Origin of the sequence: Brachybacterium tyrofermentans (assembly GCF_039526165.1) — a bacterium.
Lineage (GTDB): Bacteria > Actinomycetota > Actinomycetes > Actinomycetales > Dermabacteraceae > Brachybacterium > Brachybacterium tyrofermentans.
This window is the reverse complement of the sequence record NZ_BAAAIR010000048.1, coordinates 56913-114016: the sequence shown is the minus strand read 5'-3', so window position 1 is coordinate 114016 and position 57104 is coordinate 56913. Positions and strand designations below refer to the sequence as shown.

Genomic DNA, 57104 nt, shown 5'->3' with positions numbered 1-57104 from the left:
CGAGGATGCCGTTGGCGGTCGCCCCGCCGCGCATCTCATGGGCGAGCGAGCGCAGGAAGCCCTCGACGCCGCCGCGGGCCGCATCGCGTGCGGGGTCCTCACCCCGGGCGGGACGGGAGATCGTGACGACCCGGGCGCCGGGGGCGAGGGAGCGCATCGCGCCGGACAGCGGGAGCAGGATCCTCCCGAGGTCCGCCGGAGTGCTGATCTCGTCGAGCACGGCGACGACCGAGCCGACCGAGCGCAGCTCGTCGAAGCGTCGGCGCACGTCGATGCCCTGACCGAGGAGGTCACGGGTGATCTGCTCGGCGCCCGCGGAGTCCCCGAGCACGACCACCGGCCCGAGCACGGGCTCGGGGCGGTCGCCGCGACGTGGGAGCGTCGAGGGACGGGGCAGGCCCACCTGCTTGGCGATGAGCTTGCCCGGAGCGGAGCGGACGAACTTCGTGTAGGTGTCTGTTCTGGCAGCGGTGTCGGTCATGGGGTCTCCTTCACACGAGGGTGCGGCGTCGAGGACGCGGAGTCTGGTCTGGACGGATCTGAGAGGGCCGGGTCGGCACGAGGCGGCCCGGACGGCGCCGGCAGGGTCGGCAGTGTCGAGTGTGTCGAGTGTGTCGACTGGTGCCGGCCGGCGCCGGGCGTGTCAGTCGGTGACCGACTCGAGCAGCACGACGGCGCCCTGGCCGGCCGCGGCGCACACCGAGATCAGGCCGCGCTGGACGCGGCCGGTCTCGACCGCCCGCTGGTGCAGCAGCTTGGAGAGGGTCGCGACCAGGCGCCCGCCGGTCGCGGCGAAGGGGTGCCCCGCCGCGAGGGAGGAGCCGGTGACGTTGAGCTTGCTGCGGTCGATCGCACCCAGCGGGCCGCCCCGGCCCAGCTTCTCCCGGCAGAACTCCTCGGACTCCCAGGCGGCGAGGGTCGACAGCACGGTGGAGGCGAACGCCTCGTGGATCTCGTAGAGGTCGAGGTCCTGCAGGGTCAGGCCGTTGTCGTCCAGCATCTCGGGCACGGCGTAGGCCGGCGCCATGAGGAGCCCCTCCGCGCCGTGCGCGAAGTCGACGGCGGCGCTGCGGGCATCGACCACCCGGGCCAGTGGCGTCAGGCCGTGCTCATCGGCCCACTCCTGGCTGCCCATCAGCACCGCGGAGGCACCGTCGCTGAGCGGGGTGGAGTTTCCGGCGGTCATCGTGGGCTCGCTGACCTGCGGCGACTTCACGCCGAACACGGGCTTGAGCGAGCCGAGCTTCTCGAGAGTGGAGTCCGCGCGCAGGTTCTGGTCCCGGGCGAGGCCCCGGTAGCCGGTGACCAGGTCGTCGAAGAAGCCCGCGTCGTAGGCGGCCGCGAGGTTCTGGTGCGAGGCCAGCGCCAGCTCGTCCTGGGCCTCGCGGGTGATGCTCCACTGGGCCCCGGTGAGCGCCTGGTGCTCACCCATCGACAGGCCCGTGCGCGGTTCGCCGTTGCGGGGCGGGACCGGGGTGAGATCTGCGGGACGGATCGCACTGAGCGCCTTCACCCGCTGCATCGCGGTCTTGGCCGCGAAGGCCCGGTGCAGGATCCGACGCAGCCGCGGGGTGACCTCGATCGGGGAGTCCGAGGCGGAGTCCACGCCGCAGGCGATGCCGGAGTCGATCTGGCCGAGCTGGATCCGATTGGACAGGTGGACCATGGTCTCCAGGCTCGTGGCGCAGGCCCGGGACATGTCCAGGGCGGGCGTGCGCGGGTCCAGGGGGGTCCCCAGTGCGCTCTCGCGCGTGAGGTTCAGGTCGCCGGCGAGCTTGAGGACGGCGCCGCCGGCGATCTCGCCGAGCTTCTCGCCCTGCAGGCTGAAGCGGGCGACCAGTCCATCCAGTGCCGCGGTCAGCAGGTCCTGGTTGGAGATCCCTGCGTAGGGACCGCCGGAGCGGGCGAACGGGATGCGGTTGCCGCCGAGGATCAGGGCGTCGCGCGGGAAGTCAGTCACTGGGTGCACCTCTTCGTGGTCACTGCGTACGGTGGGCGAACGGAAGATCGTCGTCGGCCTCGACATTACATAGAACCGGGACTTTACATAGAACCGTCGGTACTTGATACCCTAGGTTCTGTGAACGCGACGACGCAAGCCCCCGTGGATGGCCGATCGGCCCGCTGGGCCCGCCACCGGGAGGAGAGGCGGGCCGAGCTGCTGGACATCGCCCGGCACCTCATCCATGACAACGGCCCCGACGTGACGATGGAGGACATCGCCGCGGCCTCGGGGACCTCGAAATCGATCGTCTACCGGTACTTCGAGGACAAGGCCTCGCTCCAGAGGGCGCTCGGGCGCAGCATCCTGACGTCCATGCACGCCAAGCTCCTGGACGAGATGCGGGAGCTCGAATCCGCTGTGGGCCGCGAGCCGGATGCCGATGAGCGCATCCACGCCATGATCCGCGCCTACGTCGAGACCGCGCAGCGCTCCCCCGGCGTCTACCGCTTCGTCACCCGTCCCAGCGACGGGCTGAACCACTTCCTGCACTCCGTCTCCCGCCTGGTCGCCACCTTCCTCCCGAGCACCGTCCCCGCCCCCCAGATCTGGGCGCACGGTGCCGTCGGCTTCGTCGAGGGCGCTGTGGACACCTGGATGAGCGAGATCGAGTCGCGCCCCGACCCCGACCACCCCCCGCTCACCTCCGACCAGCTCGTCATCCACCTCGTCACCTGGCTCATGAAGGGAATGCACGCATGACTGTCAACGCCGACCGACTCACCGATCTTTCGGGTACCGCTTCCGAAGACGCCGCCCCGGCGACGTCAAGCCCGACACCGACCGGCCCGATCCCCGTCCCGCCGAGCGGAGCAGACCGGCTCGACGTCCCGGCGGTCTCCGAGGCCCTGATGGGCAAGTGGGCCGACGCCCGCCGCACGGCCCGGGTGCGTGCCGCCCGTCCCGAGCTGCACCGTCCGCTCGACGTCACCGTCGCCGAGCACCGCGAGCTCACCTACGCGCAGATGGAGATCCTCGCCGAGGAGAACGTCTCGTGGCTGATGATGCCCGAGCACCTCGGCGGCCCCAACGACAACGGCGGCAATGTCGCCAGCTTCGAGGAGCTCGTCGTCGCCGATCCCTCGCTGCAGATCAAGGCGGGCGTGCAGTGGGGCCTGTTCACCTCGGCGATCGTGCAGCTCGGCAGCGAGGAGCAGCAGAAGGCCTGGGTGCCCGATGCGATGAGCCTGGCCACCCCCGGTGCCTTCGCCATGACCGAGATCGGCCACGGCTCCGACGTCCAGGCGCTCGCCACGACGGCGACCTACGACGCCGCCACCGAGGAGTGGGTGCTGAACACCCCGTTCTCCGCCGCGTGGAAGGAGTTCCTCGGCAACGCCGCCCTCCACGCCAAAGCCGCGACGGTCTTCGCCCGGCTCATCACCGAGGGCGTGGACCACGGCGTGCACTGCTTCTACGTGCCCGTGCGCGATGCCGAGGGCGAGCTGCTGCCGGGGGTGCGCAGCAAGGACGACGGCCCCAAGGGCGGGCTGAACGGCATCGACAACGGTCGACTCGCCTTCGACCAGGTGCGGGTGCCCCGCACCAACCTGCTGAACCGCTATGGCGATGTCGCCGCCGACGGCACCTACACCTCACCGATCGAGTCCCCCGGCCGCCGGTTCTTCACCATGCTCGGCACCCTCGTGCAAGGCCGCGTCTCCCTGGACGGCTCCGCGAACCGGGCCAGCCAGCTCGCCCTGCACATCGCGATCACCTATGCGACGCAGCGCCGACAGTTCACGGCCGCCGATCCCACGCAGGAGACGGTGCTGATGGACTACCAGGCGCATCTGCACCGCCTGCTGCCCAAGCTCGCCGCCACCTACGCCGGCGCCTTCGCCCATGAGCAGCTGCTGCAGGCCTTCGACGATGTGTTCTCGGGCCGTGAGGACGATCCCGAGGCCCGTGAGGATCTGGAGACCCTCGCCGCTGCGCTCAAGCCCACCTCGACCCGGCTCGCCCTGGACACCATCCAGGAATGCCGCGAGGCCTGTGGAGGCGCAGGGTTTATCGCCGAGAACCAGCTCGTCGGCCTCCACCAGGACCTCGACGTGTACGCCACCTTCGAGGGCGACAACACCGTGCTGATGCAGCTGGTCGCCAAGCGCCTGCTGAGCGACTACACCTCCGAGCTCAAGAGCGTGGACCGCGCCGGCATCGGTCGCTTCATCGCCCAGCGAGCCGAGGTGCTCGCCAAGCGCCACACCCCGTGGGCACGGCTCGCACAGGATCTCAGCGACCGGGGCAACTCCCGTCGGGCCTTCGACTCGATGCGCCAGAGCGAGTTCCAGGAGGAGATGCTCACGGCACGCGCCCGGGTGAAGGTCGAGGAGGTCGCGCTCTCGCTGCGATCCGCCGCGAAGATGAGTCCGGCGGACGCCGCCACGGAGGTCAACAAGCATCAGGTCGAGATGCTGGAGGCGGCCCGCGCCCACGCGGACCTGGTCCGATGGCGCGCCTTCACGACCGCGATCGAGAAGCTCGAGGACGAGGGCTCACGCACGGTGCTGACCGAGCTCCGCGATCTGTTCGGGCTCACGGTCATCCAGGACGATCTGGCGTGGTTCCTGCTGGGCGGCATGATCTCCGCCCAGCGCGGACGTCAGATCGGCTCGGACGTGCGGCGCCTGCTGTGGCGCCTCCGCCCCCATGTGCTGGACCTCGTGGCGGCGTTCGACATCCGTCCCGGTCATGTGCGCGCTCCGATCGCCCTGGGCGGGGAGAAGGAGCGGCAGGACGAGGCCGCCGCCTACTTCCGGGCGCAGCGAGCGAGCTCGGAGGCACCCGTCAGCGAGAAGGTCCTGCGGGACCGCGAGAAGACGGCACGTCGCGCCCAGAAGCGCTGAGCGGGACGGTCCGCCCGCTCCGACCCGGGCACCCCGCGCTCGCCCCGGCGAGCACGAGGTGCCCGTCACCGTCCTCACGGTGGGCGCTCGCGCCTGCAGGAGCCCGGCGATCGTAGACTGTGGGGGCCGAGGCGGCTCGTCCGCCCTCCGGCGCCGGCAACCGCCGGTGCTCCTGTGCCCTCGTGATGAACGGACCCGATCCCGCGATGACCGCTGACGCCCTCCACCCTGAGACCGCCGCACCGGACAGCCGGTCCGGGGACGTCGACACCGTCGAGCATGCCGCCAGCACGCCCGACCAGGCCCAGCCGTTCGCCGAGCTCGGCCTCAAGGACGACGAGTACGCGAGCATCCGCGAGATCCTGGGCCGCCGCCCCACCAACGCCGAGCTGGCCATGTACTCGGTGATGTGGTCGGAGCACTGCTCCTACAAGTCCTCCAAGAAGCACCTGAGCACCTTCGGCAAGCACACCACGGAGACGATGCGCGAGAAGCTCCTGGTGGGCATGGGCGAGAACGCCGGCGTCGTCGACATCGGCGACGGCTGGGCGGTCACCTTCAAGGTCGAGTCCCACAACCACCCGTCCTATGTGGAGCCCTACCAGGGCGCCGCGACCGGCGTGGGCGGCATCGTGCGCGACATCATCGCCATGGGCGCCCGCCCCGTCGCCGTCATGGATCAGCTGCGCTTCGGCGCCATCGACCACCCCGACACCGCCCGCGTGGTGCACGGCGTGGTCTCCGGCGTGGGCGGCTACGGCAACTCCCTCGGCCTGCCCAATATCGGCGGTGAGACCGTCTTCGATGCCGCCTACCAGACCAATCCCCTGGTCAACGCACTCGCCATCGGCGTGCTGCGCCACGAGGACATCCACCTCGCCTCCGCCACCGGCGCAGGGAACAAGGTGATCCTGTTCGGTGCGCGCACCGGCGGCGACGGGATCGGCGGCGCCTCGATCCTCGCCTCGGAGACCTTCGACGAGGGCGGCCCCGTCAAGCGCCCCAGCGTCCAGGTGGGCGACCCCTTCATGGAGAAGGTCCTCATCGAGTGCTGCCTCGAGCTGTACGCGGCGCATACCGTCGAGGGCATCCAGGACCTCGGCGCCGCCGGGATCTCCTGCGCCACCAGCGAGCTGGCCGCCAACGGCAGCTCCGGGATGCACATCCACCTCGAGAACGTGCTGCTGCGCGACCCCACCCTGAACGCCGGCGAGATCCTCATGAGCGAGTCGCAGGAGCGCATGATGGCCGTGGTCAGCCCCGAGAAGCTGGCCGAGTTCGAGGCGATCGTGGACAAGTGGGACGTCGAGGCCTCCGTGATCGGCGAGGTCACCGGGGACGGTCGCCTCACCATCGACCACGACGGGCACCGCATCGTCGACGTCGACCCCTCGACCGTCGCGATCGACGGCCCGGTCTACGACCGCCCCTATTCCCGGCCGGACTGGCAGGACGCCCTGCAGGCCGACCGCGCCGAGGCGCTCCCCCGCCCTGAGGACGCCGAGGAGCTCGCCCGCACCCTGCGCGAGCTCATCGCCTCCCCGAACCTGGCCTCGAAGGGATGGGTCACCGACCAGTTCGACCGGTACGTCGGCGGGAACACCGCGCTCTCGATGCCCGACGACGCCGGCGTGCTGCGCGTGGACGAGGAGACCGGGCGCGGGGTCGCCCTCGCGACGGATGCCAACGGCCGGTACACCAAGCTCGACCCCCGCACCGGCGCCCAGCTCGCGCTGGCCGAGGCCTACCGCAACGTGGCCACCTCCGGCGCCGTGCCGCTGGCGATCTCCGACTGCCTGAACTTCGGCTCCCCGGAGGACCCGGGCCCGATGTGGCAGCTCGTCGAGGCGATCGGCGGCCTCGCCGAGGCCTGCGAGACCCTCGGGGTGCCCGTCACGGGTGGGAACGTCTCCCTGTACAACTCCACCGGCGAGCCCGGGAACATCGACTCGGCGATCCACCCCACCCCCGTGGTCGGCGTGCTGGGCGTGTTCGACGACGTCGCCTGCCGCGTCCCCTCGGGCTGGCAGGGCGCGGGCCTCTCGGTGGTCCTGCTGGGCACCACCCGCGAGGAGCTCTCGGGCTCCGCCTGGGCAGACGTGATCCACCGTCACCTCGGCGGTCTGCCCCCGCAGGTCGACCTCGAGGCCGAGCGCTCGCTCGCCCGCGTGCTCATCGCCGCCGCCCAGGAGGGCGTCGCCGCAGCCTCGCACGACCTGTCCGAGGGCGGCCTCGCCCAGGCGCTCGTCGAGTCGACCACCCGCTTCGGCACCGGCGCGCAGATCGACCTCGACGCGCTGCTCGAGCGCGACGGCGTGGACCTCGCCTCCGCCCTGTTCTCGGAGTCCCAGGCCCGAGCGCTCGTCGCCGTCCCGGCCGAGCAGGCCGCGCGCCTGGAGGCACTGTGCACCGAGCACGGTGTGCCGCATCTGGTGATCGGCACCAGCGGTGCGGACACCCTGGACATCCAGGGTGTCGGTGCCTTCGCGGTCTCCGAGCTGCGCACCCTGCGCGAGGGCACCCTGCCCCGCTACTTCGGCTGAGCCGGCGCCTGCGCCTGCGCCTGAGCCAGAGCCAGAACCAGAACCTGCGCGGGCCCGGTCCACGACGGGCAGGGCTCCCGGCTCCCGGCTCCCGGCTCCCGGCTCCCGGCTCCCGGCTCCCGGCTCCCGGCTCCCGGCTCCCGGCTCCCGGCTCCCGAGGGAAGGATCCGACGATGGCGCGAGACCGCTACGGGCTGACCCCGCGTGATCGCCTGTCCCTGGACGCCGCCAAGCTCTACCATGCCGGCGGCCTCTCCCAGCAGGAGATCGCCCAGACTCTCCACGTCTCCCGGCCGACGGTCTCCAAGCTCGTCGCCACTGCGCGCGAGCGCGGCTTCGTGCGCACGCTCGTCGCCGATCCCCGGGAGTCCGACGCCGCGTTGATCTCCGAGCTGCAGGAGCACTTCTGCCTCGCGGAGCTGCGCCTGGTGGTCCCCGTGGGCCGCGGCCCGATGGACAACCGGTATGCGCTCGGCTCCGGCGCCGCCGAGATGCTCGGTGCCCATCTCTCCACGGGCGAGGACGTGCTGGGCTTCTGGTGGTCGGATGCGATCCATGCCGTCACCGAGGCGATGGACCGCCAGCGCCTGAGACCTCGTGCCCTGGTGCAGCTCAACGGCACCGATCCCGGAGTCGAGGTGGATGCGGCCCTGGCGGCCTTCACCGCTCGTTCCGCAGTCCCGGTCCATCCCTATCCGTTCCCGATCCTGCACGACAGCGTCGCCGCACGGCTCGACGCCGAGAACGATCCGGCCTCACGCCAGGTGCTCGCGCTGCGCGCGGAGTGCGCCGCGGTCGTGTTCGGCGCGGAGACTCCCGCCGCGACGGCGCTGCACCGATCGCCGCTGCTCTCCGCGGAGGACCGTCGGCACATCGAGGACCACGCCGTGGGGCAGATCTGCGGGCGATACATCGATGCCGAGGGGCGGATCGTCGCCCCGTCGCTGAGCCAGCGCACGCTCGGACCCACCCTCTCCGAGCTGCGGCGTCTGCGACGCACGGTCCTCGTCACCAGCGGCCTCGAGATGCTGCCGCTGATCCGGGCGGTTCTGGAGAACCGGTACGCGAACCACCTGGTGACGGACCTCGCGACGGCGACGGCCCTCGCCGAGACCCTCTGAGCCCGGCCCTGCCGGCCCCTGCCCACCATCGACATCGGCACATACGTGCCATCTTGCCGTTGCAGCCGCTCCGCACCGGGACCTTCACTAGGGGTATCCGAACAAAGGAGTTGGAATGGATACCGCATCGTTGATCGATCACACGCTGCTCGCCCCCGACGCGACGGCGCAGCAGGTGAGCATCCTGTGCCACGAGGCCGCCGAGAACGGCTTCCTCACCGTGTGCGTCAGCCCCACCCGCGTGGCGCAGGCCGCCCATGAGCTCGAGGACCACGCCACCCTGGTCTGCACCGTGGTCGGGTTCCCCTCCGGGGCGCAGCTGCCCTCCGTGAAGGCCGCCGAGACCGCCGCCGCCGTGGCGGACGGGGCCGCCGAGATCGACATGGTGATCTCCCTCGGCGCCGTCGAGGACGGCGACTGGGAGCGTGTGCGCGAGGACATCGCCGCCGTGGTCGAGGCCAGCGGCGACGCCCTGGTCAAGGTCATCCTCGAGACCGCGCTGCTGAGCGACGCCCAGATCACCGCCGCCTGCGAGGCCTCCGAGCAGGCAGGGGCCGACTTCGTGAAGACCTCCACCGGCTTCGCCTCCGGGGGCGCGAGCGTCGAGGCGGTCTCCCTCATGCGCGCCGCCGTCGGCGACCGCCTCGGGGTGAAGGCCTCCGGCGGCATCCGCGATGCCGAGACCCTCTACGCGATGGTCGACGCCGGGGCCACCCGCATCGGTGCCTCCGCCGGCTCTGCGCTGCTGGGACGGTGACCGCCATGAACTCGATGCGCGACGACGCCGGCACCAGCGCTGCCACCACCGCCACGACCGAGGGGGAGGTCGGCCTCCCGAACACCTCCTGGGGCCTGATCAAGGACCGTTCCCGCCAGCTGCGCGACGGCTACCTCGACCGCACTCCGAGGTTCCAGTTCATCCTGCTGTCGATCTGCTTCCCCATGTGGGGCATGGCCGCCAGCATGAACGACATCCTCATCACCCAGTTCAAGGCCGTCTTCGAGCTCTCGGACTTCGCCTCCGCCTTCGTGCAGTCCGCTTTCTACGGCGGCTACTTCCTGATCGCGATCCCGGCCAGCCGGGTCATCCGTCGCACGAGCTACAAGACCGGTCTGCTCATCGGGCTGAGCGTCTACGTGCTGGGCTGCGTGCTGTTCTTCCCCGCCTCGCAGGTCGCCACCTACGCGGTGTTCCTCGGATCGCTGTTCTCGATCGCGATCGGCCTGTCCTTCCTGGAGACCTCCGCGAACACGTACTCCTCGATGATCGGCGAGCGCAAGAAGGCCACCCTGCGCCTGAACATCTCGCAGACCTTCACCGCCGTCGGCTTCCTCGGCGGCGCCGTGCTCGGCAAGTACCTCGTCTTCACGGACGGCGACGCCCTGCACGCCCAGATCGCGAACGCCGCGACCGAGGCGGAGCGGGCCGCGATCACCTCCGAGGCCCTGGGGCGCACCCTGGATCCGTACAAGGTGATCCTGGTGCTGCTGCTGGTGCTCGTGGTGCTCATCGCGATCACCCAGTACCCGCATTCGAAGCCCCTGCGCGAGGACGCCTCCGAGGCCAAGGCCCCGCTCGGCGAGACCCTCGCCCACCTCCTGAAGAACCGGATCTTCTGCGCGGGGATCCTCACCCAGTTCCTGTACGTCGGGATGCAGACCGCCCTGTGGTCCTTCACCATCCGCCTGGCCATGGACCTGGACCCCTCGATCAACGAGCGCTCCGCCGCCTCGTACCTGATCGCCGGCTTCATCGCCTTCTTCGCCGGCAAGTTCATCGCGAACTTCCTCATGACGAAGATCGACGAGGACCTCGTGCTCATCGGCTACGCGGCGCTGGGCATGCTCACGATCGTGTACATCGTCGCGGTCCCGAACTTCACCTCGGTGTATGCGGCGATCGTCGCCTCCGCACTGCTCGGGCCCTGCTGGGCCACGATCTTCGCCCGCAACCTCGACGTCATCGAGGACAAGCGGTTCACCGAGACCGGCGGCGCGATCATCGTCATGTCGATCATCGGCGGCGCGTTCATCCCCGCCGTGCAGGGCCTGCTCTCCGACTCGCTGGGCTCGATGCGGCTCAGCTTCCTCGTGAACTTCTTCTGCTTCGGTGCGGTGCTGCTGTTCTTCGTCGCCCTGCGCCGTCGCAGCCTCGCGCAGCGCACTGCTACCCGGGCCGACGCCACGGCCGACACTGCTGGCGATGCCCGGACCGAGGTGCGCTGAGATGGCCTTCACCCTGGACCTCCCCCGGGAGCTGTTCGGTGAGACTCCGCGCGTGGTGTGCCAGGGCCCGGAGTGGACCGTCTCGGCCCGTCGGTACCGCACCGGTGTGGAATCGCTGAGCATCCGCAACTCCCGCGGCCGCGTGGAGGTGCTGCCCTTCCTGGGGCAGATCGTCTGGGATGCCGAGTTCGACGGGCAGTCCCTGCGGATGACGAGCATGTTCGAGGAGCCGCGGAAGGTGGAGCGGATCGCGGAGACCTACGGGTGCTTCGCCTTCCACTCCGGGCTGCTGGCCGCCGGCTGCCCCTCCCCCGAGGCCGATCACCCGCTGCACGGTGAGTTCGCCTGCGCGGAGATGGACAGCGCCGAGCTGGTCCTCGCCGAGGACTCCGTGACGATCCGCTCCGTGCACGAGTACGTCATGGGCTTCGGCCACCACTACCGTGCCATCCCGTCGGTCACCCTGCGCGCAGGGTCCGCCCTGCTGGACATCGACCTGGAGGTCACCAACCTCTCCGCCTACGCGACGATGCCGCTGCAGTACATGTGCCACCTGAACTACCGCTTCCTCGAGGGAGCACGGATGACGCAGACGCTGCCGGAGGGCACCTTCCACCTGCGCGAGAGCATCCCGGCGCATGTCGCCCCGACTCCCGCGTGGGAGCAGATCACGCAGCGGATCCGCAGCGGCGCGATCGATCCGGACAGCCTGGTGGGCGCGGAGCAGTTCGACCCCGAGATCGTCTACTTCGCCGACGATCTCCCGGCCCAGGGCGGCCCGCTGCGCTTCTCGCTGGCCAACAGCGACGAGTTCGAGTTCGTCACGGAGTTCGACAGCTCGCAGTTCCCCACGGCCACCCGCTGGATCCTCTCGAACCCGGACCAGCAGGTCGCCGCCTTCGCCCTGCCCGCGACCAGCAGACCCGAGGGGTTCCTGGCCGCGGAGCGGGCGGGCACACTGGTACAGCTGCCCGCAGGCCGGAGCACACGATTTTCGGTGACCACCGGGCTGGTGGCCGCCGCCGAGAAAGAGAGCCACTGATATGCCGATCGCCGTCATCGGGTCCAACATGGTCGACCTGATCTCCTACATCCATCGCATGCCCGCCGAAGGGGAGACCGTGGAGGCGCCGGAGTTCCGCATGGGCTGCGGCGGCAAGGGAGCTAACCAGGCCGTGGCCGCCGCGCGTCTGGGCTCCGAGGTCGTGATGGTCTCCCGAGTGGGCGACGACGTCTTCGCGGACACCACGCTGGCGAACTTCGAACGCAACGGCATCCGCACGGATCATGTGCTGCGCACCGAGGCCACCTCCGGCGTCGCCCCGATCTTCGTGGACCCCGACTCCCACAACTCGATCATCATCGTCAAGGGCGCCAATGCGCTCCTGACACCGCAGGACGTCGAGGCCGCTCGGGAGGACATCGCCCGCTGCGGACTCATCGTGCTGCAGCTGGAGATCCCGTTGGAGACGGTGTACGCCGCGATCGATCTCGGCGAGAAGCTGGGAATCCCGGTGCTGCTGAACCCGGCCCCGGCCTCCCCAGAGCTCGATCTGGCCCGGATCACCGGAGTGGACTTCCTGGTCCCCAACGAGACCGAGCTCGAGCTGCTCACCGGCATGCCCGTCTCGAGCCTCGAGGACATCACGAAGGCGACCGAGGTGCTGCTGACCGCGGGGATCAGCAACGTCATCGTCACCCTCGGGTCCCGCGGCGCCCTGTGGGCCCATGCCGACGGCCAGGAGATCGTCGAGGCCCCGGCCGTCCAGGCGATCGACACGACCGGGGCGGGCGACGCCTTCATCGGCTGCTTCAGCACCACCTGGGTGCGTTCGGGCGACGTGCTGGACGCGATCCGGGCCGGCAGCGCCTATGCCTCGGACTCGGTCACGCGGCCGGGCACGCAGACGTCGTACGCCTGGGCCGACGGAGTGGAACCCGCAGCCGACGCTTCGCAGAACGGCTGACGACCGACCATCCACAACCCACATCTCGAATCCCGGGTGCCGCATCCCGCGTCCCCGACCGGGCACGGGGCCGGGGCCGGGACCGGGACCCAGCACAGCACAGCACAGCACAGCACAGCACAGCAGGTCAGCACCCCGGAGGAGTCCGCGAACTCCTGCGGGGTGCACGCCGTCAGACCTCCCGCGTCCAGCGCCAGAGGAACGCCGCCATCTCGTCCCGCGGCACCCGGTTCCGGGGCCGGAAGGTGCCGTTGCTGTAGCCGCGGGAGATGCCGGTCTTGGCGAGCCAGCCGATCGCCGTGGCGTAGCCGCTGGTCGGTGAGACGTCCGAGAACTGGGCGGCGTCCTTCGGGGATGCCGGCGGCGATCCTGCTGCGTAGTACAGGAGCGAGGCGACGGCGTCCCGGCGGATCGTGTCCGCCGGCCGGAAGGTCCCGTCCGTGTAGCCGACGGAGATCTTCTCCGCCGCCGCCCAGCACACCTCCTTGTAGAAGGTGTCCTGCGAAGAGACGTCCGAGAACGGCGATGACTTCGGCGGCGTGAAGGAGGGGGACCCCATCGCCCGGTAGATGAAGACCACCATGTGATCGCGCCGGGTCAGCTCATCGGGGTGATACATCGTGCCCCCGTATCCATGCACCACCCCCAGGTCCACGAGGTCGTTGATGTCGAAGTAGAAGTCGCGGCCCGGAGCGACGTCGCCGAACTTGGTGGCCGAGAAGCGGTTGTAGCGACCGTTCACCGCCGACATCCCGAACGAGAACGCCTGCACGACCCGTTCACCGTCCTCATAGGGTCGCCCGCTGGGCCGGCCCCAGGAGGCCTGCCAATGAGTAGCCGTCGGGCAGTAGTACGCCGTGGAGATGCCGCTCTCGTTGATCACGAGGCCCTTGGTCAGCACGGTCGCGTTGTACTTGCCCGTGCTGTGGGCGCTCTTGACGACGGTGCCGAGAACCGCGGAGCCGCCCGCCTTCTCGAAGGCCGCCAGGTGCTTGGTCCAGCCGGAGTCCGCGTAGCTCTGCGCCTCGCTGCGGACCGCGCCGAACTGCCGATACAGGTTCAACCCGGGGCACTCGGTGTAATTCACGTCGCGGTGCCCCATGATCCTCGGCAGCGAGACCTTCTCCCCCGGAGGGAACCGGGTGCCGGTACCGGGGGTCCAGGAGACCTTCGCCGTGACCGAGGACTGGAAGGTGCTCAGCAGCTTCCAGCCGGCCACCTGGGCGATCGCTCGGCGCCCGGCAGAGGCCAGCGTGGTCGAGGAGTAGTCACCGAGCACCGAGATGCCGAAGCTGCCGGTGTTGAACCCATAGGCGTGCGCGCCGACGATGTTCCGGTGCAGGCCGCCACCTCGGCCCTCGAAGATCTGGCCGTACTTGTCCACCAGCATGTTGTAGCCGATGTCCGCCCAGCCCAGAGTGCCCACGTGATAGGACTGGATCCCCCGGATGATCTGGGCGGACTGGCTCTTGGAATAGTTGTTGGTGCCCGCCGTGTGGTGGATGACCACAGCCTTGAGACGATCCGTGCTGCTCGTGCCACGCACCGAAGACTCATTCGAGCCCCACGTCGCGCGGGACACGAACCTGGGTGCGCCGGATCCGAGCGTCGGGGTGGCGGGGTTCTTCGCCGACGTCGCCGTCGCGGACATCGTGCGCAGCTGCGAGCTCTGGGAGACCGTCGCATCCGGGCCCGAGAGCAGGGTCGACTCCTGATCGCCCGGGGCCTCGGAGGTGGTGACCACGTGCGCCACCAGGGCCTCCGTGACGTCCCCGCCGTCGACCTCGGCGCGGATCCGCAGCGCCGACACCGCCCCGATCCAGCCGACCTCGGTCCCCGGAGCACCCTCCCCCGTCTCCGTGTCCTCCGCGGCCTCGAGCGGGATCCATCCGGACCACTCGCCCTCGAGGTCCAGCCCCTGTACCAGGACCTCCGGGACGTCGGCGTCCGCGGGCCAGGTCACCCCGATCATGGTCGCCGGCTGCTCGGCGAGGTCCCGCGCGACGCCGCCCTCGACGTCGATCAGCGCGACGTCCGCGAGCGGGACATCGACGATGCGGGTCTCTCCGCCGGCGACCGACGGATCGGCGAGAGCGGGTGCCGCGACCAGCACGGTCCCGGTGGCGGGGACGACGGCCGCTGCCGCGGAGGCCACGAGCACGGCCCGCCGAGAGGGGCCATGACGCGGTGTCCGCTCCTCCGAGGATGGCTCCTCCGCGGTAGTCGGCCAGACAGCAGCATCGGGCGTGGGGTCGAGATGGTGAGTGGACATGGACTGCTCCGGTTCTCCGAGGGCGCATGACGAGTCCAAGCCGGAAGAACCAGTGCATGCCGAGACACGCACTGCACACGACGGGGCCTCATCGCCCCGGCCGTCCCCCAGCGGGCTCCGTGGACACCGTAACGCTCTCGCGCCCCGGCCCGGTCGAGGCTCGGTCACGATCAGGCGACGTTCGGGCCGTCACGTCACGGTCAGGACACGGTCCCTGCGTGCGGTCCCTGCGTGACCTCGGAATGCCTCACCGAGCAGAACGCCGAAGGCGGGCCGCCGGGATCTCCCCCGCCAGCCCGCCTTCGGCGTGGTGCTCGTGCTGCGGGTCAGGCGCGGCAGCGTGGTGTGCTGTCCCGGCCCGCGAGCGGTGCGTCGATCAGGCCTCGTCGGCCTCGTCGGCAGCAGGCTTCGCGTTGACGAAGCCGGCGGTCTCGGCGGCCTCGGCGGTGCGGAACCAGACCTCGGCGACCGTGCGGTCGTACCAGGGCGACTCGGGGGTGTGGAACTTCATCGAGTCCTCGTTGCCCTTGATGTCGAAGCCCTCGGGCGGGGTGTCGCCCTTGTAGGAGTCCTCGCCGAAGGGAGCGGTGCTCTCCTCGGTCGCGGTCTCCGCTGCGGCGTCAGAGGTGGAGGCACCCTTGGCGGCGCCCTCGGCCTCCTTCACCACGGACTGCTTCGCGGAGTACTCCTCCTGGACGAGCTCGATGACTGCCATGGGGGCGTTGTCGCCCTTGCGGGGAGCCACCTTGGTGATGCGGGTGTAGCCGCCGGGACGCTCCGAGAAGGTCGGGGCGATCTCCTCGAACAGCGAGTAGACGACACCGCGGTCGCGGACGACGCGCATGACGCGACGACGCGACGAGAGGTCGCCCTTCTTCGCGAAGGTGACGAGGCGCTCGGCGTACGGGCGAAGGCGCTTGGCCTTGGTCTCCGTCGTGGTGATCGCCTTGTGGCGGAACAGCTCGGTGGCGAGGCCGGCGAGGATCATCCGCTCGTGCGCGGGGGATCCGCCGAGGCGCGCACCCTTGGTGGGGGTAGGCATGGTCGTTCTCCTAGTTAAAGATAAAGGTCAGTACTGGTCGCCGAAGTCGTCGGAGTAGGACTCCAGGGCGGACGGGTCGAACCCGGCCGGGGAATCCTTCAGCGACAGTCCGAGATCGGCGAGCTTCGCCTTGACCTCGTCGATGGACTTCTGCCCGAAGTTGCGGATGTCGAGCAGATCGGCCTCGGAACGGGCGGTCAGCTCACCGACGGTGTGCACACCCTCGCGCATGAGGCAGTTGTACGACCGCACCGTGAGGTTGAGATCGTTGATCGGCAGCGCCAGATCGGCGGCGAGAGCCTGGTCGGTCGGCGACGGGCCGATCTCGATGCCCTCCGCCTCCTGGTTCAGCTCGTGAGCCAGACCGAACAGCTCGACCAGGGTCTTGCCGGCCGATGCCATGGCGTCGCGGGGGCTGATGGCCGGCTTGGCCTCGACGTCGACGATGAGCTTGTCGAAGTCGGTGCGCTGCTCGACACGGGTCGCCTCGACCTTGTAGGTCACCTTGAGGACCGGCGAGTAGATCGAGTCGATCGGGACGCGACCGATCTCTCCGTCGACGCCCTTGTTCTGCGAGGCCGAGACGTAGCCGCGACCGCGCTCGACGATCAGCTCGATCTCCAGACGGCCCTTCTCGTTCAGGGTCGCGATGTGGAGGTCGGGGTTGTGGATCTCGACGCCGGCCGGCGGGGTGATGTCGGCGGCGGTCACGCGACCGGCTTCCTCACGACGCAGGTACATCACGACGGGCTCGTCGTTCTCCGAGGAGACGACGAGGTTCTTGATGTTGAGGATGACCTCGGTGATGTCCTCCTTGACGCCGGGGACGGTGCTGAACTCGTGCAGCACGCCGTCGATGCGGATCGAGGTGACCGCTGCGCCGGGGATCGAGGACAGCAGGGTGCGACGCAGGGAGTTGCCGAGGGTGTAGCCGAAGCCCGGCTCGAGCGGCTCGATGACGAACCGTGAGCGGTTGTCCGACACGACCTCTTCGGTCAGCGTGGGGCGCTGTGCAATGAGCACTGTGGATCCTTTCAGCGAGCGTCCGCCATATGACGCTCAGAAGGGGGCGGTGGGCCTAGAGGATGGGTGATGTCCAGGGGCGCCGGGCACGGCCTGAGCCGGCCCGGCACCTGGGTCGGCCGTCAGGAACGGGATCCGGGATCCCGTGACGGCCGACGACGATCAGACGCGGCGGCGCTTGGCCGGGCGGGTGCCGTTGTGCGGCTGCGGGGTGACGTCCTGGATCGAGCCGACCTCGAGGCCGGTCGCGGTCAGCGAGCGGATCGCGGTCTCGCGGCCGGAGCCCGGGCCCTTCACGAAGACGTCGACCTTCTTCATGCCGTGCTCCTGCGCCTGACGCGCGGCCGACTCAGCGGCCATCTGCGCGGCGTACGGGGTCGACTTGCGCGAGCCCTTGAAGCCGACCTGCCCGGCCGAAGCCCAGGAGATGACGGCGCCGGTCGGGTCCGTGATGGACACGATCGTGTTGTTGAACGTGCTCTTGATATGAGCCTGACCGTTGACGATGTTCTTCTTGTCCTTGCGGCGCGGCTTGCGCGCAGCGGCCTGACGGGTCTTGGTTGCCATACGGCGGAACTCCTCTGGTGGGTATCGGGTGCGCCGGATCCCTCAACGGCGCGAAGTGACTGCGGCCTGCGAAGGGCCCGCGGTCCGACGGCAGATGCCGTGGGTCAGCGAGTCTTCTTCTTGCCGGCGACGGTGCGCTTGGGGCCCTTACGGGTACGCGCGTTGGTCTTCGTGCGCTGTCCGTGGACCGGCAGGCCGCGGCGGTGACGCAGTCCCTGGTAGCTGCCGATCTCGACCTTGCGACGGATGTCAGCGGCGACCTCACGACGCAGATCACCCTCGATCCGGTAGTTCTCCTCGATGTGGTCGCGGAGCTGGACGAGCTCGTCGTCCGTCAGCTCGCGCACGCGCTTGTCGCCGGAGACGCCGGTCGCTGCCAGCGTCTCGAGGGCGCGGGTGCGTCCCATGCCGAAGATGTACGTCAGGGCGACTTCGAGGCGCTTTTCGCGCGGAAGGTCTACTCCCACCAGACGTGCCATGTGCATTCTCCTACTGTCTCGGAGGCCTGATCCGATACCTCGTCCGGGTCTGTATCCGGACGCCGCAGCCTCCGCGCTGCGGGTGGCCGGCCCGAGGGCCGGTGGTATCGGTTCTTCTGTTGTGTGTCCGATGGTTCGGACGGTGCCCCAGCGGGGCTGCCACCTCGGGGGTGGCCGTCACGGCTGATGCCGGGATGGGCGGAGTGCTCCGCTCAGCCCTGGCGCTGCTTGTGACGCGGGTTCGAGCAGATCACCATGACACGCGAGTGGCGACGAATCACCTTGCAGTTGTCACAGATCGGCTTGACGCTCGGCTTGACCTTCATAGCTTTCCTTCTCCCGGGACGATCACTTGTAGCGGTACACGATGCGGCCACGGTCGAGGTCGTAGGGGCTCAGCTCGACGACCACTCGGTCCTCGGGAAGGATACGGATGTAGTGCTGGCGCATCTTCCCGGAGATGTGCGCGAGCACCTTGTGCCCGTTGTCGAGCTCCACGCGGAAACGCGCATTCGCGAGCGCCTCCGTGATGACGCCCTCGACTTCGATCACGCCGTCCTTCTTCGCCATGCCTCCCCAATCTCTCGCCTCCGGCAAGCCGGTGGCCGAGTTCCGCATTCGATGAATACTCAGTCCATGCACACCGACCGTCGGGTGACGGTACGGTGGTCGACGTAGGTGGCGCCGGAGCGCGTCGCCCGCGTGACAGGACGAACCGGTGGAACCGGCCGACGCACTGCACGACGGGACTGCAGACTGCACACGACGAAGACGTCGCGCACGGAGCACACCCAATCGTCGAGCTTACACGGACTCTCCGGTAACGGCCATGCCCCCGAGGATGACGCCGATCACGTCACCTGCGCAGAGGCACCCGCACGCAGGTACCTGCACAGAGGCAGCAGACCCGTGCGGTCCCGCACGCCAGCCCCCGCGGTGCGGCACGTCGGGCGCCCCATGCGGTGCGTCCGCCCCCCGGTCCGGCGGCGGGACGGGCTCAGCGGCCCGCGGCGTCCAGGGGATCCGGCGCCGCCGTGATCCCCCGCTGCGCGAGCTCGGCGGCGCCGCCGTCGCCCGCGGTCAGCACCAGCAGTCCGGCATCGGTCACCGCGACCGAGTGCTCGCTGTGGGCGGCCCGGCCGCCGGCCGTGGCGCGCACGGTCCAGTCGTCGTCCTCGAGCTCCCAGGCCCCGGGGCCCTGGATGAGCATCGGCTCGACCGCGAGGCACATGCCCGCGCGGACCTTGGGCCCGCGGGAACGGGTGCGGTAGTTCATGACGTCCGGTGCCTGGTGCATCGCAGTGCCGATGCCGTGGCCCCCGAAGCCCTCGAGGTGCGACAGGGACTCCCCTGCCTCCTCGGTGACGTAGTCCTCGATCGCCGCGCCGACCTCGCCGACCCTCTGGGCGGTCGCGAGCGCGGCGATGCCGGCCCACATCGCCTCGCGGGTGGTGCGGACGAGGTTCTCGTCGGCCACGGAGCGCGGGGTGCCCACGATGTGGGTGCGCGCCGCATCCGAATGCCATCCCTCGATGATCAGGCCGCCGTCGATGGAGACGATGTCCCCGTCGTGCAGCGGCCGGTCATCGGGGATCCCGTGGACCACGACGTCGTTGACGCTGATGCACACCGTGGCCGGGTACCCCTGGTAGCCCAGGAAGTTGGGCGTCGCGCCCTCGTCGCGGATCATCTCGTGGGCGAGCCGATCCAGCTCGTTCGTCGTGATGCCGGGCCGGATGCTCTGCTCCAGCAGGTCGTGCACGCGGTGCAGCAGGTATCCGCTGCGCCGCATCACGGCGATCTGCTCGGGCGTCTTCAGCTCCACCCGCTCCGGGAGGATGCTCATCGTGCTGCGAGCGCCTCCTGCAGCGCGGCGGTCACCTCGTCGATGGAGGCCATGCCGTCCACACGACGCACGAGGCCGCGGCCGTCGTAGACATCGATCAGCGGGGCGGTCTGCTCTGCGTAGACGTCGAGGCGACGACGGATGGTCTCCTCGGTGTCGTCGCTGCGGCCCTGCTCCTCGCCCCGGGCGACGAGGCGCGCCACGACGGCCTCCGTCTCGACCTCGAGCAGCAGCACGGCGTCGAGGGCGGTCCCGAGCTCGGTCAGCACGCCGTCGAGGGCGCCCACCTGGTCCAGGGTGCGGGGGTAGCCGTCCAGCAGGAAGCCGTCCTGCGCATCGGCCTCGGCCAGGCGCGAGCGCACCATGTCGTTGGTGACCGAATCGGGGACGTACTCCCCCTTGTCCATATAGGACTTGGCGAGCACGCCCAGCTCGGTCTCCTGGGAGACGTTCGCCCGGAAGATGTCCCCGGTCGAGATCGCGGGGATCGACAGCGACTCCGCGAGACGCACGGCCTGGGTGCCCTTGCCGGCGCCGGGAGGCCCAACGATCAGCAGTCGGCGCGCGATGCCTGCGGGGGCCTGCGGGCTGGTGGAATCGGTCGAGAGGTCGGGGCTGGTCACCGAAGAATCCCTTCATAGTGGTGCTGCTGGAGCTTCGCATCGATCTGCTTCACGGTGTCGAGGCCGACGCCGATGATGATCAGCAGCGAGACACCGCCCAGCGGAAAGTTCTGCGAGGCGCCCAGGTAGGTCAGGGCGAGCAGCGGCATCAGGGAGATCACCGCGAGGTACATCGCACCGGGGGTCTGGATCCGGTTGATCACGTACCGCAGGTAGCGCTCGGTGGGCTTGCCCGCGCGCACGTTGGGCACGAACCCGCCGTACTTCTTCATGTTGTCGGCGATCTCCTCCGCGTTGAAGGTGATCGACACGTAGAAGAACGCGAAGAAGACGATCAGCGCAACGTAGACGACGGCGTAGATCCAGGAGAAGGACGCACCGCCCATCACGAGGTGCTGGTTGACCCACTGCACCCACCCGGCGTCCGCATTCCCGAAGGACGCGGCCATCTGCGGCAGCGAGAGGATCGAGGAGGCGAAGATGACGGGGATGACGCCGGCCTGGTTGACCTTGATCGGGATGTACGTCGAGGTGCCGCCGTACATGCGCCGGCCCACCATGCGCTTCGCGTACTGGACCGGGATCCGGCGCTGGGACTGCTCGACGAAGACCACGCCGATCATGACCACGAGGGCCACGAGGATGACGAGGGCGAAGGTCATCCAGCCCTGCAGCTCGAAGACCTGGCTCATGGCGCCCGGGAAGGACGCGGCGATGGACGTGAAGATCATCAGCGACATGCCGTTGCCGATACCGCGCTCGGTGATCATCTCGCCCATGAACATGATCAGGACGGTGCCGACGGTCATGGCCAGGACCATGAGCAGCAGCGCCGGGATCGACTCATCCGGCACCAGCGTGAGGTTGCAGCCCACGAAGAACTGCCCGGAGCGCACGAGCGTGATGATGGTGGTCGCCTGGAGCACGCCCAGACCGATGGTCAGGTAGCGCGTGTACTGGGTAAGCTTCGCCGTCCCGGAGGCCCCCTCCTTGTGGAGGGCCTCGAAGCGGGGGATCACGACGCGCAGCAGCTGCACGATGATCGAGGCGGTGATGTAGGGCATGACGCCCAACGAGAAGACGGAAAGCTGCAGCAATGCGCCGCCGGAGAACATGTTGATCATGCCCATCGCGGAGGCGCCTTGTCCCGACATCGACTGCTCGGAGCACATCATCACGTTGGTGTAGTCGAACCCCGGGGTGGGGACGAAGACGCCGAGTCGATAGATGGCGAGCAGGCCGAGGGTGAAGAAGATCTTCGCCCTCAGCTCGGGGGTGCGCAGCGCGCGCACGAACGAGTTCACCAGTTTCCCTCCTGGAGGTCCGGGGACAGGACCGTAGGACGTCCCGGTCCGTCCGGCTGTCGCAGAAGTCCCGCGACATGTCGGACCAGCCCCGGTATGACGACGGGGCACCGCAGCACAGATTATTCTGCGCCACGGTGCCCCGTCAAAAGAGACTCACGCGGTGGTGACGGAACCGCCGGCCGCCGCGATCTTCTTCTCCGCCGAGGCGGAGAACTTCTGTGCGGTGATGTCGAGCTTGACGCTGACCTCACCGGTGCCCAGCACCTTGACGGGCTGGTTCTTGCGCACGGCGCCCTGAGCGACGAGATCCTCGACCGTGACAGTGCCGCCCTCGGGGAACAGCTCCTGCAGGGCCGACAGGTTCACGACCTGGTACTCGACGCGGAAGGGGTTGGTGAAGCCGCGCAGCTTCGGGAGACGCATATGCATAGGCATCTGGCCACCCTCGAAGCCGATGCGCACCGTATTGCGGGCCTTGGTGCCCTTGGTGCCACGACCGGCGGTCTTGCCCTTGGAGGCCTCACCACGACCGACGCGGGTGCGCGCGGTCTTGGAACCCGGCGCGGGGCGCAGGTCGTGAAGCTTCAGAGGGTTCTGGTTGGAATCAGTCATGAGAGTCAGTCCACCTCTTCGAACGTCACCAGATGGGTGACGGTGCGGACCATGCCGCGGATCTCAGGGCGATCTTCCTTCACCACCGTGTCACCGATGCGCTTGAGGCCGAGGCCTCGCAGGGTGGCGCGCTGGCTCTGGCTACCGCCGATGTCGGAACGAATCTGGGTCACCTTGATCTGCATCAGGCACCCACCTTCGCGGCCCGGGCAGCTGCGCGGCCCTCGGCCTGTGCCCGGAGCAGTGCCGCCGGAGCGACGTGCTCGACCGACAGGCCACGACGTGCTGCCACGGCCTCCGGCTCCTCGAGCTGCTTGAGCGCATCGACGGTGGCCCGCACGATGTTGATCTGGTTGGTCGAGCCGAGCGACTTGGAGAGCACGTCGTGCACTCCGGCGCACTCGAGCACGGCGCGAACCGGACCGCCGGCGATCACACCGGTACCGGGTGCTGCCGGACGGAGCAGGACGACGCCTGCTGCATCCTCGCCCTGGACCGGGTGCACGACGGTGCCCTGGATGCGGGGGACGCGGAAGAAGTTCTTCTTCGCCTCCTCGACACCCTTGGCGATCGCCGCCGGGACTTCCTTCGCCTTGCCGTAGCCGACGCCGACGGTTCCGTCGCCGTCACCCACCACCACGAGGGCGGTGAAGGAGAAACGACGGCCGCCCTTGACGACCTTCGACACGCGGTTGATGCTCACGACGCGCTCGAGGAACGCCGACTTCTCGGCTTCCTGTCCACGCCCGCGGCCACCCTGACGGCCGCCGCGGTCGTTGCCGCCCTGACGGGCGCCACGATCGGTGTTGTTGGTGGTGGAATTGTCGTCCCGCCGGCCGGAGGCCGCGGGACCGTTGTTCCGCTGCTGTACAGCCATATTCAGATCCTCTTCTCGTCCTGTGTCCGGGGGGCGGTCACAGCGCCAGGCCAGCTTCGCGAGCGCCATCCGCGATGGCGGCCACGCGACCGTGGTACTTGTTGCCGCCGCGGTCGAACACGACGGAGTCGATCCCGGCCGCCTTGGCACGCTCGGCGACAAGCGCGCCGACGGTGCGGGCCTTGTCTGCCTTGGGTGCCTCGGAGCCGCGCAGGTCGGCCTCCATGGTCGATGCCGACGCGATGGTCTTACCCAGCGAGTCGTCGACGACCTGAACGAAGACGTGACGCGACGAGCGGGTGACCACCAGGCGCGGACGCAGGGCGGTGCCGACGACGCGACGACGGACACGCAGGTGACGACGACCGCGCGAGCGCAGCTTGCTGCCGCGGTTGCCCTTGGTGTGCTTGAGTGCGTAACCCATGATCACTTACCAGCCTTTCCGGCCTTGCGCACCACGACTTCGTCCGCGTACCGCACGCCCTTGCCCTTGTAGGGCTCCGGCCTACGGATCTTGCGGATGTTCGCGGCGACCTCGCCCACCTGCTGCTTGTCGATGCCGGCGACCGAGAACTTGGTCGGCGACTCGACGGAGAAGGTGATGCCCTGGGGCGCCTTCACCGACACGGGGTGGGAGAAGCCGAGGGCGAACTCGAGGTCGGTGCCCTTCGCGGTCACACGGTAGCCCGTGCCCACGATCTCCAGCTTCTTGGTGTAGCCCTCGGTGACACCGAGGACCATGTTGTTGATGAGCGTGCGGGTCAGGCCGTGAAGCGACCTGCTCTCGCGCTCATCGTCGGGGCGGCTCACCACGATGGCGCCGTCCTCACCGCGCTCGACGGTGAGGGGCTCCGGCACGTTGTGCTTGAGCTCGCCCTTGGGACCGGTCACCGTGATGGTGCGATCCTCGATGGTGACGTTCTGGACAGTGGCCGGTACTGCAACCGGCAGGCGTCCGATGCGGGACATAGTAGTTAGTCTCCTCTCCCGCTCACCAGATGTAGGCGAGGACTTCCCCACCCACACCCTTCTTGGCTGCCTGCTTGTCGGTCAGAAGGCCGGAGGACGTGGACAGAATCGCCACGCCCAGTCCGCCGAGGACCTTGGGCAGGTTGGTGGACTTCGCGTACACACGCAGGCCCGGCTTCGAGATGCGACGAATCCCGGAGATGGCACGCTCACGGCTTTCCGCGTACTTGAGCTCGAGGACGAGCTTGCTGCCCACCTCGGCCTCTTCCTCGGTCCAGCCGAGGATGTAGCCCTCTGCCTTCAGGATGTCCGCAATGCGGGCCTTCAACTTCGAGTACGGCATGGACGCGGTCTCGTGGTACGCCCCTGAGGCGTTACGGATCCGCGTCAGCATGTCCGCGATCGGGTCGGTCATGGTCATGTCTGTTGCTTCTTCCTCACCTGGTTTCCCTCGGCATCATTGCTGTGCCTCGGGACCTCTGGCGGTAGTCCTTACCAGCTGCTCTTGGTCACGCCGGGGAGCTCACCGCGGTGAGCCATCTCGCGAAGGCAGACTCGGCAGAGTCCGAACTTGCGATACACGGAATGCGGACGACCGCAGCGCTGGCACCGGGTGTAGCCGCGCACAGCGAACTTGGGCTTGCGCTCCGACTTCTTGATCAGGGCTGTCTTCGCCATATCAGTTCTCCTTGAAGGGGAAGCCGAGCAGCTTGAGCAGCGCGCGTCCCTCGTCGTCGGTCTTCGCCGTGGTCACGACCGTGATGTCCATACCGCGGACGCGATCGATCTTGTCCTGGTCGATCTCGTGGAACATGACCTGCTCCGTGAGACCGAAGGTGTAGTTGCCGTTGCCGTCGAAGTGCTTCGGCGACAGACCACGGAAGTCGCGGATACGCGGCAGCGCGGTCGACAGCAGGCGGTCCAGGAACTCCCACATGCGAGCGTTGCGCAGTGTGACGTGCGCACCGATCGGCATTCCCTCACGCAGCTTGAACTGCGCAATGGACTTGCGAGCCTTGGTGACCTGGGGCTTCTGGCCGGTGATGGCTGCGAGGTCGCGGATGGCGCCGTCGATGACCTTCGAGTCGCGGGCGGCGTCGCCGACACCCATGTTCACGACGATCTTGGTCACTCCGGGCACCAGCATGACGTTCTCGTAACCGAACTGCTCGGTCAGCTGCGTCTTGATGGTGTCGTTGTACTTCGTCTTCAGACGCGGGGTGGGCGTCTGGGTAGCGGTCTCGCTCATCAGATGTCCTTCCCGGAGCGCTTCGCGAAGCGGACACGCACCTGCTTGGAGCGGCCGTTCTCGAGCTCGACGGTCTCGACGCGGTACCCGACCTTGGTCGGCTTGTTGTCCTCAGGGTCGACCAGGGCCACGTTCGAGACGTGAAGAGAGGCTTCGCGCTGCTCGATGCCGCCCGCGCCCCCCGCCTGGTTCGGCTTGAGGTGGTGCGTGCGCCGGTTGATGCCCTCGACGAGGACGCGCCCCGTGTCGGGGAACACCTGGAGCACACGACCCTGCTTGCCCTTGTCGCCGGCCTCGAGCCCGCGCGCGGCGAGCTTGTCGCCGTCGCTCGAGCGACCGGTGATGACCTGGACGAGATCGCCCTTCTTGATCTTCATCTTTGCCATATCACAGCACCTCCGGTGCCAGCGAGATGATCTTCATGAAGCGCTTGTCGCGCAGCTCGCGACCGACAGGGCCGAAGATGCGCGTACCGCGCGGCTCGCCGTCAGCCTTGAGGATCACCGCTGCGTTCTCGTCGAAGCGGATGTAGGACCCGTCGGCACGCCGACGCTCCTTGGACGTGCGGACGACGACCGCCTTGATGACGTCGCCCTTCTTGACGTTGCCACCGGGGATGGCGTCCTTGACGGTCGCCACGATGGTGTCCCCGATGCTGGCGTAACGGCGACCGGAGCCACCGAGAACGCGGATGCACAGAATCTCCTTGGCACCCGTGTTGTCGGCGACCTTCAGTCGCGACTCCTGCTGAATCACTCGTTCTCCTATCGTCTCACCGGTTCTCTTCCGCCCCGCGGGAGCGGGACGACCGAGCCTTGCGGAACGGAATGTGGACCATGCCCGGCATCGTCCCTGGTCACAGCATGGACCGGGGGCGTCACCGACGACGGGCCCCGGGCACCAAAAAACCCTCAGCCGGACTCACGCACTAGCATGGAGAACGCAGAACGTTCGCTTCTCGTGCAAGGTCTCCGACGAGGAGGGATCTGGTGGTACCGGATCCTGTCACGGACTCCAGCTCCCATGCACCCGGGGGCGCTCGGGGACAGTCGTCCGGCAACTGCTCAAGACTACGCGCTACCACGGGGCGGTGTCACCCTGCGAAGGGCATCTACCTGGTGTGTGCTTGCTCTCGTGACGTCCGACCTGCCGCATGAGGAACGACCTAGACTCGGTGCATGATCGACATCGACGTCGCACGGCGACTCAAGGACGCAGGCCTTCCGTGGGAGCCCGCGGACGGAGACCTCTTCATGATCGACACCGAGCAGATGCGCGACGAGGCGTTCATGCTCTCCTCCATGGTGATCGAGCGGGGGCCAGGACTGGCCGGCGGACAGGTGTTCCGGTTCAACGGCACCACGGAGTGGGCGCTGGACTCGATCGAGCAGCACGAGGCGCTGTGGATTCCGCGGGAGGACCAGCTGCGCTCGGCACTGGGCACCGCGTTCCGCGCGCTCCGGCGGGAGGAGGACGGGGTCTTCACCGTCGACCTCTCCCCCGCTGACGGCGCAGAGCGTCGTGAGATCCGTGCCCCGCAAGCGGAGGATGCCTACGCCGGGGCGCTGCTCGTGCACCTGACGCACGCCGGCTGAATCGTCCCGGCTCACACCCCAGCTGAGTCCTCCCGCCGCGCGCACCGGTCGAATCGTCCCGGCTCACGCAGCAGCTGAGCCGTCCTGCCTCACGCACCGTGGACGAGAGATGCTCCGGGACGACCGAAGGGCCGGTCCTCCCCGTGGGGAGAACCGGCCCTTCGAACGATCCTGATGCGGTCACGAGGACCGCGGGATCACTTGGCGCGCTCGGTGACCTCGACCAGACGCCACCGCTTGGAGGCGGACATCGGGCGGGTCTCCATGAGGACGACACGGTCGCCGATACCGGCGGTGTTCTCCTCATCGTGGGCCTTGAACTTGCTGGTCTTGGTCGTGACCTTGCCGTACCGAGCGTGCTTCACACGCTCCTCGACCTCGACGACGATCGTCTTCTCCATCTTGTCGGAGACCACGAAGCCGCGAACGGTCTTGCGGTAGGGACGCTCGTGGGAGGACGCGTGCGCGCCTTCCTTGTCGAGCTCCTCGACGGCCGGGGTCTCGGCCTGGGTGTTCTCAGTCATCTCTGTTCCTCGCTTCGCGGTCACTCGGCGCTGCCGGGCGCCTGACGGATGCCCAGCTCGCGCTCGCGCAGGATCGTGTAGATCCGTGCGATGTCCTTCTTGACGGACCGCAGGCGGCCGGAGCTCTCGAGCTGTCCGGTGGCCGACTGGAAACGGAGCTTGAACAGCTCGTCCTTGGCCTTTGCCAGCTCTTCGACCAGCTTCGGATCATCCAGCTTGTCGATTTCTTCGGCGGTGAGCTTGGTCGCTGCCATCAGATGTCACCACCCTCTCGGCTCAGAATGCGGCACTTCATGGGGAGCTTGTGCATCGCCAGGCGCAGAGCCTCGCGAGCAACCTCCTCGTCGACGCCGGCGATCTCGAACATAACGCGTCCCGGCTTGATATTTGCGATCCACCACTCGACCGAACCCTTACCGGAGCCCATGCGGACCTCGGCAGGCTTCTTGGTGAGAGGACGATCGGGGTAGATGTTGATGAACACCTTGCCGCCACGCTTCATGTAGCGGGTCATGGCGATACGTGCAGCCTCGATCTGACGGTTCGTGACGTAGGCAGGCGCGAGCGCCTGGATGCCGTAGTCGCCGAACGCGAGATCGGTGCCGCCCTTGGCCATACCGCTGCGGGTCGGGTGGTGCTGCTTGCGGTGCTTGGTCCTGCGGGGGATCAGCATGTCGCTCAGGCCTCCGTTCCGGACTGCTGGACGGGAGCGGAAGCCGGCTGCTCGGCGGGAGCGGCGGCCGGAGCGGCAGCCTGTGCTGCGCCCTCCGTGCTGCCGTCCCGACGTGCGGTGGCGTTGCGCTCGTTACGACGGCCACGCGGGCGCTCTGCACGCGGGCCGCCACGTCCGCCGGAGCGGGGACCCTGCGAGGCGGCCTGCTGAGCCGCGAGCTCCTTGGCGGTGACGTCGCCCTTGTAGATCCACACCTTCACGCCGATACGGCCGAAGGCGGTCTTGGCCTCGTAGAAGCCGTAATCGATGTTCGCACGGAGGGTGTGCAGCGGCACGCGTCCCTCACGGTAGAACTCGCTGCGGCTCATCTCCGCGCCGCCGAGACGACCGGAGACGGCCACTCGGATGCCCTTCGCACCGGCGCGCTGCGCGGACTGCATGCCCTTGCGCATCGCACGGCGGAAGGAGACACGGGCGGCGAGCTGCTCGGCGATGCCCTGAGCAACCAGCTGGGAATCAGCCTCGGGGTTCTTGACCTCGAGGATGTTCAGCTGGATCTGCTTACCGGTGAGCTTCTCCAGCGCACCGCGCAGACGCTCGGCCTCCGCGCCACGACGCCCGATGACGATGCCCGGGCGGGCGGTGTGGAGATCGACGCGCACACGATCACGGGTGCGCTCGATCTCGACCTTCGAGATGCCGGCTCGCTCCATGCCCTTGGACATGAGCTCGCGGATCGCGACGTCTTCCTTCACGTAGTCGCGGTAGCGCTGACCCTCCTTCGAGGAATCAGCGAACCACCGGCTGCTGTGCTCCGTCGTGATCCCGAGACGGAACCCATTCGGATTGACCTTCTGGCCCATACGGGACTCCTTACTTCTTCACGGGAGCGACGACCACGGTGACGTGGCTGCTGCGCTTCTTGATCTGGAAGGCTCGACCCTGTGCACGCGGCTGGAACCGCTTCATGGTCGGGCCCTCGTCGACGAATGCGGCGGAGACGGCGAGTTCGCGCTCATCGAAGCGCTCCCCTGCCTGATCTGCCTTCACCCGCGCGTTGGCGATCGCGGACTCGACGAGCTTTCGGACGGGCTCACTGGCGGCCTGCGGGGCGAACCGCAGAATGTCCAGTGCCTCGGCCGTGCTCTTGCCACGAATCAGGTCCACAACGCGGCGAGCCTTCATGGGCGACATGCGGAGATGCCGCACCTGCGCCTTGGCTTCCATTGCTGTCCTGCTTTCTTCTGGGTGTCGGGACGTGCTGTCGTGCTGACCTCAGGTCAGCGGCGACGGCCCTTTCTGTCGTCCTTCTCGTGGCCCTTGAAAGTCCGCGTGGGAGCGAACTCGCCGAGCTTGTGGCCGACCATCGACTCGGTGATGAACACCGTGACGTGCTTGCGACCGTCGTGCACTGCGAAGGTGTGGCCGAGGAAGTCCGGTGTGACCACCGAACGACGCGACCAGGTCTTGATCAGATTCTTGGTGCCCTTCTCGTTCTGGACATCCACCTTCTTCTGAAGGTGGTCGTCCACGAAGGGGCCCTTGGCGATACTGCGAGGCATAGTTCCTGATTCTCCCTATCAGCGCTTCTTGCCGGACCGACGACGGCGCACGATGAGCTTGTCGCTCTCCTTGCCCGGTCGACGGGTACGGCCCTCGGGCTGACCCCAGGGCGACACCGGATGACGACCACCGGAGGTACGGCCTTCGCCGCCACCATGGGGGTGATCCACGGGGTTCATGACGACGCCACGCACGTGAGGGCGCTTGCCCTTCCAGCGCATGCGGCCGGCCTTGCCCCAGTTGATGTTGGACTGCTCGGCGTTGCCGACCTCGCCGATGGTCGCGCGGCAGCGCGCATCGACGTTGCGGATCTCGCCGGACGGCATGCGCAGCTGCGCATACGGACCTTCCTTGGCGACCAGCTGCACGGAGCTGCCGGCGCTTCGGGCGATCTTCGCGCCGCCACCGGGGCGGAGCTCGATCGCGTGGAGGACGGTACCGAGCGGGATGTTGCGCAGCGGCAGGTTGTTGCCGGGCTTGATGTCCGACCCTGCGCCGTTCTCGATCCAGTCGCCCTGACGCAGCTTGGCCGGGGCGAGGATGTACCGCTTCTCGCCGTCGACGTAGTGCAGCAGCGCGATGCGTGCGGTGCGGTTGGGGTCGTACTCGATGTGAGCGACCTTGGCGTTGACGCCGTCCTTGTCGTGGCGACGGAAGTCGATCACGCGGTAGGCACGCTTGTGGCCACCGCCCCGGTGACGGGACGTGATGCGACCGTTGTTGTTACGGCCGCCGGTCTTGGACAGCGGGCGGACCAGAGACTTCTCCGGCGTCGACCGGGTGACCTCGACGAAGTCGGCGCCACTCGAGAAACGACGACCGGGCGTGGTCGGCTTGCTCTTACGAATTGCCATGTGGGATTCCCTCAGACTCTCTTCGGCTCCTCGGATATCGGCCGCCTCAGGCGACCGACCCTCCGAAGATGTCGATGGCTCCGTCAGTCAGGGTGACGATGGCGCGCTTCGTATCGTTGCGCTTGCCGGTCCCGAAGCGCGTACGGCGCGACTTGCCCTGACGGTTGATCGTGTTCACCGAGGAGACCTTGACGTCGAAAATCGATTCGACGGCGATCTTGATCTCGGTCTTGTTGGCGCGGGCATCCACCAGGAAGGTGTACTTGCCGTTGTCCATCAGCCCGTAGCTCTTCTCGGAGACAACCGGGGCCAGCAGGACGTCGCGGGGATCCTTGTTCAGTGAGGTCACTTCGAGTCCTCCTCGTCCGTCGAGGACTCCTTGACCGCGTTCGCGAACCCGGCGGCCGTGGCGGCCTCCTCGGTCGCGAACCAGACCTCAGCCTTGGTACGTCCGTACCACGGGGAATCCTCGGTGTGGAACTTCATCGAATCCTGGTTGCCCTTGATGCTGAAGCCCTCGGGAGCGGAGCCGTCGGCCACGGGGGCCGCCGAACCTGCACCGTAGGGAGCATCGTCCACCGCAGCGGCCGGAGCGGCAGCAGCGGTCTTCGCCGTGGCGAAGGAGGAGGTGGGAAGAGCCAGGGTTGCCTGGGCCACGAAGTCCTCGAGCGCACCGGAGGTGAAGACCACGTCGTCGGAACGCATGACGTCGTAGGTGTTCACCTGGTCCGCGTACAGGACGTGGGTGGCAGGCAGGTTGCGCGAGCTGAGCGCGCCCAGATCGTCGTCACGACGCACGACGACCAGCAGGTGCCGGCGGTCGGAGACGTAGGACAGGGTGACGCGCGCGGCCTTGGTGGACGCGACATCCCCGGTGAGCAGGGACGAGACCACGTGGATACGACCGTTGCGGGCCCGATCCGAGAGGGCTCCGCGCAGGGCGGCGGCCTTCATCTTCTTCGGGGTGCGCTGGCTGTAGTCGCGCGGCACGGGACCGTGCACGACGCCACCACCGGCGAACTGCGGGGCGCGGAGGGAGCCCTGACGGGCACGACCGGTGCCCTTCTGCTTCCAGGGCTTCTTGCCGCCACCTCGCACCTCGGCGCGGGTCTTGGTCTTGTGGGTGCCCTGACGAGCGGCCGCCTGCTGGGCGACGACCACCTGGTGGATCAGGGGGACGCTGGTCTGCACGTCGAAGATCGACGCAGGCAGCTCGACGGTGCCGGACTTCTTACCGGCCGTATCGAGCACGTCGACAGTCAGATTCGCTGCCATCGGGCTCAGGCCTCCTTCGCGGGGCTCTTGACAGCCGAGCGGACGAGCACGAGGCCGCCCTTGGGGCCGGGAACGGCACCCTTGACGAGCACGAGGCCCTTCTCGACGTCGACCGCGTGAACGGTCAGGTTCTGGACACTGGTGCGGTCGCTGCCCATACGGCCAGCCATGCGCTGGCCCTTGAAGACGCGACCGGGGGTGGAGGCGCCACCGATGGAACCGGGCTTGCGGTGGTTGCGGTGCGCACCATGGGAGGCGCCGACACCGGCGAACCCGTGGCGCTTCATGACGCCCGCGGTGCCCTTGCCCTTGGAGGTGCCGACGACGTCGACCTTCTGGCCGGACTCGAAGACCGACGCGTCGATCTCCTGGCCCAGCGAGTAGTCAGCGGCGTTGCCGGTGCGCAGCTCGACGAGGTGACGGCGCGGGGTCACGCCGGCCTTCTCGAAGTGGCCGCGGAGCGGGCCCGACACCTTGCGCGGATCGATCTGCCCGTAGGCGATCTGCACGGCGTCGTAGCCGTCGGTCTCGATGGACCGGATCTGGGTCACGACGTTGGCACCGGTCTGCACGACGGTCACGGGAACGAGCTTTCCGTTCTCGTCCCAGACCTGGGTCATGCCGAGCTTGGTGCCGAGCACGCCGGACACCGGACGGGCCTTCTGGCCGGTCAGTTCGTTGCTCATGTCCACCTGCCTCAGAGCTTGATCTCGATATTGACATCCGCAGGCAGATCGAGGCGCATGAGCGAGTCCACAGCCTTGGGCGTGGGATCGACGATGTCGATCAGTCGCTTGTGCGTGCGCATCTCGAAATGCTCACGGGAGTCCTTGTACTTGTGGGGAGAACGGATCACACAGAACACGTTCTTCTCCGTCGGCAGCGGCACCGGGCCCACAACAGTCGCGCCCGCGCTGGTGACCGTGTCCACGATCTTGCGCGCAGAGGTGTCGATCACCTCGTGGTCGTACGACTTGAGCCGGATGCGGATCTTCTGTCCCGCCATGGCGTCCTGTCTCTCTTTCGTCTGGCATGGATACACCCGATCCCCGGTACCCGAGGACGGGCGTGTCGGCCTCTGCGGGGCACACGAGCCCAGCATTCGGCCGCCGAGAATCGGCTGGTTCTGCAACGTTCCCTCGTATCGATGCGCAATCTCTGCCAGGGGCAGAGTTCGCATCCTCGGGATGGACCTCATCCGGTGATCATTCGCCGCAGGTCGGAGACCCACGGAGAACGGAACCGGGCATGTCGGTCCGCGCAGACAACTCGTCTAGTCTGCCAGACACCCCACAGCCCCACAAGGGGAGGCCGGGTGCACCCGGTCACAGAACACAGCGGGGCCCGTCGTCACCACGGCTGGTCACTCTCCGCGCTGGAGCCTGCCCGGCCGGCCCCTGCGGGCGCGCATGGGCCTGCTGCGACCGGCACAGCCCCGCGCGACCCAGCACAGGCCCGCACCGGCCCCGGCACGCCTCGGCCCCCGGCACGCCTCGGGTCACTTGTTCGTGCTGGGACCGACGCCGCCCTGCAGCTGGCGCTGGAAGATCACGTAGACCACGATCACCGGGATCACGGTGATCACCACGGAGGCGAACATGCCTCCCCAGTCGACCTTGTAGCCCTGCTGCGCCTGCAGGTTCACGAGGCCCTGTGCCAGCACGTAGTTGCGTCGGTCGGTGTTGAGCACCAGCGGCAGCAGGTACTGGTTCCACAGGCCCAGGAAGTTGAAGATCGCGAGCGAGGCGAGGCCCGGCTTCGCCATCGGCAGCATCACCTGGAAGAAGGTGCGGAAGTCGCCGGCGCCGTCGATGGCCGCCGCCTCGCCGATCTCCTCCGGCAGGCTCGCGAAGAAGGAGTGCAGGAAGAACACCGTGAACGGGAGCGCGAAGGCGACATAGGACAGGGTCACGCCCACGAGCCCCATCCGTCCTTCGAGCAGGCCCATGTTCCGCAGCACGAAGAACAGCGGGACCACCGCGAGGAAGATCGGGAACGTGAGGCCGGCGACCATTCCGAAGTAGATCGCCCGGTTCCCGGGGAACCTGTACCGGGCCAGGATGTACGCGCACATCGCGCCCAGCAGCATCACGATGATCAGCGCGGAGCCGACCACGATCAGGGTGTTGGCGAAGTACTGCCCGATCTTGGCCTCGGTCCACGCCCGGGAGTAGTTCTCCAGCTGCGGCTCGGCCGGCAGCCCGAAGGGATCCGTGAGGATCTCCTGGGAGGTCTTGAACGATGTGTAGACGGTCCACAGCAGGGGCAGGATCACCAGGAGCGCCCAGATGCTCAGGATGATGTGGTGAAGAGCCGAGTAGCCCCGTCCCTCGCTGCTGCGCGGGGGCCGTGCGGAGCTCCCGCCGCGTCGTCGACCGGCGGCGGTGACGTCGGCCGGTCGGTCCGTGTGCTCGGCGCCGGGGCGCGTGGTGGTCGGGTTCATCGTTCGTCCTTCCGGGGCCGCCCGACGGTGATGACCACGACGGCCACCAGCATCGTCACGATCGCCATGAGCACTCCCATCGCGCTCGCCTCACCGAAGCGGCCGTCACGGAAGGCGGTCTGGTACAGGTGCAGGGACACGACCTTGGTGCTGTTGCCGGTCCCTCCGTTGGGTGTCATCACGGAGATGAAGGTGAAGGCGTCCAGGGCGAAGATGCCGATGTAGACCACGGCCGTGGAGATGTTGTCCCGCACCATGGGGGCGACGACCTGGACGGCGGTGCGCAGCCGGCCGGCGCCGTCGATGCGAGCCGCCTCGAGGACCTCGGAGGGGATCGACTTGATCGACGCGACGAACAGCACCATGTAGAAGCCGACGAAGGTCCAGATCATCGCGAAGGCCACCGCGGCCAGGGCGAAGCGCTGATCGCCGAGCCAGGCGTTGTGGATCTCGGGGACCGGGCCGAGCCCGAGCAGTCCGATGACCGCGTTCACGGCGCCCACCACGAGGTTGAGGAACCCGTTCAGCAGGCCACCGCCGGGGTGGTAAATGAAGTTGAACAGGATGCCCGTGATGACCGCCGGAACGGCATAGGGGAAGAAGCTGATGACGCGATAGAACCCCGCCCCGCGCACGCCGCGGACGCCGCCGTGGGTGCTGCCGCCGATGGTCACCATGACCGCCAGCGCGAAGGAGAGCGTGATCGTGATCGTGGGCAGCAGGACGAGCAGGATCAGGTTGTTGCGCAGCGACTTCCAGAAGACGGCGTCGCCGAAGATCCGCTCGTAGTTCTCCAGTCCGATGAAGTCCATCGACGGGCTGAGGCCCGACCAGTTCGTCAGCGAGTAGTAGAACGACTGCAGGAACGGCGAGACGACGAACATGAGGTAGACGACGAGCGGGAGCCCCAGGAACACCAGGAAGAACAGCATCCGCTCGAGGGAGGGCCGACGACGGCGGCGGCGCACGACCGGAGTGGTCGTGGCCGCCGCCTCGTCGTGCCCGACGAAGGTATCGGGAGAGGTCATGAACCAGCCTTGAACTTCGTGATCGAGTCGTCCTCCCGAACGGCGTCGATCATGGCCTGCTGCTCCTCGGCGAGGGTCGCGGAATCGATGTCGCCCTTGAGGAACTTCGTCCAGCTGGTGATCGAGTCGGCGCCCAGGCCGTACCAGTCGGAGAAGTTGTAGGTGAAGGTGTTCTCGCCTGCCGCGGTGATCATCGCGTTCACCGAGGCGAGCGCGGTGGAGCCGAACCCGTCCTCCGGCACGGTGTCCTTGATGACCGACGGCGCCTTGGTGAGCTCGGCGAAGTTCTTCGCCTGCTCCTTCGAGAGCATCACGCGCAGGAACTCGGCACCGCCCGAGGGGTTCTCGCCGCCGGAGGGCACGAAGTACTGCTCCGCCGCGGTGCCGTGGAAGGCCTCGTAGGGCATCGTGCTGTCGGGGAGGGACGGGACCGGCGCGCCGGTCATCGCATAGCCCTCGGGCGTGACGTCTGCCTGCTCGTTCTCGATCCAGGAGCCGGAGGGGTAGAACACCGACTTGCCCTGTACCCAGTTGGTCTGCGCATCGGTGTGCTTGATGCCCTCGCCGCCGGGCTCGAAGTAGCCGGCCTCGACGGCCGCAGCCATCGCGTCGAACGCCTGGACGACGGCGTCCTGGGAGAACGCGTCCTCCTCGAGGTTGTCGATCTTGGTGAGCACCTCGGGACCACCCAGCTTTGCGGCCATGGAGAGGGCCATCTCCTGGTAGTAGTTCGAGGCGTTCTGGCCGCCGTAGGAGAACAGGTAGCGCCCCTCCCCCTTGACCTCCTCGCCGAGGGTCATGAGGTCATCCCAGGTCTCCGGGACGGTCCAGCCCTTCTCCTCGAACTCCTTGGCGGAGTACCAGAGGGCGAAGACCGTGTAGACGTAGTTCATGCCGAGGAACGTGCCGTCGAACATGCCCGGGGAGGTGACGCCGGGCAGCAGGTTCTCCTCGATCGTCCCCTCGCCGTCGACCATCGGGGCGGCGAGGAGATCGCCGAGATCCGCGAGCTGGTCGATCAGCCCGTCGATCGAGAGCTTCTGGGCGCCGGAGTTGTCGAAGACATCCGGCGGGGTGCCGCCGGCGAACTGCGGCTGGAGGTCGGGCTGGATGTTGACGGTCGCGTCGACGGTGACCTTGGACTCCGGGTACAGCTCCTCATACTTCGCTCCGGCATCCTCGGCGTACTTGGTGCCATAGCCGCCGTCGAAGATCACGGCGTGCACAGGCAGGGTGCCGTCCACACCCAGCGGATTCTCCTCGGAGGTCTCCCCCTCGCCGGTGACGGAACCGCCACCCTCCTTCTCGTCCCCGCCGCCACCGCCACCGCCACCGGCGCAGGCGGCGAGCATCGAGGCGCCGGCGCCCGCTCCGGCGATCGCCAGGAAGTGGCGGCGTGACGCACCGATCCGCTCCAGCGGAGTCATGTCATCAGCAGAAGTGCCCATCAGATTCCTCTTTCGTCTTCATCGTCGAAAAGGCGGTGTCAACACTGACGTCGTCCCATCGGACGACTGCACATTCACCTTACGTGGCGGGCCCCTCGAAATCGGACACTTGACTGCCTCTATCGGTCACGAGTCGATGACGAGTGGTGGACGCCGAGGAGCATGTCCGTGCCAGACGACTCCCACGATTCGTCCGGCAGGTGCCCAGCCGATTCTGTGCCTGCTGGATTACGGTGACCCCATGACCCAGCCACGTCACCCCGCCTCGCCTCTGACCGCGCGCCTGTACGACCTGGAGTACCCGCGTTCGCTCGGCGTCTACAGCACGTACCAGGAGGTGCAGGCTGTCGTCGACACCCTGGCGGACAACCACTTCCCGGTGCAGAGCACGTTGATCGTCGGCACGGACCTCAAGCTCATGGAGCGGGTCACCGGACGGAAGTCCTGGGGCCGCGTCATCGGGCAGGGCGCGCTCTCGGGACTCTGGATGGGGTTGTTCCTGGGCCTGCTGCTGATGCTCATCGCCCCGAGCAACTTCATGGTCGTGCTGACGAGTGTGCTGCTGGGCATCGTGTTCTTCACGGTCTGGGCGGTCATCGGCTACGCGATGTCGGGCGGCAAACGGGACTTCACCTCAATGACCTCGACGATCCCGATGCAGTACGAGCTCCTGGTCGAGCACAAGCACGCCGACGAGGCTCGTCGTCTCCTCGTCGAGACCGGTGCCGCACCGGCTGTCACGCCGCACTCCCCCAGCACCCAGCTGCCGGGCCATGGGGCCCCCAGCGGCTATCCCGGTCCGTCGCAGCCCGGTTCCTCGCAGCCCGGTTCCTCGCAGCCCGGTTTCTCGCAGTCCGGCCCCTCGCAGCCGAACTCCTCGTACGGGACCCCGCCCACTCACGGAGGAAACTCGGTCCCGCAGTACGGATCGGCGCCCGTCGCTTCTCCGCCGTCTTCCGAGCGCCCGGACTCGCAGCGACCGTCGCGCCCCACCTACGGCAAGCCGATCGACTCCGCGCCGCAGCCCACCGCGAGCGATGCGTCCTCGCGCACGGGACGGCCCGCCTTCGGCCGTCCCGCCGGAACCGCTCTCTACGAGGGATCGCCCGCCGCAGCAGAGCCGCAACGTCCTGTTGCGGAGCAGGCCCACGGATCGCAGGCTTACGGATCACAGCCATCGGGTTCCCCGTCGGCCGCGGATCATGATCGTCCGGGCTTCGGCTACTCCTACCCGGAACGTCCGAAGCAGCCTGAGCAGTCCGGAGATGATCAGAACTCCGAGGGCGAGTCCCGATGAACTGCCCCACCGGGCAGCCGTCCCAGCTGGCATCAGAGATGTCTGACTGCTGCAACGTCTGACATCGACATCGACTGACACCAGCAGAGGCTGACACCGACAGACTCTGTCACCAGCAGGGGATGTCATCGGCAGAGACCCAGACCGGCACCGGCTGGACAGACAAGGCCCCGTCCGCTCATGGAGCGGACGGGGCCTTTCGTGTCGCCGGGCTCTGCAGCGCTGCACCACTTGCGCGCGTGCGACCTGTCCTGCCCGTCCTGCTCGTCCTGACGTAGCGCGATCGACTCGTGCTGTCCGGGTCAGTCCGGCCCTGCCCTCACAAAGCGGAAGCAGACGGTCCCGCACCTGCCCTCTCGGCCCAGGAACACGAGGTCCTGCACCTGCGCTCTCCGTCCGGGAACAGACGAAGGCCCCGACCCGGTGAACCCGGGTCGGGGCCTTCTGGCTGCTCAGCGTCCGCTCAGCGAACGCCTCACCGCTGCGGGGTCGCCCCCGCTCAGATCACTTGATGATCTTGGTGACGCGGCCTGAGCCCACGGTGCGGCCACCCTCACGGATGGCGAAGCCGAGGCCCTCCTCCATGGCGATCGGCTGGATGAGCTCGACCGTCATCTCGGTGTTGTCGCCGGGCATGACCATCTCGGTGCCCTCGGGCAGCTCGATGACGCCGGTGACGTCGGTGGTCCGGAAGTAGAACTGCGGACGGTAGTTCGAGTAGAACGGGTTGTGACGGCCACCCTCGTCCTTGGACAGGATGTAGACCTGGCCCTCGAAGTTCGTGTGCGGGGTGATGGTGCCGGGCTTGGCCACGACCTGGCCGCGCTCGACGTCCTCACGCTTGGTGCCACGAAGGAGGAGGCCGCAGTTCTCGCCGGCCCACGCCTCGTCCATCTGCTTGTGGAACATCTCGATGCCCGTGACGATCGTCTTCTGGGGCGCACGGATGCCGAGGATCTCGATCTCCGAGTTGATCGCGAGCTTGCCGCGGTCGACCTTACCGGTGACGACGGTGCCACGACCCTGGATCGTGAAGACGTCCTCGATCGGCATGAGGAAGGGCTGGTCGAGATCGCGGACGGGGTCCGGGATCTTCTCGTCCACAGCCTCCATGAGCTCTTCGATCTTCTTGACCCACTTCTCATCGCCCTCGAGGGCCTTGAGAGCGGAGACCTGGATGACGGGTGCATCCTCGTCGAAGCCCTGAGCGCCCAGCATCTCGCGGACCTCCATCTCGACGAGCTCGAGGATTTCCTCGTCGTCGACCATGTCGGACTTGTTGAGAGCTGCGAGCAGGTACGGAACGCCGACCTGCTTGGCGAGCAGGACGTGCTCGCGGGTCTGAGCCATCGGGCCGTCGGTGGCGGCGACCACGAGGATCGCGCCGTCCATCTGAGCCGCGCCGGTGATCATGTTCTTGACGTAGTCGGCGTGACCGGGGGCATCGACGTGCGCGTAGTGGCGCTTGTCGGTCTCATACTCGATGTGCGAGACGTTGATCGTGATGCCGCGCTGCTTCTCCTCGGGCGCGTTATCGATCGTGTCGAAGTCGCGCTTCTGGTTGATCTCGGGGAACTTGTCGTACAGAACCTTCGAGATCGCGGCGCTCAGCGTCGTCTTGCCATGGTCGACGTGACCGATGGTGCCGATGTTGACGTGCGGCTTGGTCCGCTCGAACTTGGCCTTGGCCATGATGGTGTCCTCCTAGGACTTCTAATCGTGGTACTTCTTGGATCGGGATCGGATCCCCTCCCGAGTGGGAAGGTGGCCGATGGAGAAGTGGGGGAACAGGAGAAGGATCCTACCTGCTCCCCCGTGTCTCACTCGCCCCGGGTCTTGGCGACGATCTCCTCAGCGATGCTGGAGGGGACCTCCGCGTAGCTGTCGAACTGCATCGTGTACATCGCGCGACCCTGGGTCTTGGACCGCAGGTCGCCGACGTACCCGAACATCTCGGACAGCGGGACGAGAGCACGGACGATCTTCGCTCCGCTCGCGTCCTCCATCGACTGGACCTGACCGCGCCGCGAGTTCAGATCGCCGATGACATCTCCCATGTAGTCCTCCGGCGTACGGACCTCGACGTCCATGAGCGGCTCGAGGATGACCGGCTGCGCCTTGCGCAGGGCTTCCTTGGCCGCCATGGAGCCGGCGATCTTGAACGCCATCTCCGAGGAGTCGACATCGTGGTAGGCGCCGTCAAGCAGCGAGGCCTTGACGTTGACCACCGGGTATCCGGCGAGGATGCCGGACTGCAGAGCAGTCTGGATGCCCGCGTCCACGCTCGGGATGTACTCGCGCGGGATACGGCCGCCGGTGACCTTGTTCTCGAACTCGTAGAACACGCCGTCCTCGGCGTCGGTCAGCGGACCGAAGGTGACCTGGATCTTCGCGAACTGGCCGGAGCCACCGGTCTGCTTCTTGTGGGTGAAGTCGTACTTCTCCACAGTCCGCTTGATCGTCTCGCGGTAGGCGACCTGGGGCTTGCCGATGTTGGCCTCGACGTTGAACTCGCGACGCATACGGTCCACGAGGATGTCGAGGTGCAGCTCGCCCATGCCCTTGATGACGGTCTGACCGGTCTCCTCGTCGAACTCGACCTGGAAGGTCGGGTCCTCCTTGGCGAGCTTCTGGATGGCGACACCCAGCTTCTCCTGGTCGCTCTTGGTCTTCGGCTCGATGGCCACCGAGATGACGGGCTCCGGGAAGCTCATGGACTCCAGCTGAACCGGGTTCGCCGGATCAGCGAGCGTATCGCCCGTTGTGGTGTCCTTGAGGCCGATGAACGCGTAGATGTGGCCCGCGAAGGCCTCATCCACCGGGTTCTCCTTGTTGGAGTGCATCTGGAACAGCTTGCCGACGCGCTCCTTCTTGCCGGTCGTGACGTTCAGGATCTGATCGCCCTGCTTCACCTGACCGGAATAGACGCGCACGTAGGTCAGCGACCCGAAGAACGCGTGCGCGGCGACCTTGAAGGCGAGCGCCGAGAAGGGCTCGTCCCAATCGGGCTTGCGGATGATCTCCGTCTCCTCGTCGCCCGGCTTGTGACCCACCATCGGGGGCACATCGAGGGGCGAGGGGAGGTAGTCGACGACACCGTCGAGCATGAGCTGGACGCCCTTGTTCTTGAAGGCGGTGCCGCAGAAGACCGGGTAGGCCTCGGAGTTGACGGTCAGTGCACGGATGCCGCTCTTGAGCTGCTCGAGGGTGAGGTCACCCTCCTCGAGGTAGGCCTCCATGAGCTCCTCGGAGCTCTCGGCGACATCCTCGACCAGCTTGGAGCGGTACTCGTCGACCGTGTCCTGGAGGTCAGCGGGGATCGGGATCTCCCGCTGCCACTGACCCAGGGACGGATCGCCCTTCTTCGAGTTGATCGCCGGCATGTCCTCTTCGAGGGTCTCGGGCCATTCGAAGGCCTTCATCTCGACGAGGTCGATGATGCCGTTGAACTCGTGCTCTGCACCGATCGGGATCTGCATGACCAGCGGCTTCGCGCCGAGACGATCCTCGATGGTCTTCACGGTGAAGAAGAAGTCAGCGCCCAGCTTGTCCATCTTGTTGACGAAGCAGATGCGGGGCACGTCGTACTTGTCGGCCTGGCGCCAGACGGTCTCCGACTGGGGCTCCACGCCCTCCTTGCCGTCGAACACCGCGACAGCACCATCGAGCACGCGCAGCGAGCGCTCCACCTCGACGGTGAAGTCGACGTGGCCGGGGGTGTCGATGATGTTGATCTGGCTGTCGTGCCAGTAGCAGGTCGTCGCGGCGGACGTGATGGTGATGCCGCGCTCCTTCTCCTGCTCCATCCAGTCCATGGTGCCGGCGCCATCATGGGTCTCGCCCATCTTGTAGTTCACGCCGGTGTAGAAGAGGATGCGCTCGGTCGTCGTGGTTTTGCCGGCATCGATGTGAGCCATGATGCCGATATTGCGGACCTTGTTCAGATCGCTGAGCACTGCAAGTGCCACTGGCTTGTGCCTTTCTGGAGAACGGGAGCTGGTCGAGGTGCCGGAGGGCGGTCGGTGGGGCCTGCCCAGAAGGGAAGGCCCCACCGGAACTCACCAGCGGTAGTGCGCGAAGGCCCGGTTGGACTCGGCCATCTTGTGGGTGTCCTCGCGGCGCTTCACAGCGGCACCGAGGCCGTTGGAGGCGTCGAGGATCTCGTTCATCAGACGCTCGGTCATCGTGTTCTCGCGGCGGGCGCGCGAGTAGCTGACCAGCCAGCGCAGTGCCAGGGTGGTGGCACGGCCGGGCTTGACCTCGATCGGGACCTGGTAGGTCGCGCCGCCGACTCGGCGGGAGCGGACCTCGAGGCTCGGACGGATGTTGTCCAGTGCCTTCTTCAGGGTGACGACCGGATCCTGGCTGTTCTTCTCACGGGCGCCCTCGAGCGCGCCGTAGACGATGCCTTCGGCGACGGTCTTCTTGCCGTCGAGGAGGATCTTGTTGATGAGCTGCGTGACGATCGGCGAGCCGAAGACGGGGTCGACGGCCAGCGGGCGCTTGGGAGCGGGGCCCTTACGAGGCATTACTTCTTCTCCTTCTTGGCGCCATAGAGCGAACGAGCCTGCTTGCGGCCCTTCACGGACTGGGTGTCGAGTGCGCCTCGGACGATCTTGTAGCGCACACCGGGGAGGTCCTTCACACGACCGCCGCGGACCAGCACGATCGAGTGCTCCTGGAGGTTGTGGCCCTCGCCGGGGATGTACGCGGTGACCTCGACGCCGGTGGAGAGGCGAACACGCGCGATCTTGCGCAGCGCGGAGTTCGGCTTCTTGGGGGTCTGGGTGTAGACGCGCGTGCAGACACCACGGCGCTGGGGCGAACCCTTGAGCGCGGGCGTCTTGGAGGAGGACGACCGAGCGTCCCGCCCCTTGCGCACCAACTGCTGAATAGTGGGCACAGCTTCTCTTCCTGTTCAGCCACCGGAGCTGTTGGCTCCGACGGATCAACTTCTTCGACCGCTCTCGCGGCCGGCGACCCGATGCACCGTCCCCATAGCCCGGGGAACGTCGGCGGATCGACCCGCCCGTCAGGTGATGGCACCTGCCGGGCGTCCAGGAGGACCGTGATCGGTGCCCGTGGTCGGGGCCGGGCATGGCCACCGGATCCACATTCGGGCACGCCGCAAGGATCCGCTCCTCGCGGGGGACGCCGTCCGCACCCGCCCCGGAGGGCTTCTGCAGATCTTGTCCCGAGTCACGACCAGAGGGCACTCCGGACGCACTCGCAGTCTACTGACGGCTGTGGTACCCGGTCAAAGCTTCTCCCGCGTTCCGACGCAGATCACATGTCGCTCTGTGACGTGCGGGACGTCGCGGAGCTCCCCCACGACCCTCCTGGGGCACTCGCCGGGCACTGGCCGGGCACTCGCACAGGCGCCCCAGTGCCGTCGCGCGCCTGGCCAGAGCCCTCTTACCACGACGCGAGCGCGCCGCGGACATCCGCGACGCGCTCGGCGCACTGCTGCGACGGGAGGTCAGCGCCCCGTGGGACGCGCCGTCGCCGGTGAGGTGAGCTCCGCTCAGCGGATGCCGAGCTGCGAGGTGCAGGAGGGCCAGGCGCCCCAGCCCTGCCCGGCCTGGACCTTCTTGCCGATCGAGATCTGCTGCTCGCGGCTGGCCTGATGCGCCACCGGAGCGTACTGGCCACCGCCGAAGGCGAGCCAGGTCGACTTGGTGAACTGGAGACCGCCGGAGAACCCGTTGCCCGTGTTGATGGACCAGTTGCCACCGGACTCGCACTGGGCGAGACGGTCCCACACGGAGCCACCGGAGACCGACGGCGCACTGGGCGCAGGCTTCTCCTCCGGGGCGGACTCGCGCTCGGAGCTGCGCGAGCTGCTCTCGTTCTGCGTGCTCTTCTTCTCGGTCTTCTTCTCGCTGGGCTTCTCGTTGGTCTTCTGCGAAGGAGCCTGCTCGGACTCCGAGGAGGACGACGACTCCGCCTTCGTCTCGGGCTCCGGCTCGGGTGCCGGCTCAGGCTCCGGGGCAGGCTTGGTCCCCTTGGTGATGACCTCGGTGACCGGCTTCTCGGCGACCTTCTCCGAGACCAGCTCGGACTCGGTGACCTCGCCGTCGACGGTCTTCTCCGCGAAGACCCTCTCCGTCGTGCCCTTCTTGCCCTCGGTGGTGGTCTTCGTGGTGCCCTCGAGCAGCTCGTCGTCCTCGACGGTCTTCGTCTCGAACGGGACCTCGACGGTCTCGGTGCGCTCGGCCTCGCGGACACGCTTGATGGTGATGGTCGCGCCGTCCTCGAGGATCGAGTCGCGGTCGACGGACGCCTTGTCGGTGTCCTCGATGTCTCCGAGCACCTTCTTCATCGCGTCGTCGACGGTCAGCGCGGTCACCTCGAAGGTGTCCTGCCCCTTCTGTCCCACGAAGGTGACGGTCTTGCGGGTGACCACGTCGACCTGCGCGGCCTCCGCGCTGAGCTCGGTGTCGAGAGCAGGCGTCACGCTGGCACCCTCGGCCTTGTAGTCGATGTCCTCCAGCGCGTCGGCGACCGTGTCACCACTGGTGAGGACCTCCTGGTCAGCGCCGTCGACGGTGACCGTCACCGGGGTGCGGTGGATGATCTGGATGTCGAGACCGTCGGTGACCTGCTCCCCGAGATCGGGGACCACCAGGTCCGTGTCCTTGAGCTCGACGCCCTGGGCCTCGAGCAGCTCTGCGACGGTGGGCTGCGAGAAGGTACGGACCATCGTCTGCTGGCCGTACACCGTCAGGGCCGCCTCGTTGGACATGGCGAAGGCCGTGCCGCCGCCTCCTACACCGACGACGCACACTGCTGCAGCCGCGATGATCCACGGGGTCTTCTTCACTGTTCCACCTATTCTTCTGCCGCCGACCGGCAGGGCCATCCATCCCTGAGCACGAGTGCCCCGGAAACGGGGCCCAGCGTCCCGGTGCGGGCGCGCGTCCGGGACCGGAGCGCAGCAGGGAAGACCGCACAGGAATGCCAGATGCCATCCTTTCGCGGGATCTCCAGGAGGTGAAGGGCTACGACAAGACCTTGGGGGCATACCCGCGAGGTCTTTACCCTCCCGTGAACATCCGGGTCGGTCAGGTCACCCCGACGGGCCCTCGAGGCCCCGATCGTGGCGGCCACCACGGGCGTGGATCACGGAGTCAGATCACAGAGGCTGAGGCCGAGGTGGCCATGGCACGCCACGACACAGAGCCCGAGGACGCGGCGACCAGCTGCCCGCACGGCAGACCTCCCCGCGGCTCTCGCCCGGCCTCCCCCGCACAGCACGACGAGGGGCGGCCCCACCGACGTGGGACCGCCCCTCATGGCGTGCATGCCGCGCCGACGCTCAGAGCGCGGGCGACGGGACGCTCAGCGACTCAGCGGAAGTCCGTTCGGAACGGATCGGCGTAGTCGATGTCGTCCAGGTTGACCGCACCGGTCTGGCCGAAGCCGGAGAAGTCCAGCTCGTCGTAGCCGGGCACCTGGTACATCTGCGCCTTCGCCTCGTCGGTGGGCTCGACCGCGATGCGACGGAAACGGGACAGGCCCGTACCGGCCGGGATGAGCTTACCGATGATGACGTTCTCCTTGAGCCCCATGAGCTGATCGCTCTTGCGGTTCAGGGCGGCCTCGGTGAGCACGCGGGTGGTCTCCTGGAAGGAGGCCGCCGACAGCCATGAATCGGTCGCGAGGGACGCCTTGGTGATGCCCATGAGCTCGGGACGACCCGAGGCCGGCTGCCCGCCCTCGGAGAGGACACGTCGGTTCTCCCGCTCGAAGGACACGCGCTCGGCGAAGTCGCCGGGCAGCAGGTCGGTGTCGCCGGACTCGATGATCGTCACGCGACGCAGCATCTGCCGCACGATGACCTCGATGTGCTTGGCGTGGATGTCCACACCCTGGCTGATGTACACCTTCTGCACCTCGTCCACCAGGTGCTGCTGCACCTTGCGGGGGCCGAGGATCCGCAGAACCTGCTTCGGATCCACCGAGCCCTGGGTCAGCTGCTGGCCGACCTCGATGTGCTCGCCGGCCGAGACCAGGAGGGTCACGCGCTTGGACACCGTGTAGACGACCGGCTCGGAGCCGTCGTCAGGGGTGACCGTGAGGCGGCGCTGCTTGTCGTTCTCCTCGATCTCCACGCGACCGGCGAACTCCGAGATCGGCGCGAAGCCGGCCGGGGTACGGGCCTCGAAGAGCTCCTGGATACGGGGCAGCCCGTGCGTGATGTCGCCGTCCGCGCTCGCCACACCACCGGAGTGGAAGGTACGCATGGTCAGCTGAGTACCGGGCTCACCGATCGACTGGGCCGCGACGATGCCGACGGCCTCACCGATGTCGACGAGCTGGCCGGTCGCGAGCGAACGGCCGTAGCAGTGGACACAGGTGCCGACCGCAGAGTCACAGGTCAGCACGGAGCGGATCTTCACCTCGCGCACACCGGCCTCGACGAGCTGCTCGATGAGCACATCGCCCAGCTCCGAACCGGCCGGGGCCGCCTCGGTGCCGTCGGCGCCGACCGCCGCGGTGGCCAGGACGCGCCCGTACACCGTGGACTCCGCGTGCTCGTGGGGACGCAGCACGCCGCCCTCCTCGACCGCGACCGGAAGGACGAGCCCCTTCGTCGTGCCGCAGTTCTCCTCGCGGACGATGACGTCCTGGGAGACGTCGACCAGACGACGGGTCAGGTAGCCCGACTGAGCGGTCTTCAGCGCGGTATCCGCGAGGCCCTTGCGGGACCCGTGCGACGCGATGAAGTACTCCAGGACCGAGAGCCCCTCCTTGTAGTTGGAGAGGATCGGACGGGCGATGATCTCGCCCTTCGGGTTGGTCACCAGACCACGCATACCGGCGATCTGACGGACCTGCATCCAGTTGCCTCGGGCGCCCGAGTCCACCATCCGGTAGATGGTGTTCGTCGAGTCGAAGTTCGCCCGCATGGCCAGGTCGACCTCGTTGGTCGCCTCGGTCCAGATGTCGATCTGCTCCATGTTGCGCTCGTGCTCGGAGATGAGTCCGAGGTCGCGGTTCTCCTGGACCTGTGCGGCCCTGGCCTCGAAGCGCGCGATGATCTCCGGCTTGTTCGGAGGGGTCACGACGTCGGACAGCGCGAAGGACGCACCCGAGCGGGTGGACCACGAGAAGCCATAGGACTTCAGCGCGTCCAGCGACGCGGCGACCTGGCCCTTGTCGTAACGCTCCGCGAGCGTGTTGACGATCCCGCCCAGGCGCTTCTTGCCGACCTGTCCCTGGACGTACGGGAAGTCGGGCGGCAGCGTCTCGTTGAAGTAGACGGTGCCCAGGGTGGTGCTGAGGGTGATCGGGTCACCCTCGGTCCAGCCCTCCGGGGCCTCCCAGTCGCTCGGCGGCACGATGTCCGTGAAACGGATGCTCACCGGAGCGTTGAGATCGAGCTCTCCGCGGTCGAAGGCCATGATGGCTTCCGCCTCGGAGGCGAAGGTGCGGCCCTTGCCGGCGACATCCTCGCGCACCGTCGTGAGGTGGTACAGACCGATGATCATGTCCTGTGCGGGCATGGTCACGGGGCGACCGTCGGACGGCTTGAGGATGTTGTTGCTGGACAGCATCAGGATGCGTGCCTCGGCCTGCGCCTCGGCCGAGAGCGGCAGGTGCACAGCCATCTGGTCGCCGTCGAAGTCCGCGTTGAACGCGGCGCAGACGAGCGGGTGCAGGTGGATGGCCTTGCCCTCGACGAGCTGCGGCTCGAACGCCTGGATGCCCAGACGGTGCAGCGTGGGCGCACGGTTCAGCAGCACGGGGTGCTCGGTGATGACCTCTTCGAGGACGTCCCACACCTCGGGGCGCGCACGCTCGACCATCCGCTTGGCGGCCTTGACGTTCTGCGCATGCGAGAGCTCGACCAGGCGCTTCATCACGAAGGGCTTGAACAGCTCCAGCGCCATGCCCTTGGGCAGGCCGCACTGGTGCAGACGCAGCTGCGGGCCGTTGACGATGACGGAGCGGGCGGAGTAGTCCACGCGCTTGCCGAGCAGGTTCTGACGGAAACGACCCTGCTTGCCCTTGAGCATGTCGGACAGCGACTTCAGCGGGCGGTTGCCCGGTCCGGTGACCGGACGGCCCCGTCGGCCGTTGTCGAACAGCGAGTCGACCGACTCCTGCAGCATGCGCTTCTCGTTGTTCACGATGATCTCGGGCGCACCGAGATCGAGCAGCCGCTTGAGACGGTTGTTGCGGTTGATCACGCGACGGTACAGGTCGTTGAGGTCGGAGGTCGCGAAGCGGCCGCCGTCCAGCTGCACCATCGGACGCAGATCCGGGGGGATGACCGGGACGCAGTCCAGGACCATGCCCGCGGGCGAGTTCGTGGTGGACCGGAAGGCCGAGACGACCTTGAGGCGCTTGAGGGCACGGGCCTTCTTCTGGCCCTTGCCGGTCGCGATGATCTCACGCAGCGTGACCGCCTCGGCGTCGAGATCGAAGTCCAGCAGACGACGCTGCAGCGCCTCGGCGCCCATGCCGCCCTCGAAGTACGTGCCGTAGCGGAGCTTCATCGCGCGGTAGAGCTGCTCATCGCCCTCGAGGTCTGCGACCTTGAGCGTCTTGAAGCGGTCCCACACACGGGTGACGCGATCGATCTCGGCGTCGTACTTCTTGCGGATCTGTGCCTGCTCGCGCTCGGAGGAGTCGCGGACCTTGCGCTTCGCGTCGGCCTTGGCACCTTCCTCCTCGAGCTGGGCGAGGTCCTTCTCGGCGGAGATGGCGCGCTGGTTCAGCGCGGCGTCCCGCTCGCTGGCGAGCTCCTTGGTCTCCAGGTCGAAACGCGCCTGGAGATCAGGCATGTCCTCGTGGCGAGCCTGCTCGTCCACCGAGGTGATCATGTACGCGGCGAAGTAGATGATCTTCTCGAGATCCTTCGGCGCGAGGTCCAGCAGGTAGCCGAGACGGCTCGGCACGCCCTTGAAGTACCAGATGTGGGTGACGGGAGCGGCGAGCTCCACGTGGCCCATGCGCTCACGACGCACGGAGGACTTGGTGACCTCCACGCCGCAGCGCTCGCAGATGATGCCCTTGAAGCGCACGCGCTTGTACTTGCCGCAGTAGCACTCCCAGTCCCGGGTGGGGCCGAAGATGCGCTCGCAGAAGAGGCCGTCCATCTCGGGCTTGAGGGTGCGGTAGTTGATGGTCTCCGGCTTCTTGACCTCGCCGTGGGACCAGCCGCGGATGTCGTCGGCGGTCGCCAGGCCGATGCGCAGCTCGTCGAAGGTATTGACGTCGATCACAGGTGTCCTTCTCTCGATCGGAAGAGTGGTGTCTGAGGGAACGGGGGTCGAGGGCGGGGCTCAGGGCGAGGGGAGCAGGGTCTGACTGCTCCCCTCCGCCCGAGCCCGCGTCCCTCAGACCTCTTCGATGGAGCCGACGCCCTCGTGGGGCCGGCGGGACAGGTCGATGCCGAGCTCCTCCGCAGCGCGGAAGACCTCCTCATCGCCTTCCTGAACTTCCTGGGCCGTGCCGTCGGAGGAGAGGACCTCGACGTTCAGGCACAGGGACTGCATCTCCTTGAGGAGCACGCGGAAGGATTCCGGGATCCCGGGCTCGGGGATGTTCTCGCCCTTGACGATGGCCTCGTAGACCTTCACGCGTCCGGCGATGTCGTCGGACTTGATCGTCAGGAGCTCCTGGAGGGCGTATGCGGCGCCGTAGGCCTCGAGGGCCCACACCTCCATCTCGCCGAAGCGCTGGCCGCCGAACTGGGCCTTACCGCCCAGGGGCTGCTGCGTGATCATCGAGTAGGGGCCGGTCGAGCGGGCGTGCAGCTTGTCGTCCACCAGGTGGTGGAGCTTCAGGATGTACATGTAGCCCACGGAGATCGGCTCCGGCAGCGGCTCGCCGGAGCGGCCGTCGAACAGCTGTGCCTTGCCGTTCTCCTTGACCATCCGCACGCCGTCCCGGTTGGGGCGGTGGTTGGCGATCAGTCCGGTGACCTCCTCGGCCGAGAGGCCGTCGAAGACCGGGACACCCACCGGGGTGCCGGGATCGCCATGCAGAGCGCCTTCGGGGAGCTCGGCGGCGCTCGGGTCGGTCGGATCGAGATCCCAGCCGGCCTTGGCGACCCACCCGAGGTGGGTCTCCATGACCTGGCCGATGTTCATACGACCGGGCACACCCATGGGGTTGAGGATGATGTCGACCGGGGTGCCGTCCTCGAGGAACGGCATGTCCTCGACCGGCAGGATCTTCGCGATGACGCCCTTGTTGCCGTGACGGCCGGCGAGCTTGTCACCATCGGTGATCTTGCGCTTCTGGGCCACGTAGACGCGGACCATGTCGTTGACACCGGTGGGGAGGATGTCGCCATCCTCCTCATCGTTGAAGACCTGGACACCGATGACGGTGCCGGTCTCGCCGTGGGGAACGCGCAGCGAGGTGTCGCGCACCTCGCGGGCCTTCTCGCCGAAGATCGCGCGCAGCAGGCGCTCCTCCGGGGTCAGCTCGGTCTCGCCCTTGGGGGTGACCTTGCCGACCAGGATGTCGCCGGGGTTGACCTCGGCGCCGATGCGGATGATCCCGCGCTCGTCGAGGTCGGCCAGCACGTCGTCGCCGACGTTCGGGATGTCCCGGGTGATCTCCTCACGACCCAGCTTGGTGTCGCGGGCGTCGACCTCGTGCTCCTCGATGTGGATCGAGGTGAGGACGTCGTCCTGGACCAGGCGCGAGGACAGGATGATGCCGTCCTCGTAGTTGTGACCCTCCCACGACATGAACGCGACCAGCAGGTTCTTGCCCATGGAGAGCTCGCCCTGGTCGGTCGAGGGACCGTCGGCCAGGATGGAGCCGGCCTCGACGCGGTCGCCCTCGTCGAACAGCACGCGCTGGTTGTAGGAGTTGCCGGCGTTGGAGCGCTGGAACTTCCCGATCGGGTACGTCTGACGGGTGCCGTCGTCGGCCATCACCACGATGAGGTCCGCGGACAGCTCCTCGATGACACCGGCCTTCGACGAGACGACCACGTCGCCGGCGTCGACAGCTGCGCGGCGCTCCATGCCGGTGCCGACGAGCGGCATCTCGGCCTTGAGCAGCGGCACGGCCTGGCGCTGCATGTTCGAGCCCATCAGCGCACGGTTGGCGTCGTCATGCTCGAGGAAGGGGATCATCGCGGTGGCGACGGAGACCATCTGACGTGCGGAGACGTCCATGTAGTCGACGTCGGCCGCATCGACCAGGTCGGGCTCGCCGCCGGTGAGGCGCACGAGCACCTGCTCCTCGACGAACCGGCCGTCATCGCCGATCTTCGCATTGGCCTGGGCGATGATGTGGCGATCCTCGTCGTCCGCGGTGAGGTAGACGATCTCGTCGGTGACGAGGCCCTTGTCGACCTTGCGGTACGGCGTCTCGATGAAGCCGAAGGGGTTGATGCGGGCGAAGGTCGCCAGCGAGCCGATCAGACCGATGTTCGGACCCTCAGGGGTCTCGATCGGGCACATGCGGCCGTAGTGAGACGGGTGGACGTCACGGACCTCCATGCCGGCGCGGTCGCGGGAGAGGCCGCCCGGGCCCAGTGCCGAGAGACGACGCTTGTGCGTCAGGCCCGACAGCGGGTTGTTCTGGTCCATGAACTGCGACAGCTGGGAGGTTCCGAAGAACTCCTTGATCGCCGCGGTGACGGGACGGATGTTGATCAGCGTCAGCGGGGTGATCGCCTCGACGTCCTGCGTGGTCATGCGCTCGCGGACGACGCGCTCCATGCGGGACAGGCCGGTGCGGACCTGGTTCTGGATCAGCTCGCCCACGGCGCGGATGCGACGGTTGCCGAAGTGGTCGATGTCGTCGGTCTCGACGCGGACGACCTTGCCATCCTTGCTCGAGTACTCCGAGACGCCGTCATGCAACGCGACGATGTACTTGATCGAGGCGACGATGTCCTCGAGGCGGAGGGTCGACTCGGAGAGGCTGCCCTCGAGACCGAGCTTCTTGCCGATCTTGTAGCGGCCGACCTTCGCGAGGTCGTAGCGCTTCGCGTTGAAGTAGAGGTTGTTCAGCATGGCCTCGCCCGCATCGCGCGTGGGCGGCTCGCCCGGACGCTGCTTGCGGTAGATGTCCATGAGCGCCTCGTCCTGCGAGGAGACGCGGTCCTTCTCGAGCGTGGAACGCATCGACTCGAACTCGCCGAACTCCTCGAGGATGTCCGAGTGGGACAGCCCCAGGGCCTGCAGCAGGGTCGTGACCGACTGCTTGCGCTTGCGATCGATGCGCACACCGACCTGATCGCGCTTGTCGACCTCGAACTCGAGCCAGGCACCGCGCGACGGGATGACCTTCGTGCTGAAGATGCGCTTGTCGCTGGTCTTGTCGATGCTCTCCTCGAAGTACACGCCCGGGGAGCGGACCAGCTGGGAGACGACGACACGCTCGGTGCCGTTGATGATGAACGTGCCCTTGTCGGTCATGAGCGGGAACTCGCCCATGAAGACCGTCTGGGTCTTGATCTCACCGGTCTCGTTGTTCATGAACTCCGCGATGACGTACATCGGAGCTGCGTAGGTGAGGTCCTTCTCCTTGCACTCCTCGACCGTGTACTTCGGGTCGTCGAAGGTGTGATCCCGGAAGGACAGCGACATATTGCCGGCGAAGTCCTCGATCGGGGAGATCTCCTCGAGGATGTCTGCGAGACCGGAGGTCTGCGGAACATCCTCGCGCCCGTCAGAAGCGGCCTCCTCGGCACGCTCCTTCCAGCGATCATTGCCCAGCAACCAGTCGAACGAGGTGGTCTGCAGACTCAGCAGATCAGGTACGTCGATAGGGTCGCCGAGCTTCGCGAAGGTGACGCGAGGAGAGGCGGTACGAAGTGCGATGTCAGTAGTGCGATCGGTGCTCGAGGCAGCCAAGGGGGGTCCTTCCACAGGCCGATGACGGAATCCCAGGCGCGGCGAACACCCGTCAAGGGTTATGGAGCAGGCACAGACTGTCAGGACAGCAGAACCCACGGGCGACGCACAGCGCAAGGAACGAGCATACACAAATACGCGGATGGACACAACAGTCGCGATGCGACGAGTCCATCCACGTCGGCCGATATATGCCTGGCGTAGAAGTTCTGCCGGTGCTTCCTGCCCGTCTGGCTCGACCGGCCCTCGCGAGCTCGGCTCAGCGGGACACATGCGGCAGGAACAGCTCCGTACGCCGAACAGGATGGACGGAATTTCCTCCGGAGTCAAGCACTGGGGGCTCTCCCCGGGGTGTCGCGGCACGTCGCAGCGCTGTTCACGGGTCGCCCTCGCCGGTCTCCTGACGGATCCGCGGGCCGCCCGACGTCGTCCCGGGCGATGGTCGAGAGGTGCTGCCGGCGGCATCGATGCCGCCGTGCCGCTCCCCCGGAGCCGGCGGAGCGCCAGGCGCGTCGCCTCGGATCTTCCGGCTGTGGGCTGGCCGGTGCGTCGAGGATGACGGTCTGCGGCATAGGACACATCGCCCTGCGTCGCTCTGGGCGGTACCGCTCGTCACGGCGGGGCCTCCCCGTCGGCGGACACGTGCCGATTCTCAACGCCCGGGACAGCAGAGACACCCGGGGACGGCAACGTCGCCCGGGGCAGCAGAGACACCCGGGGACAGCAGAAGGGCCGTCCCGCAGATGCGGGACGGCCCTTCAGGAGCAGTGCGACTGCCATCAAGCGGGGCGCTCACCGGGGCGAGCGCCACGAATCACTTGACGGAGACGGTCGCGCCGGCCTCCTCGAGCTTCGCCTTGGCAGCCTCGGCGTCGTCCTTCTTGACAGCCTCGAGGACAGCCTTGGGAGCCTCGTCGACGAGCGCCTTGGCCTCCTTCAGACCGAGGGAGGTGAGGCCGCGCACCTCCTTGATGACGGCGATCTTCGCAGAACCGGCCGACTCGAGAACGACGTCGAACTCGTCCTTCTCCTCCTCTTCGACAGCCTCGCCACCGGCGGCGCCGCCGGCAGCGGCGACGGCCACGGGGGCAGCAGCGGTGACGTCGAAGACGTCCTCGAACTGCTTCACGAACTCGGAGAGCTCGATGAGGGACATTTCCTTGAAAGCTTCGATGAGCTCGTCGTTGCTGAGCTTAGCCATGGTGGCGTTCCTTCCTATGGTCGGGACCTGGGTCCCTGCGGTATCGGTGGCGCACACGCGCCTGGTCTAGCAGTCCGGTCTCCCATGAGGGATTCCGGGGGACAGCGCCGAGGCCGTGAGGAGTGAGGCCGGAGCCTCGGATCCTCAGGCTTCTTGCTTGGCCCGCAGCGCGTCCACGGTGCGTGCTGCCTTCGACAGCGGCGCCGCAAACGTGGCGGCGGCCTTGGACATCGATGCCTTCATGGCACCGGCGGCCTTGGCCAGCAGGACCTCGCGGGACTCGAGGTCCGCAAGCTTCTGGACGTCCTCCTTCGAGAGCACAGTGCCCTCGAAGTAACCGGACTTGATCACGAGCTGCTCGTGGGTCTTGGCGAAGTCACGCAGGGCCTTGGCGGGCCCCACCGGCTCACCCTTGATGAACGCGATAGCGGTCGGACCGCTGAGCGTGCCATCGAAGGCCGTGATGCCGGCCTCGCGGGCGGCGATCTCGGTGAGCGTGTTCTTCACCACGGCGTAAGTGGTCTCGGAACCCAACGAGCGGCGAAGCTCCTTGAGATCCCCCACGCTGAGCCCGCGATACTCGGTGATGACAGCGGCGTCGGACTCGCGGAACAGGTCCGCGATCTCCGAGACGGCATCAACCTTTTCGGGGTTAGCCATGGCCCTCCTTCCAGAGGTCTCTCGCCACCGGGTGAAGAAGTCCTGGACACAGGAAAGGCCTCGACACGCAAGTGTCGAGGCCTCGATCGCACGAGATCCCCATACCCCGGAGGGCACCGGCCGGGGCCGGACTGGGGCGACCGTACGACAGTCGCTTCTTCACCTGCGCAGGCCATCCCTGACGGGATCTCTTCGGTCGCTCTCGGGGTCGAGCGCGACAACCGGCGGTCTTCGGTATGTCCAGAGTAGACCACAGAAGCGGTCCGACGCCATGGGAGAGCCGGCGGTCTGTGTCACATCTGGGCACCCGGGCGCGAGCACTCAGCCTCATCGCTCCGTCGCCCTCCTCTCAGCGGGCGGAGCGACGGGCAGCACACCAGGCCGCAGCCAACTCGCGGACCGTGCCGAAGCGCTCCCTGCATACCGGCCGCGTCGCGCGGTCGACCACCTCGGCCGCCTCCGCTCCCCCGCAGAACTGCGCGAGATCCTCGGTCAGTCCGGTCCCGACATGGCGCACCAGCCGCCCGAGGGTGAACACGGTGGTGCGTGCGTCCAACGGAGCGCCCAGCTCGAACTCCTCGGGAGCCATGAAACGGCTCGACCCGAACATGCGGCCCATGTCGTTGACGGAGGCGCCGCGCCGATAGGTGTCGAGATCGATCAGGGTGAGGCGCCCCGCCGCCAGGTCCACCATGAGGCAGCCGTCGTAGAGGTCGCAGGCCACCCACCCGGCCGATTCCAGCGCGACGTGAGCGTCGAGCAGCTGGTCCAGGACCTCCAGCCGCAGCTCGGCGGACGCGGTGGCGAAGCGTCGGTACGGCGACGTCGGATCCTCGCGCTGCGCGGACGGGACGCCGACCAGCTCACCCGGCGCCCGATCGTAGACAAGGGCAGGGCCGTCCGCCGTCTCGATCACCGAGCGCAGGCGGGCGAGGACCGGATGCTCGACGCTGCGTGCGAGCTCCACGGCGGAGCGCAGCAGCCTGACGCGACCGGCGTGGTCGAGATACTGAACCGTAGCGCCGGCCGGTGGCGGCGCGTGGGTCCCCGCGGTCTTCACGAAGAGGTCGCCCTCTCCAGTCCTGACCAGCCAGGAGATGTTGCCGGAGTCCTGGGTGAGGTGGTCGTACCGCGCCAGGACCTCCCCCGCTGAGAGCACGAGGTGCTCCGCGGTCAGGTGGGTGCGTGTCAGTGAGAGCAGATCGATCACCGGGCCACCGTAGCGGTCGACGCGGCCCGTAGCTGGTGCGCGGCCCGCGACTGTCGACGCGGCACCGCTCAGCTCGAACACGACGACACCCCGCCCACCGTGAGGTGGACGGGGCGTCGAGATGCACCGCCGGAGGCGACCGCTGAGGATCAGGCCTCGTCGGTCTCCTCGAGGAGGTTGCGCGTGCGGTTCACGTCGATCGCGATGCCCGGGCCCATGGTGGTGGACACGGTGATCTTCTCGATGTAGCGGCCCTTCGAGGAGGACGGCTTCAGACGGAGGATCTCGTCGAGCGCGGCGACGTAGTTCTCGGCCAGCTGCTGGTCGGAGAACGACACCTTGCCGACGATGTAGTGCAGATTGGCTGCACGGTCGGTGCGGAACTCGATCTTGCCGCCCTTGATGTCGGAGACGGCCTTGGCCGTGTCCATCGTGACCGTGCCGGTCTTCGGGTTCGGCATGAGGCCGCGGGGGCCGAGCACGCGGCCCAGCTTGCCGACCTTGCCCATCAGGTTCGGCGTGGCCACGGCCGCGTCGAAGTCGGTCCACCCGCCGGCGACCTTCTCGATGAGCTCGTCGTCGCCGACCTCGTCGGCGCCTGCCTCGAGAGCGGCCTCGGCCTGCGCACCCGTCGCGAAGACGATCACGCGGGCCGTCTTGCCGGTGCCGTTGGGCAGGTTGACGGTGCCGCGCACCATCTGATCCGCCTTGCGGGGATCGACGCCCAGGCTCATCGCGACCTCGACGGACGCGTCGAACTTCGCGGGAGAGGTCTTCTGCGCCAGTCGGAGAGCGTCCAGCGGCGCGTACGCGCGGCCCTCTTCGATCTTGGCAGCGTTGTCCTTGTAACCCTTGCTACGGAAACCCATATCGTCAGCCCTCCACCGTGATGCCCATGGAACGAGCGGTACCGGCGACGATC

The 57104-nt window shown here is 67.7% G+C and carries 58 protein-coding genes (2 of these 58 cut by a window edge); 10 read left to right on the top strand and 48 right to left on the bottom strand.

Annotated features, from left to right (window positions below; genetic code table 11):
* Together ABD093_RS16710 and ABD093_RS16705 are read right to left on the bottom strand one after the other, a co-directional pair.
* Nucleotides 1-481: the start of a 3-oxoacyl-ACP reductase gene (locus ABD093_RS16710; protein WP_343925904.1), read on the bottom strand. The gene continues 878 nt to the left of window position 1, outside the view; the window shows 481 of its 1359 coding nt (coding positions 1-481); it begins with the start codon at nucleotides 479-481; its stop codon lies off the left edge, out of view.
* Between the two features lie 162 nt (nucleotides 482-643).
* Entirely contained in the window at nucleotides 644-1960 is a 1317-nt protein-coding gene (locus ABD093_RS16705; RefSeq protein ID WP_343925902.1) for an acetyl-CoA C-acetyltransferase, read from the bottom strand.
* 120 nt (nucleotides 1961-2080) lie between these two features.
* On the opposite strand from ABD093_RS16705, the gene ABD093_RS16700 reads away from it, so the two are divergent.
* From ABD093_RS16700 to rbsK, 8 genes are all read left to right on the top strand, one after another.
* Nucleotides 2081-2704, top strand: coding sequence for a TetR/AcrR family transcriptional regulator (locus ABD093_RS16700; RefSeq protein WP_343925900.1), 624 nt, complete (start codon nucleotides 2081-2083; stop codon nucleotides 2702-2704).
* Entirely contained in the window at nucleotides 2701-4851 is a 2151-nt protein-coding gene (locus tag ABD093_RS16695; RefSeq protein ID WP_343925898.1) for an acyl-CoA dehydrogenase family protein, read from the top strand. The genes ABD093_RS16700 and ABD093_RS16695 overlap by 4 nt, the downstream gene beginning before the upstream one ends.
* 206 nt (nucleotides 4852-5057) lie before the next feature.
* The gene (gene purL, locus ABD093_RS16690) at nucleotides 5058-7394 is read left to right on the top strand and encodes a phosphoribosylformylglycinamidine synthase subunit PurL (protein ID WP_343925896.1); all 2337 of its coding nucleotides are present in this window, start codon (nucleotides 5058-5060) and stop codon (nucleotides 7392-7394) included.
* A 173-nt stretch (nucleotides 7395-7567) separates the two neighbouring features.
* Nucleotides 7568-8515 carry a sugar-binding transcriptional regulator gene (locus ABD093_RS16685; RefSeq protein ID WP_343925894.1) on the top strand — a complete coding sequence of 316 codons (948 nt, stop codon included), beginning with the start codon at nucleotides 7568-7570 and terminating at the stop codon, nucleotides 8513-8515.
* Between the two features lie 115 nt (nucleotides 8516-8630).
* Nucleotides 8631-9272, top strand: coding sequence for a deoxyribose-phosphate aldolase (deoC, locus tag ABD093_RS16680; protein WP_343925892.1), 642 nt, complete (start codon nucleotides 8631-8633; stop codon nucleotides 9270-9272).
* Nucleotides 9273-9277: 5 nt separating this feature from the next.
* Nucleotides 9278-10741, top strand: a complete 1464-nt coding sequence (gene fucP, locus ABD093_RS16675) for an L-fucose:H+ symporter permease (protein WP_343925890.1) — start codon at nucleotides 9278-9280, stop codon at nucleotides 10739-10741.
* 1 nt (nucleotide 10742) lies between these two features.
* Entirely contained in the window at nucleotides 10743-11783 is a 1041-nt protein-coding gene (locus ABD093_RS16670; RefSeq protein WP_343925888.1) for an aldose epimerase family protein, read from the top strand.
* Nucleotide 11784: 1 nt separating this feature from the next.
* Nucleotides 11785-12708 carry a ribokinase gene (rbsK, locus tag ABD093_RS16665; RefSeq protein WP_343925886.1) on the top strand — a complete coding sequence of 308 codons (924 nt, stop codon included), beginning with the start codon at nucleotides 11785-11787 and terminating at the stop codon, nucleotides 12706-12708.
* 172 nt (nucleotides 12709-12880) lie between these two features.
* On the opposite strand, the gene ABD093_RS16660 is transcribed toward rbsK, so the two are convergent.
* The 20 genes from ABD093_RS16660 to rplN form a co-directional block, all read right to left on the bottom strand.
* Nucleotides 12881-14980 (bottom strand): S-layer homology domain-containing protein, encoded by a 2100-nt coding sequence (locus ABD093_RS16660; RefSeq protein WP_193116812.1) that lies wholly within the window; start codon nucleotides 14978-14980, stop codon nucleotides 12881-12883.
* Nucleotides 14981-15356: 376 nt separating this feature from the next.
* Complete coding sequence (gene rplQ, locus ABD093_RS16655) at nucleotides 15357-16022, bottom strand: 50S ribosomal protein L17, sunset domain variant (protein WP_193116811.1); 666 nt, start codon at nucleotides 16020-16022, stop codon at nucleotides 15357-15359.
* Between the two features lie 27 nt (nucleotides 16023-16049).
* Nucleotides 16050-17045, bottom strand: a complete 996-nt coding sequence (locus ABD093_RS16650; protein WP_193116810.1) for a DNA-directed RNA polymerase subunit alpha — start codon at nucleotides 17043-17045, stop codon at nucleotides 16050-16052.
* A gap of 162 nt (nucleotides 17046-17207) precedes the next feature.
* Nucleotides 17208-17612 (bottom strand): 30S ribosomal protein S11, encoded by a 405-nt coding sequence (gene rpsK, locus ABD093_RS16645; RefSeq protein ID WP_193116809.1) that lies wholly within the window; start codon nucleotides 17610-17612, stop codon nucleotides 17208-17210.
* A 104-nt stretch (nucleotides 17613-17716) separates the two neighbouring features.
* Entirely contained in the window at nucleotides 17717-18091 is a 375-nt protein-coding gene (rpsM, locus tag ABD093_RS16640) for a 30S ribosomal protein S13 (RefSeq protein ID WP_193116808.1), read from the bottom strand.
* 212 nt (nucleotides 18092-18303) lie between these two features.
* Nucleotides 18304-18417, bottom strand: a complete 114-nt coding sequence (rpmJ, locus tag ABD093_RS16635) for a 50S ribosomal protein L36 (RefSeq protein WP_010532506.1) — start codon at nucleotides 18415-18417, stop codon at nucleotides 18304-18306.
* Nucleotides 18418-18439: 22 nt separating this feature from the next.
* Complete coding sequence (gene infA / locus ABD093_RS16630) at nucleotides 18440-18661, bottom strand: translation initiation factor IF-1 (protein ID WP_193116807.1); 222 nt, start codon at nucleotides 18659-18661, stop codon at nucleotides 18440-18442.
* Nucleotides 18662-19088: 427 nt separating this feature from the next.
* Nucleotides 19089-19937, bottom strand: a complete 849-nt coding sequence (gene map, locus ABD093_RS16625) for a type I methionyl aminopeptidase (protein ID WP_193116806.1) — start codon at nucleotides 19935-19937, stop codon at nucleotides 19089-19091.
* On the bottom strand, nucleotides 19934-20560 hold the full coding sequence (locus ABD093_RS16620) for an adenylate kinase (RefSeq protein WP_377802341.1): 627 nt from the start codon (nucleotides 20558-20560) through the stop codon (nucleotides 19934-19936). The genes map and ABD093_RS16620 overlap by 4 nt, the downstream gene beginning before the upstream one ends.
* Nucleotides 20557-21864, bottom strand: coding sequence for a preprotein translocase subunit SecY (gene secY, locus ABD093_RS16615; protein WP_193116805.1), 1308 nt, complete (start codon nucleotides 21862-21864; stop codon nucleotides 20557-20559). The genes ABD093_RS16620 and secY overlap by 4 nt, the downstream gene beginning before the upstream one ends.
* Before the next feature lie 156 nt (nucleotides 21865-22020).
* Nucleotides 22021-22479, bottom strand: a complete 459-nt coding sequence (gene rplO, locus ABD093_RS16610; protein WP_226849817.1) for a 50S ribosomal protein L15 — start codon at nucleotides 22477-22479, stop codon at nucleotides 22021-22023.
* 5 nt (nucleotides 22480-22484) lie between these two features.
* On the bottom strand, nucleotides 22485-22667 hold the full coding sequence (gene rpmD, locus ABD093_RS16605; RefSeq protein ID WP_319021532.1) for a 50S ribosomal protein L30: 183 nt from the start codon (nucleotides 22665-22667) through the stop codon (nucleotides 22485-22487).
* Nucleotides 22664-23356, bottom strand: coding sequence for a 30S ribosomal protein S5 (gene rpsE, locus ABD093_RS16600; RefSeq protein ID WP_193116803.1), 693 nt, complete (start codon nucleotides 23354-23356; stop codon nucleotides 22664-22666). Before rpsE ends, rpmD begins: the two co-directional genes overlap by 4 nt.
* Nucleotides 23357-23393: 37 nt before the next feature.
* Nucleotides 23394-23780 (bottom strand): 50S ribosomal protein L18, encoded by a 387-nt coding sequence (gene rplR, locus ABD093_RS16595; RefSeq protein WP_193116802.1) that lies wholly within the window; start codon nucleotides 23778-23780, stop codon nucleotides 23394-23396.
* 2 nt (nucleotides 23781-23782) lie between these two features.
* Nucleotides 23783-24325 (bottom strand): 50S ribosomal protein L6, encoded by a 543-nt coding sequence (gene rplF / locus ABD093_RS16590; protein WP_193116801.1) that lies wholly within the window; start codon nucleotides 24323-24325, stop codon nucleotides 23783-23785.
* A gap of 22 nt (nucleotides 24326-24347) precedes the next feature.
* On the bottom strand, nucleotides 24348-24746 hold the full coding sequence (gene rpsH / locus ABD093_RS16585) for a 30S ribosomal protein S8 (RefSeq protein WP_193116800.1): 399 nt from the start codon (nucleotides 24744-24746) through the stop codon (nucleotides 24348-24350).
* A gap of 71 nt (nucleotides 24747-24817) precedes the next feature.
* The gene (locus tag ABD093_RS16580; protein WP_193103395.1) at nucleotides 24818-25003 is read right to left on the bottom strand and encodes a type Z 30S ribosomal protein S14; all 186 of its coding nucleotides are present in this window, start codon (nucleotides 25001-25003) and stop codon (nucleotides 24818-24820) included.
* Nucleotide 25004: 1 nt separating this feature from the next.
* Entirely contained in the window at nucleotides 25005-25574 is a 570-nt protein-coding gene (gene rplE / locus ABD093_RS16575) for a 50S ribosomal protein L5 (protein WP_226849816.1), read from the bottom strand.
* Nucleotides 25574-25960 carry a 50S ribosomal protein L24 gene (gene rplX, locus ABD093_RS16570; protein ID WP_343925877.1) on the bottom strand — a complete coding sequence of 129 codons (387 nt, stop codon included), beginning with the start codon at nucleotides 25958-25960 and terminating at the stop codon, nucleotides 25574-25576. The genes rplE and rplX overlap by 1 nt, the downstream gene beginning before the upstream one ends.
* A gap of 1 nt (nucleotide 25961) precedes the next feature.
* A complete protein-coding gene (gene rplN, locus ABD093_RS16565) occupies nucleotides 25962-26330 on the bottom strand; it encodes a 50S ribosomal protein L14 (RefSeq protein WP_193116799.1) in 369 nt (122 codons plus the stop codon).
* 422 nt (nucleotides 26331-26752) lie between these two features.
* Here rplN and ABD093_RS16560 point away from each other — a divergent pair, with 422 nt between their 5' ends.
* Entirely contained in the window at nucleotides 26753-27169 is a 417-nt protein-coding gene (locus ABD093_RS16560; protein ID WP_193116798.1) for a hypothetical protein, read from the top strand.
* Nucleotides 27170-27366: 197 nt separating this feature from the next.
* Here ABD093_RS16560 and rpsQ read toward each other — a convergent pair whose 3' ends face one another.
* From rpsQ to ngcE, 14 genes are all read right to left on the bottom strand, one after another.
* Entirely contained in the window at nucleotides 27367-27693 is a 327-nt protein-coding gene (gene rpsQ, locus ABD093_RS16555; RefSeq protein ID WP_193116797.1) for a 30S ribosomal protein S17, read from the bottom strand.
* A gap of 20 nt (nucleotides 27694-27713) precedes the next feature.
* Entirely contained in the window at nucleotides 27714-27947 is a 234-nt protein-coding gene (rpmC, locus tag ABD093_RS16550; protein WP_193116796.1) for a 50S ribosomal protein L29, read from the bottom strand.
* The gene (gene rplP / locus ABD093_RS16545) at nucleotides 27947-28366 is read right to left on the bottom strand and encodes a 50S ribosomal protein L16 (protein ID WP_193116795.1); all 420 of its coding nucleotides are present in this window, start codon (nucleotides 28364-28366) and stop codon (nucleotides 27947-27949) included. Before rplP ends, rpmC begins: the two co-directional genes overlap by 1 nt.
* A 5-nt stretch (nucleotides 28367-28371) precedes the next feature.
* The gene (gene rpsC / locus ABD093_RS16540; RefSeq protein ID WP_193116794.1) at nucleotides 28372-29229 is read right to left on the bottom strand and encodes a 30S ribosomal protein S3; all 858 of its coding nucleotides are present in this window, start codon (nucleotides 29227-29229) and stop codon (nucleotides 28372-28374) included.
* A 10-nt stretch (nucleotides 29230-29239) separates the two neighbouring features.
* A complete protein-coding gene (gene rplV / locus ABD093_RS16535; RefSeq protein WP_193116793.1) occupies nucleotides 29240-29593 on the bottom strand; it encodes a 50S ribosomal protein L22 in 354 nt (117 codons plus the stop codon).
* Nucleotides 29594-29646: 53 nt separating this feature from the next.
* Complete coding sequence (gene rpsS / locus ABD093_RS16530) at nucleotides 29647-29928, bottom strand: 30S ribosomal protein S19 (protein WP_096163286.1); 282 nt, start codon at nucleotides 29926-29928, stop codon at nucleotides 29647-29649.
* Between the two features lie 18 nt (nucleotides 29929-29946).
* Entirely contained in the window at nucleotides 29947-30783 is an 837-nt protein-coding gene (rplB, locus tag ABD093_RS16525; RefSeq protein WP_193116792.1) for a 50S ribosomal protein L2, read from the bottom strand.
* 46 nt (nucleotides 30784-30829) lie between these two features.
* Nucleotides 30830-31132, bottom strand: coding sequence for a 50S ribosomal protein L23 (gene rplW / locus ABD093_RS16520; protein ID WP_193116791.1), 303 nt, complete (start codon nucleotides 31130-31132; stop codon nucleotides 30830-30832).
* Nucleotides 31129-32058 (bottom strand): 50S ribosomal protein L4, sunset domain variant, encoded by a 930-nt coding sequence (gene rplD, locus ABD093_RS16515; RefSeq protein ID WP_193116790.1) that lies wholly within the window; start codon nucleotides 32056-32058, stop codon nucleotides 31129-31131. The genes rplW and rplD overlap by 4 nt, the downstream gene beginning before the upstream one ends.
* 5 nt (nucleotides 32059-32063) lie before the next feature.
* Complete coding sequence (rplC, locus tag ABD093_RS16510) at nucleotides 32064-32744, bottom strand: 50S ribosomal protein L3 (protein ID WP_193116789.1); 681 nt, start codon at nucleotides 32742-32744, stop codon at nucleotides 32064-32066.
* Nucleotides 32745-32755: 11 nt separating this feature from the next.
* Nucleotides 32756-33064 (bottom strand): 30S ribosomal protein S10, encoded by a 309-nt coding sequence (gene rpsJ / locus ABD093_RS16505; protein WP_087484116.1) that lies wholly within the window; start codon nucleotides 33062-33064, stop codon nucleotides 32756-32758.
* 492 nt (nucleotides 33065-33556) lie between these two features.
* Complete coding sequence (locus ABD093_RS16500; protein ID WP_193116788.1) at nucleotides 33557-34501, bottom strand: carbohydrate ABC transporter permease; 945 nt, start codon at nucleotides 34499-34501, stop codon at nucleotides 33557-33559.
* Complete coding sequence (locus tag ABD093_RS16495) at nucleotides 34498-35529, bottom strand: carbohydrate ABC transporter permease (RefSeq protein ID WP_226849813.1); 1032 nt, start codon at nucleotides 35527-35529, stop codon at nucleotides 34498-34500. The genes ABD093_RS16500 and ABD093_RS16495 overlap by 4 nt, the downstream gene beginning before the upstream one ends.
* Nucleotides 35526-36977, bottom strand: a complete 1452-nt coding sequence (ngcE, locus tag ABD093_RS16490; protein ID WP_193116787.1) for an N-acetylglucosamine/diacetylchitobiose ABC transporter substrate-binding protein — start codon at nucleotides 36975-36977, stop codon at nucleotides 35526-35528. Before ngcE ends, ABD093_RS16495 begins: the two co-directional genes overlap by 4 nt.
* Before the next feature lie 241 nt (nucleotides 36978-37218).
* On the opposite strand from ngcE, the gene ABD093_RS16485 reads away from it, so the two are divergent.
* The gene (locus ABD093_RS16485) at nucleotides 37219-38274 is read left to right on the top strand and encodes a YflT domain-containing protein (protein WP_226849812.1); all 1056 of its coding nucleotides are present in this window, start codon (nucleotides 37219-37221) and stop codon (nucleotides 38272-38274) included.
* 504 nt (nucleotides 38275-38778) lie between these two features.
* On the opposite strand, the gene tuf is transcribed toward ABD093_RS16485, so the two are convergent.
* From tuf to rplK, 12 genes are all read right to left on the bottom strand, one after another.
* Nucleotides 38779-39966 (bottom strand): elongation factor Tu, encoded by a 1188-nt coding sequence (gene tuf, locus ABD093_RS16480; RefSeq protein ID WP_193116786.1) that lies wholly within the window; start codon nucleotides 39964-39966, stop codon nucleotides 38779-38781.
* 128 nt (nucleotides 39967-40094) lie between these two features.
* Entirely contained in the window at nucleotides 40095-42242 is a 2148-nt protein-coding gene (gene fusA / locus ABD093_RS16475) for an elongation factor G (RefSeq protein WP_193116785.1), read from the bottom strand.
* Nucleotides 42243-42332: 90 nt separating this feature from the next.
* Nucleotides 42333-42803, bottom strand: a complete 471-nt coding sequence (gene rpsG, locus ABD093_RS16470) for a 30S ribosomal protein S7 (RefSeq protein ID WP_193116784.1) — start codon at nucleotides 42801-42803, stop codon at nucleotides 42333-42335.
* Complete coding sequence (gene rpsL / locus ABD093_RS16465) at nucleotides 42803-43177, bottom strand: 30S ribosomal protein S12 (RefSeq protein ID WP_193116783.1); 375 nt, start codon at nucleotides 43175-43177, stop codon at nucleotides 42803-42805. The genes rpsG and rpsL overlap by 1 nt, the downstream gene beginning before the upstream one ends.
* A 621-nt stretch (nucleotides 43178-43798) precedes the next feature.
* Nucleotides 43799-45097 (bottom strand): resuscitation-promoting factor, encoded by a 1299-nt coding sequence (locus ABD093_RS16460; RefSeq protein ID WP_319021528.1) that lies wholly within the window; start codon nucleotides 45095-45097, stop codon nucleotides 43799-43801.
* Nucleotides 45098-45623: 526 nt separating this feature from the next.
* Complete coding sequence (locus ABD093_RS16455) at nucleotides 45624-49508, bottom strand: DNA-directed RNA polymerase subunit beta' (protein WP_193116782.1); 3885 nt, start codon at nucleotides 49506-49508, stop codon at nucleotides 45624-45626.
* 114 nt (nucleotides 49509-49622) lie between these two features.
* Nucleotides 49623-53111 carry a DNA-directed RNA polymerase subunit beta gene (rpoB, locus tag ABD093_RS16450; protein WP_193116781.1) on the bottom strand — a complete coding sequence of 1163 codons (3489 nt, stop codon included), beginning with the start codon at nucleotides 53109-53111 and terminating at the stop codon, nucleotides 49623-49625.
* 814 nt (nucleotides 53112-53925) lie between these two features.
* Nucleotides 53926-54312 carry a 50S ribosomal protein L7/L12 gene (gene rplL, locus ABD093_RS16445; RefSeq protein ID WP_193116780.1) on the bottom strand — a complete coding sequence of 129 codons (387 nt, stop codon included), beginning with the start codon at nucleotides 54310-54312 and terminating at the stop codon, nucleotides 53926-53928.
* A 144-nt stretch (nucleotides 54313-54456) separates the two neighbouring features.
* Nucleotides 54457-54972, bottom strand: a complete 516-nt coding sequence (gene rplJ / locus ABD093_RS16440; protein ID WP_193116779.1) for a 50S ribosomal protein L10 — start codon at nucleotides 54970-54972, stop codon at nucleotides 54457-54459.
* A 349-nt stretch (nucleotides 54973-55321) separates the two neighbouring features.
* Entirely contained in the window at nucleotides 55322-56182 is an 861-nt protein-coding gene (locus ABD093_RS16435; protein WP_193116778.1) for a serine/threonine-protein kinase, read from the bottom strand.
* Nucleotides 56183-56331: 149 nt separating this feature from the next.
* Entirely contained in the window at nucleotides 56332-57051 is a 720-nt protein-coding gene (gene rplA / locus ABD093_RS16430) for a 50S ribosomal protein L1 (RefSeq protein ID WP_193116777.1), read from the bottom strand.
* A gap of 4 nt (nucleotides 57052-57055) precedes the next feature.
* Nucleotides 57056-57104 carry the 3' end of a 50S ribosomal protein L11 gene (rplK, locus tag ABD093_RS16425; protein WP_193116776.1) on the bottom strand. Its footprint extends 383 nt past the window's final position, so 49 of the gene's 432 nt are visible here — the last part of the coding sequence; its start codon lies off the right edge, out of view; the stop codon is at nucleotides 57056-57058.

Coding starts and splice junctions, on each gene's coding strand:
- ABD093_RS16695 (WP_343925898.1), top strand. CDS start 2,701: ATGACTGTCAACGCCGACCGACTCACCGATCTTTCGGGTACCGCTTCC.
- purL (WP_343925896.1), top strand. CDS start 5,058: ATGACCGCTGACGCCCTCCACCCTGAGACCGCCGCACCGGACAGCCGG.
- ABD093_RS16685 (WP_343925894.1), top strand. CDS start 7,568: ATGGCGCGAGACCGCTACGGGCTGACCCCGCGTGATCGCCTGTCCCTG.
- deoC (WP_343925892.1), top strand. CDS start 8,631: ATGGATACCGCATCGTTGATCGATCACACGCTGCTCGCCCCCGACGCG.
- fucP (WP_343925890.1), top strand. CDS start 9,278: ATGAACTCGATGCGCGACGACGCCGGCACCAGCGCTGCCACCACCGCC.
- ABD093_RS16670 (WP_343925888.1), top strand. CDS start 10,743: ATGGCCTTCACCCTGGACCTCCCCCGGGAGCTGTTCGGTGAGACTCCG.
- rbsK (WP_343925886.1), top strand. CDS start 11,785: ATGCCGATCGCCGTCATCGGGTCCAACATGGTCGACCTGATCTCCTAC.
- ABD093_RS16660 (WP_193116812.1), bottom strand. CDS start 14,980: ATGTCCACTCACCATCTCGACCCCACGCCCGATGCTGCTGTCTGGCCG.
- rplQ (WP_193116811.1), bottom strand. CDS start 16,022: ATGCCTACCCCCACCAAGGGTGCGCGCCTCGGCGGATCCCCCGCGCAC.
- rpsK (WP_193116809.1), bottom strand. CDS start 17,612: ATGGCAACCAAGACCCGTCAGGCCGCTGCGCGCAAGCCGCGCCGCAAG.
- rpsM (WP_193116808.1), bottom strand. CDS start 18,091: ATGGCACGTCTGGTGGGAGTAGACCTTCCGCGCGAAAAGCGCCTCGAA.
- rpmJ (WP_010532506.1), bottom strand. CDS start 18,417: ATGAAGGTCAAGCCGAGCGTCAAGCCGATCTGTGACAACTGCAAGGTG.
- infA (WP_193116807.1), bottom strand. CDS start 18,661: ATGGCGAAGAAGGACGGCGTGATCGAAGTCGAGGGCGTCATCACGGAG.
- map (WP_193116806.1), bottom strand. CDS start 19,937: ATGAGCATCCTCCCGGAGCGGGTGGAGCTGAAGACGCCCGAGCAGATC.
- rplO (WP_226849817.1), bottom strand. CDS start 22,479: ATGACTGATTCCAACCAGAACCCTCTGAAGCTTCACGACCTGCGCCCC.
- rpsE (WP_193116803.1), bottom strand. CDS start 23,356: ATGGCTGTACAGCAGCGGAACAACGGTCCCGCGGCCTCCGGCCGGCGG.
- rplR (WP_193116802.1), bottom strand. CDS start 23,780: ATGGGTTACGCACTCAAGCACACCAAGGGCAACCGCGGCAGCAAGCTG.
- rplF (WP_193116801.1), bottom strand. CDS start 24,325: ATGTCCCGCATCGGACGCCTGCCGGTTGCAGTACCGGCCACTGTCCAG.
- rpsH (WP_193116800.1), bottom strand. CDS start 24,746: ATGACCATGACCGACCCGATCGCGGACATGCTGACGCGGATCCGTAAC.
- ABD093_RS16580 (WP_193103395.1), bottom strand. CDS start 25,003: ATGGCGAAGACAGCCCTGATCAAGAAGTCGGAGCGCAAGCCCAAGTTC.
- rplE (WP_226849816.1), bottom strand. CDS start 25,574: ATGAGCGAGACCGCTACCCAGACGCCCACCCCGCGTCTGAAGACGAAG.
- rplX (WP_343925877.1), bottom strand. CDS start 25,960: ATGGCAAAGATGAAGATCAAGAAGGGCGATCTCGTCCAGGTCATCACC.
- ABD093_RS16560 (WP_193116798.1), top strand. CDS start 26,753: ATGATCGACATCGACGTCGCACGGCGACTCAAGGACGCAGGCCTTCCG.
- rpsQ (WP_193116797.1), bottom strand. CDS start 27,693: ATGACTGAGAACACCCAGGCCGAGACCCCGGCCGTCGAGGAGCTCGAC.
- rpmC (WP_193116796.1), bottom strand. CDS start 27,947: ATGGCAGCGACCAAGCTCACCGCCGAAGAAATCGACAAGCTGGATGAT.
- rplP (WP_193116795.1), bottom strand. CDS start 28,366: ATGCTGATCCCCCGCAGGACCAAGCACCGCAAGCAGCACCACCCGACC.
- rpsC (WP_193116794.1), bottom strand. CDS start 29,229: ATGGGCCAGAAGGTCAATCCGAATGGGTTCCGTCTCGGGATCACGACG.
- rplV (WP_193116793.1), bottom strand. CDS start 29,593: ATGGAAGCCAAGGCGCAGGTGCGGCATCTCCGCATGTCGCCCATGAAG.
- rpsS (WP_096163286.1), bottom strand. CDS start 29,928: ATGCCTCGCAGTATCGCCAAGGGCCCCTTCGTGGACGACCACCTTCAG.
- rplB (WP_193116792.1), bottom strand. CDS start 30,783: ATGGCAATTCGTAAGAGCAAGCCGACCACGCCCGGTCGTCGTTTCTCG.
- rplD (WP_193116790.1), bottom strand. CDS start 32,058: ATGGCAGCGAATCTGACTGTCGACGTGCTCGATACGGCCGGTAAGAAG.
- rplC (WP_193116789.1), bottom strand. CDS start 32,744: ATGAGCAACGAACTGACCGGCCAGAAGGCCCGTCCGGTGTCCGGCGTG.
- rpsJ (WP_087484116.1), bottom strand. CDS start 33,064: ATGGCGGGACAGAAGATCCGCATCCGGCTCAAGTCGTACGACCACGAG.
- ABD093_RS16500 (WP_193116788.1), bottom strand. CDS start 34,501: ATGAACCCGACCACCACGCGCCCCGGCGCCGAGCACACGGACCGACCG.
- ABD093_RS16495 (WP_226849813.1), bottom strand. CDS start 35,529: ATGACCTCTCCCGATACCTTCGTCGGGCACGACGAGGCGGCGGCCACG.
- ngcE (WP_193116787.1), bottom strand. CDS start 36,977: ATGGGCACTTCTGCTGATGACATGACTCCGCTGGAGCGGATCGGTGCG.
- ABD093_RS16485 (WP_226849812.1), top strand. CDS start 37,219: ATGACCCAGCCACGTCACCCCGCCTCGCCTCTGACCGCGCGCCTGTAC.
- tuf (WP_193116786.1), bottom strand. CDS start 39,966: ATGGCCAAGGCCAAGTTCGAGCGGACCAAGCCGCACGTCAACATCGGC.
- rpsG (WP_193116784.1), bottom strand. CDS start 42,803: ATGCCTCGTAAGGGCCCCGCTCCCAAGCGCCCGCTGGCCGTCGACCCC.
- rplL (WP_193116780.1), bottom strand. CDS start 54,312: ATGGCTAAGCTCAGCAACGACGAGCTCATCGAAGCTTTCAAGGAAATG.
- rplJ (WP_193116779.1), bottom strand. CDS start 54,972: ATGGCTAACCCCGAAAAGGTTGATGCCGTCTCGGAGATCGCGGACCTG.
- rplA (WP_193116777.1), bottom strand. CDS start 57,051: ATGGGTTTCCGTAGCAAGGGTTACAAGGACAACGCTGCCAAGATCGAA.